The organism is Sphaerotilus sp. FB-3 (assembly GCF_023706025.1).
GTDB classification, from domain to species: Bacteria; Pseudomonadota; Gammaproteobacteria; order Burkholderiales; family Burkholderiaceae_C; genus Sphaerotilus; species Sphaerotilus sulfidivorans.
Window position 1 is genome coordinate 1 of the sequence record NZ_BQWE01000010.1, and the last position, 55,891, is coordinate 55,891.

The following is a 55,891-nucleotide window of genomic DNA, read 5'->3' on the forward strand; positions in this document are numbered from 1 at the left end:
GCCCCTTGATGCCCTCAAGTCCTGGCGGGCCAAGTCACCCGACTTGTTCAAGAAGCGGCCAAAGAATCTCCCGGGTCTTGACACTTATTCAGCCCCGCATGGACGCGGCGGCGCAGCTCCACGCTTTGCAGCCAATCCAAAATGAACAGCGTGCGCTCGATGCGCCCCAGCTCGCGCAACGCCACGGCCAAGCCGTTCTGGCGCGGGTAGCTGCCGAGTTTGCGCAGCATCAGCGAAGCCGTTACCGTGCCTTGCTTGATGGAGGTGGCCAGCCGCAGAATTTCATCCCAATGGGCGCGTATTTGCTTGATGTTCAGCCTGTCGCTGCTAATCATCGGCTTGAGCGCGTCATAGGCGGCATCGCCCTTGGGGATGAATAGCTTGGTTTCGCCCAAGTCACGGATACGCGGCGCGAAGCGAAATCCCAGCAAATGCATCAAGCCAAACACGTGATCGGTGAAGCCTGCCGTGTCGGTGTAGTGTTCCTCGATGCGCAAGTCCGACTCGTGGTACAGCAGGCCATCAAGCACGTAAGTTGAATCACGAATGCCCACGTTGACCACCTTGGCACTGAAGGGCGCGTACTGGTCGGAGATATGGGTGTAGAAAGTCCGTCCTGGACTGCTTCCATACTTCGGGTTGATATGACCAGTGCTTTCTGCTTTGCTGCCGGTTCTGAAGTTCTGGCCGTCCGACGATGACGTGGTGCCGTCACCCCAGTTGCCGGCGAAGGGTTGCCGAAACTGCGCATTCACCAGCTCGGCCAGCGCCGTCGAATAGGTTTCATCGCGGATGTGCCAGGCTTGCAGCCAAGACAGCTTGGCGTAGGTGGTGCCAGGGCAGGACTCGGCCATTTTGGTCAGACCCAGGTTGATCGCGTCGGCCAGGATCGTCGTCAACAGCAAGGTTTTGTCCTTGGCCGTGTCGCTGGTCTTCAGGTGTGTGAAGTGGCGGGTGAAGCCCGTCCATTCATCGACCTCCATCAGCAACTCGGTGATTTTGAGGTGCGGCAGCAGCATAGCTGTCTGGTCGATCATGGCTTGCGCGGCGTCTGGTACTGCCGCGTCCAGCGGCGTGATCTTCAGGCCTGACGCGGTGGTGATGATGGCATCCGGTAAGTCGTTGGCCGCAGCCATGCGGTTGACTGTGGCGAGTTGCGCCTCCAACAATTCCAACCGGTCATGCAGGTATTGGTCGCAGTCGGTGGCCACTGCCAGCGGCAATTCGCTGGCCAGCTTCAAAGTGGCGAACTTCTCGACCGGCACCAGGTATTCGTCGAAGTCCTTGAACTGGCGAGAACCCTGCACCCAGACATCACCGGAGCGCAGCGCGTTCTTCAGCTCCGACAGGGCGCATAACTCGTAGTAACGCCGGTCGATGCCGTCGTCGGTCAGAACCAGCTTTGCCCAGCGCGGCTTGATGAATGCGGTTGGCGCATCGGCGGGCACCTTGCGCGCGCTGTCGCTGTTCATGCCGCGCAGCATGTCGATGGCATCGAGCACACCCTTGGCGGCGGGCGCAGCCCGCAATTTGAGCACGCCCAGGAACTGCGGCGCGTAGCGGCGTAGCGTGGCATAGCTTTCACCGATGTGGTGCAGGAAATCAAAGTCGGCAGGCCGCGCCAATGTTTGCGCTTCGGTGACGCTGGCGGCGAAGGTGTCCCAGGGCATAACGGCCTCGATGGCGGCGAACGGATCGCTGCCGCTTTGCTTGGCCTCAATCAACGCTTGACCGATGCGCCCATACATCCGCACCTTGTCGTTGATCGCCTTGCCGGAAGCCTGGAACTGCTGCTGATGCTTGTTCTTGGCCGCGTTGAACAGCTTGCCGATGATGCGATCGTGAAGGTCGATGATTTCATCGGTGACGGTGGCCATGCCTTCGATGGCCAGCGCTACCAGCGTGGCATAGCGTCGTTGCACCTCGAACTTTGCCAGATCAGCAGGCGTCATCTGGCCACCTTCACGAGCGATTTTGAGCAGGCGGTTCTGGTGAACCTGCCGCTCGATGCCTGCGGGCAGATCAAGTGCTTGCCAGGATTTCAGGCGCTCAATATGTTCGAGCATGTGGCGAGAGTTCGGTTTGGCAGGCGACTGGCGCAGCCATGCCAGCCACGTCACTTTACTGCCGTCCTTGCGCTTGAGAAGTTCGTCCAGGCGCTGACGGTGGGGTGATAACAAAGAATCGGTCAGCGCCGCGTAAATGCGTCGGTTGGCACGGGTGATGGCCTCGGCGCTTGCGCGCTCGATGGCATTCATGGCGGGCAGGATAATGCTCTGCCGCCGCAGATTCTCGACAAGTGCGCTCGCCAGCACGATGCCTTTGTCGGTCTGCAAGGCCAGCTCGGTCAATGTATGCACGGCTTGCCGATAGTGGCTCATGGTGAAGGGCTTGAACCCAAAAACCGTTTGCAGCTCGACCAAGTGCTCCCGCCGTGTCTGTTCGCGCTGGCCGTACTCGCTCCAACTTTCCACTGGCATCTTGAGTTGCGCGGCCACCATGCGCAACAGGGGCGGAAACGGAGGCTCATCGACGCCCAAAAAGGTGCCAGGGAATCGCAAGTAGCAAAGCTGCACAGCGAAGCCCAATCGATTCGCGGCGCCGCGACGCTGACGGATCACCGACAGGTCGGTTTCGTTGAACGTGTAGTGCCGTATCAGTTCGTCTTTGGCATCTGGCAGTGCCAGCAGGCTTTCGCGCTCGGTGGCGGACAGGATTGAGCGGCGTGGCATGGTCAGTCTTCCCGCAGGTACTGGTACAAGGTTTCGCGGCTGATGCCGAAGTCACGGGCCACCAAGGTTTTTTGGTCGCCTGCCGCAACTCGCCGTTTCAACTCGGCAATTTGTTCGCTGTTCAGCGATTTCTTTCGTCCCCGGTAGGCACCCAGGGCGATTGCATTAGCCACCGCTCGAAATTTGTGCATGGCTGACTGAACCGGGCGTCAAGCCGAAGAGCCCTTGCAGGTAGTCATCGCTCCAGCCCATGCGCTTGCGCTTGGTCTTCTGGCTGCCCTTGCTGGCGTCGAGCTTGATCTGGTTCTGCGCGATGCGCCGCAGCGTGGCCATGTTGTGCGGGCCGTGGTCGCGCCGGATCAGGCAGGCATCTTCGCGGTAGTTGACGTCCAGCACCCAGTGGCAGTCGTTCTCGATGGCCCAGTGCGCCCGGATGGTGGCGTTGAAGGTCTGGGCGTCGAGCACCTCGGAGCTGATGTAGTAGCGCCAGCTCGGCTCGGGCGCCTGTTCGGTGCTGCGCGGGCCGAAGCGCCCTGAGCGCACCGGCTGGCGGGTGGACTGCACCAGCACCACGCTGCGCACGCCGGGCCAGTCCTGCAGCACCGGCGCGATGGCGCTCAGGTCATGGCAGACCACGCAGCGCCGCGTCTCGATGCGGCCGTGGCCCTTGTCGGTCTCGCTGTGCTCGTGCCAGGTGCGCCCGTCGGCCCGGGCCGGGGCTTGCTCCAGCAGGCCCTGCACCGCCTGGGCCAGCGTGGGCTGGTTGTTCTTGACCCCGATGATGTAGCCGGCACCCTCGTCGACCAGCTGCTGCACGATCGCCTTCTGGCAGCCCATCGCGTCCATCGTCACCGTGGCACCGCGCAGGTCCAGCCCGGCCAGCAGCTCCGGGATCGCGGTGATCTCGTTGCTCTTGGCCTGCGTCCTGATCTGCCCCAGCGTCACGCCCTTGCCGCAGTGCCAGGCCGTCACCAGGTGCAACGCCCCGTCCGCCGTGCGCGAGCCGCGCAGCGTCTTGCCGTCGATGGCAATGTGTTCCTGCGCCAGACTCGGGCAGATCTGCGCCATCCAGTTGCGGAAGCAGGCCTCGAAGCGCACCGAGTCCAGCATCGCGAACACCCGGCTGAACGTGTCGTGCGAGGCGATGCCCCGCTCGAAGGGCAGGAAGCGCCGCAGCCACTCCAGCTTGAACTCGCCCCACTCGCTCACGTCGACCCAGTCCTCGGCGCCGGCCGCCACCGCGCACAGCGCCGTCAGCAGCAGTTCCTGCAGCGGGTACTGGAAGCGCCCGCTCTGCCGGCGCGGATCGTCCAGGTCTTCAAAGCGCTGCATCAGCTTGTCGCCTGGGGCGGTCGTCGGGTGGTCTGGCATCGTGTCGTGGGGTGGCGAGGTCGGGCCGGATTGTTACCACTCAATCGGGGACTTGGCTAATGCAATTGCCCTGGCCTGAGCAGCGTTCAAACGATCCAACCAACGCACACGAAACCAGCGACTGACAGGGAGAGCAAGTTTCGGACTGCAAAACTACAATCGGTGTCTCTGCTGCGGCTGTGTGAATCATATGGAAGCACTATTCGAGCTGTTCGCTCCGCTGATTGGCTACTGGCGCGTGATGATTCCCACGCTTGCAGCCCTTCTGGTCGCGATGATTCTTGTGATCTTCTTCGACGCATTCACCGGTGGCTACGGCATGGGTTTGGTGCTGCTGGGTCTGGGCGGCGGCATGCTTTGGGAATTGAGCGCCAGCCAATCAAAACCCGGTCAGCCATGAAAAAAGCCGGCTCCCGCCGGCTTTTGAATTCACGGCCTCAGCCGAATCAGCTCGCCAGCCTCACCAGCACGCGGCCGTCCTCGACCTGCACCGGGTGCGCGCGCACCGACAGCTCGGGCTGCTCCAGGCAGACGCCGGTGCTCAGGTCGTAGTGCTGCTTGTACAGCGGCGAGGCCACGACGATCTGCTCGCCCAGGCTGCCGACCAGGCCGCGCGACAGCACGCTGGCGCCGGACTTCGGGTCGATGTTGTCGATGGCGAAGAAACGATCGGGGCCGACGCGGAAGACCGCGACATGGCGGCCCTCGACCAGGGCGCACACGCCGGTGTTGGGCAGGATCTCGTCGACCGCGCAGACGGCGGTCCAGTTCAGGGTGTCAAGGCTCATCTCGGGCTTCCGGGCTCAGGCGGTGGTGCGGTCGGTGGCGTCGGCGGCCGTCAGGGCGGCGGTCTCGCGCTCCTCGGGGCGGGCCGGACGGATCTGGCCGCGCTCCTCGACGAAGACGATGCGCTCGTCGGCCTTGTCGCTGTTGACGAAGCTCCTGAAGCGCGCCCGCACCGCCGGCGTGGTCACCGCGGTCTTCCATTCGCACTGGTAGGTGTCGACCACGCTCTGCATCTGCGCCTCCAGCTCGGCCGCCAGGCCCAGCCGGTCGTCGATCAGCACGCTCTTGAGGTAGTCCAGCCCGCCTTCCATGTTGTCGCGCCAGGTGCTGGTGCGCTGCAGGCGGTCGGCGGTCTTGACGTAGAACATCAGGAAGCGGTCGATCAGGCGGATCAGCTCGGCCTTGCTCAGGTCGGAGGCGATCAGCTCGGCGTGGCGGGGCTTCATGCCGCCGTTGCCGCACACATACAGGTTCCAGCCCTTGTCGGTGGCGATCACGCCCACGTCCTTGCCCTGCGCCTCGGCGCACTCCCGCGTGCAGCCCGAGACGCCGAACTTGATCTTGTGCGGCGCGCGCAGACCCTTGTAGCGGTTCTCCAGCTCGACGGCCAGACCGACCGAATCGTCGACGCCATAGCGGCACCAGGTCGAGCCGACGCAGCTCTTCACCGTGCGCAGCGACTTGCCGTAGGCGTGGCCCGATTCGAACCCGGCGGCGATCAGCTCCTCCCAGATCAGCGGCAGCTGCTCCAGCCGCGCGCCGAACATGTCGACCCGCGCGCCGCCGGTCACCTTGGTGTAGAGGCCGTACTTCTTGGCCACCGTGCCGACCGCGATCAGGCCGTCGGGCGTGACCTCGCCGCCCGGCATGCGCGGCACCACCGAATAGGTGCCGTCCTTCTGGATGTTGCCGAGGAAGTAGTCGTTGGAGTCCTGCAGCGCGGCCAGCTCGGGCTTGAGCACGAAGTCGTTCCAGACCGAGGCCAGCACGCTGGCGGCGGCTGGCTTGCAGATGTCGCAGCCCAGGCCCTTGCCGTGCTTGGCCAGCAGCTCCTCGAAGCTCTTGATCTGGCCGACGCGCACCAGGTGATACAGCTCCTGGCGCGAATAGGCGAAGTGCTCGCAGAGGTGGTTGTTGACCGCCATGCCGCGCTTGGCCATCTCGCTCTTCATCACCTGCGTGACCAGCGGCACGCAGCCGCCGCAGGTGGCGCCGGCCTTGCAGCCGGCCTTCAGCAGCGCGATGGTGGTGGCGCCGTTGCCCACCGCCTCGCAGATCTGGCCCTTGGTGACGTTGTTGCACGAGCAGATCTGCGCCGAGTCCGGCAGCGCGTCCGGGCCCAGGCCCGGCTTTTCCTTGCCTTCGCCCGAGGGCAGGATCAGGAACTCGGGGTCGGCCGGCAGCGCGATGCCGTTGAGCGCCATCTGCAGCAGCGTGCCGTATTCGGCCGCGTCGCCGATCAGCACCGCGCCCAGCAGCTGCCTGCCGTCGGCGCTGACCACGATCTTCTTGTAGATCTGGCGGATCTCGTCGGTGTAGCTGAAGGTCTTGCAGTGCGGCGTCCTGGCGTGCGCGTCGCCGATCGAGGCCACGTCCACGCCCATCAGCTTGAGCTTGGTGCTCATGTCGGCGCCGGTGAAGGCGGCCGAGGCATCGCCGGCGATCTGCCTGGCCACCACGCGGGCCATGTCGTAGCCGGGCGCGACCAGGCCGAAGGTCTGGTCGTTCCAGGCGGCGCATTCGCCGATCGCGTAGACCGCGGGGTCGGCGGTGCGGCACTGGCTGTCGATGGCGACGCCGCCGCGTGCGCCCACCGGCAGCAGGCTCTGGCGCGCCAGCTCGTCGCGCGGTCGGATGCCGGCGGAGAACACGATCATGTCGGTCTCCAGCCAGGTGCCGTCGGCGAAGACCATGCGGTGGCGCGCGGTGGCGCCGTCGACGATCTCGACGGTGTTGCGCCCGGTGTGCACCTGCACGCCGAGTTCCTCGATCTTGGTGCGCAGCACCCGACCGCCGGCCTCGTCGACCTGCACCGCCATCAGCCGCGGCGCGAACTCGACCACATGCGTCTGCAGCCCCAGGTCGCGCAGCGCCTTGGCGCATTCCAGCCCCAGCAGGCCGCCGCCGACCACCACGCCGCTCTTCGAGCGCGCGCCGCAGGCCTTCATGCCCTCCAGATCCTCGATCGTGCGGTAGACGAAGATGTCGGCGCGGTCGCGCCCCGGCACGCCCGGAACGAAGGGATAGGAGCCGGTGGCCAGCACCAGGCGGTCGTAGGGCAGCACCTCGCCGTCGGCGGTGGTGACGGTGTTGTCGCGGCGCTCGATCTTCACCGCCTGCGACTTCAGCCGCAGCGTGTAGCCGCTCTGCTCGAAGAAGCCGGGCGCCACCAGCGACAGGTCCTCGGCGCTCTTGCCGGAGAAGAACTCCGACAGGTGCACCCGGTCATAGGCGGCGCGCGGCTCCTCGCACAGCACCGTGACTTCGGCATCCTTCACACCGGCCTCGTGGAGGCTTTCCAGAAACTTGTGGCCCACCATGCCGTGGCCGACGACGACGATCTTCATGCGGTCTCCGTGATGACGGACCGGAAGAACCCGGCCGTCGAAGGTTCCGTCCGGGAGGCCGGCTCGGCTCGAGGGACGAGCGCAGGCGCACCGGGAAACGGAGAGAGAGGGAAAGAAAGGGAAGAAGGCGCGGACGACGGGGCGGCGATCGATGAACGATCAGGCCCGGTCCGTGCGGCGCGTGCGCGCCCTGCCGTCGTTGGCAGAGGCTGGGGGTAGCGGATGCCGGAGCTACCTTGCTTGCGTCAAACGGTGACAAGCAGGATGCGTGCCTGTCTGCATGGCCCGTGTTCAGGCCGGAAACACGTCTGGTGAACCCCAGAATGCACTATTGCAGTGCATCTGCGCCGCTTGAATCGGGCGCCGCCTGCGATGCGTGCGCCACGATGGGGACTGGTCAAGGCATGAATGCCGGATTGGCGGTGTCGGCGTCATCCTCGCGCAGGCGAGGATCCACGCCTGTCGCTGCGCTCAGCGCGTGCTGGCGCTCACCCGGTCGATCCAGCCGAACAGCTCGTCCAGATCGTAGTCGCCGCTGTGCGGTCGGTCCCAGGGCAGGGCCAGATCGACATTGCGGCCGTTCTGGCGCAGCCGCGCGGCCAGCATGACCGGCACCGCCAGCGAGGTGTCGCGGTCCATCGTGCCGTGGCGGATGCGCCAGTGCGGCGCCACGGTGGTCGCGCTCTGGCCGATGTGGTGCATCGGGTTCATCAGCCGCACCGTGCGCTCGTCGGCGCGACCGGCGCCCTCCACCCGGCTGTGCTGCGCCGAGAACGCGGTGAAGTGGCGCTTGTCGATGCGGCTGCTGCCGAAGAGCTGGTTCTCGCCGCTGTCGAGCGCCAGGCCGTCGAAGGCCGGCGGCAGCTTCAGCCGCACTGCGGCGAGGGCGTAGGCCTGGAAGTCGACCTCCTGTACCCGTCCGTCGCGGATCGTCAGCCAGCCGCGGCCCGACAGGTCGGCGCCGGCATCAAGCGTCTGCTGCGCCGAGGCGATCAGCAGCGACTTCACCTGGTCGAGAAAGCTGCCCCGCCCGTCGGCATCGAGGCGCAGCGGCCGGCCTGCGGCGTCGCGCAGCCCCAGTGCGTTCAGGTAGGCGGGAAAGGTCGCCCGCAGCGTGGTGGCCAGCTCGGCCTGCTCGGGCGAGAGCGTGCCGGCCACCTCGCGGCGCTGGACTTGGTAGTCCAGCATCGACATCTCGATGCGGCGGTAGTCGCGCACATGGCCGAACTGCCATTCGTAGGCGCCGTCGGCGTTCTCGAGGTTGGTGATCGGGCAGTAGGCGGAGACGGCGAAGATGTCGTCGCGCCCCGGTGCGGCGCCCACCGCCTGCAGCTCGGCCTGCAGCTCGGGCGTGTTGCCGCTGGCGCCCAGCAGCGCCGAGAGCGCGCCGCCGGCGCTGGTGCCGTTGGAGATGATGCGCTCGGTGTCGCCCGGCATCACCGCGTCATGGTGGCGCAGGAAGCGCACGGCGGCCTTCAGATCGACCAGCGCGGCCGGGGCCTTGCCGGTCCAGGTGCCGTCTGCGGCCTGCAGCGTGCGCCCGCGTGCGCCGGGCGAGGCCACCACCAGCCCGCGGGTCAGCGCCACCGCGATCGCCGAGGGCGGCTGCGTCTGGCCGGGCGCCGGCGGCGGGCCGGTGCGACCCTCCGGCGTGCCCGGCTTGGCCGGCATGTAGCCGCCGATCGAATTGGGCAGGAAGATCGGTGCGGTGCGCGCGGTGCGGCCCTCGATCTGGCCGCCCTGGAAATAGGCTTCCGGGATGTACAGGTTCATCACCTGCCACTGCGGCGCGACAGGGCGGCTGACATAGGCCAGACCCTCCCAGGCGCGCACGACGACGGTGCGGCCGCTGGCGCTGACCTCGCGGCGCTGGTAGCCGCGCTCGGGATCGAAGGCGGGCAGGGGGGCGGACGCGCCGGGCCGAAGGGCGGGAGAGCTGCAGGCGCTGGCCGCTGCGGCGGCCAGCAGCGACATCGTGAAGGTGCGACGGTCAATCATCATGTCTTTGACGATGCCAGTCGATCGTGCAGCCAGTGTGCAGCGGCGTTGCTGCACTGTTGCTGCCGCAGCGCTCGGAGCTCAGAGCAGCAGGAAGGCGCCCATCGCCACCAGCGTCGGTGCCAGTGCACCGGCCAGCAGGCCGAGCGCGCCGATCGACTCGTCCAGGAAGCCACGGCGCAGCAGCGCCGCACCCGCCGGGTTCGGCGCGTTGGCGATCACCGTCAGGCCGCCGCCGGCCACCGCGCCGGCCACCAGCATGTATTTCGCGGCCTCGCTGATGCCGGAGATCTGCGCGCCCAGGTAGGTGAGCGCGGCGTTGTCGGTGATCGCCGTCAGGCTGACCGCGCCGAAGAAGAGCGCCATCGGCTCCAGCCCCGACACCAGCGGCTGCAGCCACCAGCGCTGCAGGCCGCCAAGCACCACCAGCCCGGCCAGGAAGAAGCCCACCAGCAGCGCCTCCTTGATCAATGGGCGCTGGTGACGGACCTGTCGAGCATCGGGCGGGCGCGGAATGCCACCGCAACTCGATCGCCGCACGCTGGTGGATGCGTGCAAGAAGGTCAAGAGGCGCAAGCGCCATCTGGTGGTGGACACGCTCGGGTTGCTGCTGGCCGTCTCGGTGAGTGTTGAGGTCGCCACCTCCACCGCATGGGCTGGTTCGCTCAGGCGCAGCGCCTTCTGCGCAGGTTGACCCTGCTCAGTTGATTCTGTCTACAACCACTGAATCACGGGCGCCGCGGGGGGGTGTGTTGCGGCTGGTGCGGATCCACTGCCGGCGGCAACGGCGCCCGGCTGCGGACCTTCAGGTGCAGGGCCGCCTGGGCCATCAGATTGGCCGACACGGGCGCCGTCACGAACACGAACAAGGTGATCAGCAGTTCGGCGATGCCGGGGCGGCCCTGGGCCGAGGACAGCAGCATCGAGGCCAGCAGCACGCCGCCCACGCCCAGAGTCGAGGCCTTGGTCGGCGCGTGCAGGCGCATGTAGAAGTCCGGCAGTCGGGCCAGGCCGATCGCGCCGACCAGCAGGAAGAAGGCGGCCACCACGATCAGCGCCGCCGCGGTCCACTCGATCCAGACCGGCAGGTTCATCATCGTCTCCTTGATGGCAGTCATGTCCTTCACTTCTCCACCACATCGCCGCGGGTGAGGTAGCGGGCCAGCCCCACCGTGCCCACGAAGCCGAGCATCGCCACCAGCAAGGCCGCCTCGAACAGCAGCGCCGTGTTCCAGCGCAAGCCCAGCAGCACCACCAGCGCCACCACGTTCATGTAGAGCGTGTCGAGCGCCAGGATGCGGTCGGTGGTCTCCGGCCCGCGCCACAGGCGCCAGGCGCACAGGGCCATGGCGATGGCCACGGCCACGCTGGCCAGGTCCAATGCCCAGGACAGGACGGGAGCGTTCATCATGCAGCCTCCTTGCCCGCCTCGGCGGGGATGCCCAGCGCCCGCATCAGCGGGGCTTCGTAGCGTTGTTTCATGTCCTTGGCCATGGCGACGGGGTCATCGCCGTTGAGGGCATGGACCCAGATCACCCCCTGCTGCTCGTCGACCACGCAGGACACCGTGCCCGGCGTGGTGGTGATGATGCTGGCGAACAGGGCGTTGACCCGCTCGTTGCGGGTCGCCAGCGGCACGGGAATCCACAGCGGCGTGGGCTTGTCCATCGAGCCCAGCACCAGACGCGCCACGGTGATGTTGGACACCACGATGTCCCACAGCACCACCCCCGCGAGGGCGATCACGCTGGGCCAGTGCAGGCGGTCTGCGGGCTTGAGGAAACCGCCCACCAGCCGGGGAATGATCAGCCCGATCAGCACCGCCGACAGGACATGCACCAGCGCCAGGCTGTGCGACAAGGCCAGCCAGCTCACGCCGAGCAGCACGGACAGCAGCGGATGGTCGAACCAGCCCACGGGGCGCGCGGTGGCGGTGGTGTGCGAGGCAGTGCGCATGGTCAACGCTCTCCGGTGTAGGGGCGTGTGCTGTCGCCCAGGTCGCCCAGCACGGCGCGCTGGTAGGCGGCACGGTCGGCGAGCTGGGCGGCGGCCGCGTCGGTGTACTGCTTGACGGGGGAGGCCACCACGGCCAGGACCACGGTCATCGCCATGAACGCCCAGGTCGCCGAGAGCATCTTCAGGCTGCTGCCCGCGGCGGCGTGGCCGGTCGGCGCTGGCTGCAGGTGCCAGAACACGACCACGCCCGCCCGGGCCAGCCCCACGATGCTCAGGAAGCCGACCCCCAGCACCACGGTCCACAGCCAGGGCTGTGCGTCCAGGCCATGGCTGCTCTGCAGCACCATCAGCTTGCCCACAAAGCCCGGCAGCGGCGGCAGCCCCGCCGCCGACGCCGCGCCGAACAACATCATCAGGCCCAGCAGCATGGGCTCACGCACCGCATGGGCCGGCCTGAGCGCGTCCCCCGTCTCGCCGCGCTGTGCCGCCACCAGCTCCACCAGCAGGAACAGGCCGGCCACCACGATCGTGCTGTGCAGCGTGTAGTACAGCGCCGCCGACAAGGTCTCCGGCGTGAACAGGCCGACACCGGCCAGGATGGTGCCCACGGACGAGACGGTGAGGTAGGCCACCAGCCGGCCCAGGGTGTGGGCCGCCAGGGCGCCCAGCACCCCCAGCACGCTGGTCGTCAGGGCCAGGGGCAGCAGCCAGTCGGCCACGGCCAGCGAGGCTTCGCCGGCCTCCGTGCCGAAGATCATCCAGTGGGTGCGGATGATGCTGTAGACACCGACCTTGGTCATGATGGCGAACAGGGCGGCCACCGGCGCGCTGGCGGCGGCGTAGGTGCCGGGCAGCCAGAAGCACAGCGGCACCAGCGCAGCCTTCAGACCGAACACCACCAGGAGCACCAGCGCCGCCGCCTGGGCCAGCAGCGCCGCGTCGCCGGTCAGCCGGGCCACGCGCAGGGCCATGTCGGCCATGTTGAGCGTGCCGGTGACCGAGTACAGCATGGCCAGGCCGATCAGGAACAGGCCGGAGGCGGTCAGGTTGAGCACCACGTAGTGCACGCCCATGCGCAGGCGCTCCTTGCCTTGCCCGTGCAGCAGCAGCACATACGACGCGATCAGCAGGATCTCGAAGAACACGAACAGGTTGAACAGGTCACCCGTCAGGAAGGCCCCGCTCAGGCCCATGAGCTGGAACTGGAAGATCGCGTGGAAATAGCGCCCGCGCGCGTCCCAGCCACCCGTGGCGTACCACAGCACCGGCACCGCCACCAGATAGGTCAGCAGCACCATCAGGGCCGACAGGTGGTCCAGCACCAGCACGATGCCGAACGGCGCGGGCCACTCCCCCACCCGGTACACCACCAGCTCGCCCTGGCCGGCGCGCCAGACCATGGCGCAGGCCATGAGCAGGCCCGACAGCACCGAGGCCATGGCCACGCGGCGGTGCCAGCGCAGGCGCCCGAGATCGTGGCTGCCGCCCTGTCCGGCCATGCCGCCCTGATCGCCGATCAGCAGCAGGACCACGGCGGTGAGCGACGGCAGCACCACCGACAGCACCGGCGCATGCGCCCACCAGAACGCCAGCAGGCCCTCCATCACTTGCGCTCCTGGGCGGCGTCATGGCCATCGACATGGTCGGTGCCGCTCTCATGCCGGCTGCGCAAGGCCAGCTCGATCAGGAAGCCCGTCGTGGCGAACCCGATCACGATGGCGGTGAGCACCAGGGCCTGCGGCAAGGGATCGGCCACCGCCCCCTCGCCCACGAGGATGGGCTGCGCGTTGCTCCACAGGCGGCCCATGACGAAGATGAACACGTTGACGGCGTAGCCGATCAGGCTCAGGCCCAGCACCACCGGATAGGTGCGGCCACGCAGCAGCAGGTAGACCCCCGCAGCCATCACCACGCCCAGGCCGCTGGCCAGCAGCGCCTCCATGCTCACCATGCTGCATCTCCTGCCTGTGCCTTGCCAGGCGCCTTGCCGTGTGTCTTGCCAGGATCCGATCGCCCTTCGCCAGAGGCCGATCCCAGCACGCTGAGTGTCAGCAGGGTGGCGCCCACCACCGTCAGGTACACCCCCAGATCGAACACCGCGGCCGACGCCAACGGCAACTCGCCCAGCACCCCCACCGCGGGATGGCCGTGGGCGCTGGTCAGGAACGGGCGTCCGAACACGAAGGCCGCCACACCCGTCAGACCCGCAATGCCCAGGCCGGCGCCGATCCACTGCACGAAGCGGCGTCCGGCCTGCGCGCGCATCAGCATCTCGGCACGCGACTGCCCCAGGGCCATGAACTGCAGCACCAGCGCCACCGCGGTGATCAGGCCGGCGATGAAGCCGCCGCCGGGCATGTTGTGCCCGCGCATGAAGATGTAGACCGAGAACACCAGCGCCAGGGGCAGGACCACCGAGGCGGCCACTCGCAACAGCAAGGGCTGGGCCGCGAAGGTCCACGGCCGACCTGCGCCATCGGTGCCGGCACGGCGGGTGCGGAAGCCGTCCATCAGGGCCAGAACCCCGAGGGCCGCGATGCCCAGCACGGTGATTTCGCCCCAAGTGTCGTAACCGCGGAAGTCCACCAGAATGACGTTCACCACATTGGTGCCGCCGCCCTTGGGCAGCGACTGCTCCAGGAAATACCACGAAATGCTGTCGTGGCCCCGGGTCATGAACACCCAGGCCAGCCAGGCCACGCCCGCCCCGGCGGCCACGGCCAGCGCGGCGTCGCGGGCCTTGCGGCCGGTGCTCGATTCGCGGGGCGTGGTCTGCGGCAACAGCGCCAGGCCCATCAGCAGCAGCACGGTGGACACCACCTCCACCGACAACTGCGTCAGCGCCAGATCGGGGGCCGAGAGCGACACGAAGGCCAGTGCCACCACCAGGCCCACCATGCCCACCAGCACCACGGTGCGGAAACGGTCATGGTGGCCCAGCACCAGCGCAGCGCAGGTGACCAGCAGCAGCGCCCAGACCACCACCGCCAAGGTGTTGGCCGGCATCAGGGCGCGCTCGCCGGTGCCAACGCCGCCGCCCAGCAAGGGGGCCGCCGCCACGACGATGGCACCGCCCACCATCAGGGCCAGGTAGCGCTGCAGCGAGCCGTTTTCCAGCGCGCCCGTCACGCGCCCCGCCAGCGAGAACACGCCGCCGAGGGTCGACTCGAAGAGCTGGCGGCCCGTGCCCCGTCCGAACCAGGCTTCGGAGCTGATGCGGTGCAGGCGCCTGTCACGCGCCAGGCTGCGGTACAGCAGGATGCCGCCCACCAGGGCGATCACGCTCATGAGCAGCGGCAGGTTGAAGCCGTGCCACAGCGCCAGGTGGTAGTCGGGCAGCGGCTGGCTGGTCAGCGCCGTGGCCGCCACATGGACCAGCGGGCCGAAGGTGGCCGCCGGAAACAGGCCCACCGCCACGCACAGCACCACCAGACCGATGGTGGGCAGCTTCATGCCCAGCGGGGGCTCGTGGGGATGCGGGTTCTCGACCGCGCCCAGCGGACCGTTGAAGTAGGTGTCATGCACCATGCGCAGCGAATACGCCACGCTGAACACGCCGGCCAGGGTCACCAGCGCCGGCACCGCCCAGGCCCAGACGCCCTGGGTGCCGGTCACGGCTTCGGTGAAGAACATCTCCTTCGACAGGAACCCGTTGGTCAGCGGCACACCGGCCATCGATGCCGCGGCCACCATGGTCAGCGTGGCGGTGAACGGCATGAAGGACCACAGGCCGCCGAGCTGGCGCATGTCGCGCGAGTGGGTCTCGTGGTCGACGATGCCGGCGATCATGAACAGCGAGGCCTTGAACGTGGCGTGGTTGAGCACATGGAACACCGCCGCCACGGCGGCCAGCGGCGAACCCAGGCCCACCAGGAAGGTGATCAGGCCCAGGTGGCTGACGGTGGAGTACGCCAGCAGGCCCTTGAGGTCGTGCTTGAAGATGGCGATGAACGCGGCGAACAGCACCGTGACCAGGCCCGCGCCACTGACCAGCGCCTCGAACCAGCCCGAACCCGCCAGGATCGGGTACAGGCGCATCAGCAGGAACACGCCGGCCTTGACCATGGTCGCCGAATGCAGATAGGCCGACACCGGCGTGGGGGCCGCCATGGCGTCCGGCAGCCAGAAGTGAAACGGGAACTGCGCGCTCTTGGTGAAGGCGCCCAGCAGGATCAGCAGCAAGGCGGGCAGGAACAGCGGGTCGGCCTGGATCTGTGCGGCGCGCGTGGCCAGCACGCTGATCTCGTGGCTGCCGCCGATCTGGCCCAGCAGCACGAAGCCCCCGAGCATGGCGAGCCCGCCGCCGCCGGTCACTGCCAGCGCCTGACGGGCACCCGCCCGCGCGTCGGGTCGGTGGCCCCAGTAGCCCACCAGCAGGAAGGACGAGATGCTGGTCAGCTCCCAGAACACCACCAGCACCAGGAGGTTGTCCGACAGCACCACGCCCAGCATGGCGGCCATGAACAGCATCATGAGGCTGTAGAACTTGGGGGCCGAGTCTTCCGGCGCCAGGTAATACGCCGCGTACAGCACGATGCACAGGCCGATGCACAGGATCAGGCCCGCGAACAGCAGCGACAGGCCGTCCAGCCGGAACGTGATGTCGAGCCCCAGGGACGGCACCCAGGCCCATTGCTCCATGACCGGCACACCGCTGAACACCGTCGGCGCCTGCGACAGCAACACGGCCAGACTCGCCGCCGTGATCGTGCCTGCGATGGACGCCGTCCATGCGCGGCGCCGGGCACCGCTCACCGCCGTGAGCACACTTCCCAGCACCAAGGGCAACAGAACAACCAGCAGCAGCACGTGCATCCCCCCAAAATTGCCCGGATTCTATGGTTGACCGGTGTGCACGACCGCACAGTTCCTGTGCGCCGTGCGGGGGCATCCGTGCATGCCGTGTGGTGCGGTTCCGTCGGTTTCAGGCAAAAGCCTGCGCGCCCAGGAGGTAATCGACCTTGCACAGGTCCACGCCGTTGTGGCGCAGCAGTGCGCAGGCGGTGGTGACGTGGAAGAACACGTTCGGCAGCGCCCAGTGCTCTAGCCGAGCTGCACCGGACGCCGGGCCATGGGGGCATGCGCGCCGCGTGCGACGGCGCTTTCGATCCGGGCCCCAAGTTTGCGACAATCGTGGATTCATCCCGTTCTTCGTCGTCGCGGCCGTCGCGACCGTCAACAGCGCCATGTCTGCCACCATCCTGCAAAACCTCCCCGCCGGCCAGAAGGTCGGCATCGCCTTCTCGGGCGGTCTCGACACCTCGGCCGCCGTGCACTGGATGCGCGCCAAGGGCGCTGTCCCTTGCGCCTACACCGCCAACCTCGGCCAGCCCGACGAGAGCGACTACGAGGACATCCCGCGCAAGGCCCTGGCCTACGGCGCCGAGATCGCCCGCCTGATCGACTGCCGTGCCGCGCTGGTGGCCGAGGGCATCGCCGCGATCCAGTCCGGTGCCTTCCACATCACCACCGGCGGCGCCACCTACTTCAACACCACCCCGCTGGGCCGCGCGGTGACCGGCACGATGCTGGTGGCCGCGATGAAGCAGGACGGCGTCAACCTCTGGGGCGACGGCTCGACCTACAAGGGCAACGACATCGAGCGCTTCTACCGCTACGGCCTGCTGGTCAACCCGGCGCTGAAGATCTACAAGCCCTGGCTGGACCAGACCTTCATCGACGAGCTGGGCGGCCGCAAGGAGATGAGCGAATACCTCATCAAGAACGGCTTCGACTACAAGATGTCGGTCGAGAAGGCGTATTCCACCGACTCGAACATGCTGGGCGCGACCCATGAGGCCAAGGACCTGGAGTTCCTGAACGCCGGCATGCACATCGTCAAGCCCATCATGGGCGTGGCCTTCTGGCGCGACGACGTCGAGGTCAAGCGGGAGACGGTGACGGTGCGCTTCGAGGAAGGCGTGCCGGTGGCGCTCAACGGCCAGACCTTCCCCGACCTGGTCGCGCTGTTCGAGGAAGCCAACCGCATCGGCGGCCGCCACGGCCTGGGCATGTGCGACCAGATCGAGAACCGCATCATCGAGGCCAAGAGCCGCGGCATCTACGAAGCCCCGGGCATGGCGCTGCTGCACATCTGCTACGAGCGCCTGGCCACCGGCATCCACAACGAGGACACGCTGGCGCAGTACCGCGCCAACGGCCGCGTGCTGGGCAAGCTGCTCTACCACGGCCGCTGGTTCGACAGCCAGGCCATGATGCTGCGCGAGACCGCGCAGCGCTGGGTCGCCAGCGCGATCACCGGCGAGGTGACGCTGGAGCTGCGCCGCGGCAACGACTACACCATCATGAACACCGACAGCCCGAACCTGACCTACGCGCCGGAGCGCCTGTCGATGGAGAAGGTGGAGGACGCCGCGTTCACGCCGCTGGACCGCATCGGCCAGCTGACCATGCGCAACCTCGACATCAGCGACACCCGCGCCAAGCTGGGCCTGTACGGCAAGGCCGGCCTGCTGGGCGGCTCGGCCGGCGGCGCGCTGCCGCTGCTGACCGGCGGCGAGGACGCCTGAGTCCGAGGCGAGCGCGGGCCGCCTGGCCCGCGCTCAAACCGATGATGGCAAGGGCGGCCGATCGCGCCGCGCCTTGTCGGCGTACATCAGCAGGTCGCTGCGCTGCATCAGCGTGGCCAGACTGTCCTCGGCGCGTGCGCCGGCCAGCCCCAGGCTGGCGCTGACCGCCAGGCCGGGTGCGATCGCGCCCCAGTCATGGCGGCAGATCTCACCGCGCAGGCGCTCGACCACCTGCCGGGCGAGGTTCTCGTCGGTGTCGGGCAGGATCAGCACGAACTCGTCGCCGGCCAGCCGGGCAGCCAGATCGTGCTGGCGCAGCACATGGCGCAGCAGCCGCGCCATCGCGCGCAGCACCTCGTCGCCGATCACATGTGAATGCTGGTCGTTGATCTGCTTGAAGCGGTCGATGTCGATCATCACCAGGCACCAGGGGGCGGCCTGCTCGCGCTCGTCACGCAGGCGCTGCAGCAGCGTGGCGGCCACGCGCTCGACCTGGCGGCGGTTGGCCAGCCCGGTCAGCGGATCTTCCAGCGAGAGCCGCTCGAACTGGCGCGAGCTGGTTCGCAGCTCGGCGAGTGCGCGCGACTGCTGGCGCCAGGCCATGCGCAGCGTGGCGGTGCGTTCGCGCGAGGCCATGTTCTCGCGGTCCTGCAGCAGCTGATCGGCGCGCAGCCGGCGAAAGGCCGCCAGCGCCTCGTCATGCCGCCCCTGCTGCTCGAGCAGGGTGATGTGCAGGTGGTGCGCGGTCTGCACCAGACGCTGATCGGCGCGCGGCAGGGTCACGTCGAGCAGCTCGGCGATGCACGCCTGCGCCTGCGCGAGCTGGCCGCGCTCGAGCGCCCGGCGCGCGAAGATCCAGGCCGCCAGTCCGCGCAGGCTCTCCGGCCGGATCAGGTCAGTCGGCGTGCGGGTGGCGTCCTGCAGCGGTGCCAGTCCGGCGGGCAGCGTGTCGTTGGAAGCCAGGAAAGAGCCGATTCCGGTCTCGATCAGCGGCAGCAGCGCGGCCAGCTGGGCTCCGCCCGGCTGGGGCGTCAGCGCCGGGGCCTCGGTGCCGCTGGCCAGGATCTGGCGCAGCGCCTGCAGCATGTCGAACGCGATCGGGTCGATGCGCGCCGGCTGGCCCGACTGGCGGCACTGCTCCAGCCGGTAGAGCTCGCCCAGCAGCAGCTGCAGGCGCGGCTGGGCGGTGGCGGCTTCACCGCCGCAGTGCTGCTGTGCCAGCGCGATGCTGCGCAGCAGGGCCCGGCGGGCATAGTCGCTGTCGCGGGCATGGGTGGCCAGGCCGAGATGGTGGTAGGCGACCGCGGTGTGCGCGCCGTCCGGCTGGCTCTCGGCCAGCCGGACCGCCAGCGTCGCGTTCTCGATCGCTTCCTCGAAGCGGCCCAGCCGGGCCAGCAGCAGCGCCGCCAGCGCCAGGGCATCCGATTCCTGCCGCGCATCGCCGACCAGATGGAAGAGATGCCCGGCCTGCCGGGCCTGGGCCAGGGCCAGCTCGGGCGAGGGCGGCTCGCGGTGAAGTTCGGCGCGAGCCAGGATCAGGAAGGCGTCCGCCTGCCGGGGCAGCATGCCGCCCAGCTTGGCGCTGGCCAGCATCTCGTGAGCCAGGGCCGCCGCCTGATCGCAATGGCCGGCGATCAGCGCAAGATGCGCCGAAGCCGCCGACGGGTCATCATGACCGGATGGCATGTGTGGTGATGTGCTCGAAACGGCATCATCCGTCCTCGGCCGCTCTTGCGAGCCCCCCCTCAGCCGGATCACGCCTTGTTGCTGTTATGGACTATGGCGATGGTTGATCACTTCGAATGGTAAACATTTTCGTACCTGATCACGCCACCCACGGCCTGTTTCTTTCATCCTGACACCGGCTGCACGCCCTCGGCAGTGATCGATCTCACGCAGCAGAGGGTGCTGCGTGCGGGTGTCTTGGTCGCGCTGCGTGTGCGCAGACCCGTGAATGCGTCATGGACATGTCATGTGACACGCCTGTGCCGACCATGAAAAAGGGAGGTGCATCGCACCTCCCTTGCGGGGTGATGGCAGGCTCGTCGGCCGAGCCTGCAGACCGGTCAGAGCACCTCGGAGGCGAAGTCCGCCAGCCGCGAGCGCTCGCCGCGTGCCAGCGTGATGTGGCCCGCGTGCGGCCAGCCCTTGAAGCGGTCGACCGCGAAGGTCAGGCCGGACGAGCCCTCGGTGAGGTAGGGCGTGTCGATCTGCGCCAGATTGCCCAGGCAGATGATCTTGGTGCCGGGGCCGGCGCGGGTGATCAGCGTCTTCATCTGCTTCGGCGTCAGGTTCTGCGCCTCGTCGATGATGACGATCTTGTTCAGGAAGGTGCGCCCGCGCATGAAGTTCAGGCTCTTGATCTTGATCTTGCTGCGCACGAGATCGTTGGTCGCCGCGCGGCCCCATTCGCCGGCGCTGGTGTCGCCGCGCGCCAGGACTTCCAGGTTGTCGTCGAGCGCGCCCATCCACGGGCTCATCTTCTCCTCCTCGTTGCCGGGCAGGAAGCCGATGTCCTCGCCGACCGGCACGGTCACGCGGGTGACGATGATCTCGGTGTAGCGGCGCTCGTCCAGCACCTGGCTGAGCGCGGCGGCCAGCGTCATCAGCGTCTTGCCGGTGCCGGCGGTGCCGGTCAGCGTGATGAAGTCGCAGTCGGGGTCGGTCAGCAGGTTCAGCGCGAAGTTCTGCTCGCGGTTGCGCGCGGTCACGCCCCAGACGGAATTCTTCGCGTGGGTGAAGTCCTTGAGCGTGCGGATGACGGCGGTCTTGCCGGTGATCTCGGTGACGCGCGCGTAGAGCGGCGCGTTGCCCGGGCTCTCCAGATAGACGAACTGGTTGATCATCAGCGAGGGCACCAGCGGCCCGCTGATCCGGTAGAAGGTCGAGCCGGCCTGCTGCCAGCTCTCCATCGTCTTGCCGTGGCGCTCCCAGAAGTCGCCCGGCAGCTGCAGCACGCCGGTGTAGAGCAGGTCGGCGTCTTCGAGCGTCTTGTCGTTGAGGTAGTCCTCGGCAGCCAGGCCCAGCGCGCGGGCCTTGATGCGCATGTTGATGTCCTTGGACACCAGCACGACCTCGCGCTCGGGCTGCTGCGTGCGCAACGCCTGCACCACGCCGAGGATCTGGTTGTCGGCCTTGCCCTGAGGCAGGCCGTCGGGCAGCTTGAAGTCGACGAAGGTGGTCTGGAAGAACAGCTTGCCGCCGGCCTCGCGGTGGCCGGTGCGCGCCAGCGCGATGCCGGCGCCTGGGTCGAACTCCTTGGCATCGCCCTGGCTGGCCGCCAGCGCGTCGAGCTCGCGGCTGACCTGGCGCACGTTGCGCGAGACCTCGCTCATGCCCTTCTTGTGGCCGTCGAGCTCCTCGAGCGTGATCATCGGCAGGTAGACGTCATGCTCCTCGAAGCGGAACAGCGACATCGGGTCGTGCATCAGCACGTTGGTGTCGAGCACGAAGAGCTTGGCCGGGCCGCCGGTGCTGGCGCGGTTGCGGCGCGGCCGGGTCGCTGCAGCCGGCGCAGGTGCGGGCGCCACGGCGACCGCGGCCTTCGTGCGGGGCGTGCGTGCCGGCCTGGCCGGCGCAGCCGCAGGCGCCTTGGCCTCGACCGGCGCCGCAAGGACGACCGCGGGGGTGATCGGCGGCGCGGCCACCGGCTGCTGCGGCGGCTGGAGTTCGAGTGCGCTGCTGTCCTCGACGGCGGCCGGCTTGGGCAGCGAGCGTCGTGACGGTTTCGGCGCCGACTGGGCGTCGAAGGCGGAAGGGTCGAGGACGGAGCCGCGCTTGGCAGGGGGTTTGGGCAGAGGCATGAGCGAAAGCGTCAACGTGAAAAGAAAAAGCCGCACAGCAAGCTGGGCGGCTTCTCGATCGGGGAATGCGGTTCAGGGCTTACGCGCATGAACCCATTATGCACAGGACGCTGCAGGCGCCAAGGCCCGCTGTCACGGTACCAATCCGACTCAATCCGGCTCAAGCCGGCTTCTTCAGCTCCTGAACAGCCTTCAGGACGTCCTCGACATGACCGGCGACCTTGATGCCGCGCCATTCGGTGCGCAGCAGGCCTTCGGGGTCGATCAGGAAGGTGGAGCGCTCGATGCCCTTGACCTTCTTGCCGTACATGATCTTGTTCTTCACGACGCCGAACATGTGGCAGAGCTTCTCTTCGGTGTCGGCGATCAGCTCGAAGGGCAGCTCGAGGTTCTGCTTGAACTTGTCGTGCGAGGCCATGTTGTCGCGCGACACGCCAAAGACCACCGCGCCCGCGTTGGCGAAGTCCTTGTGGTGGTCGCGGAACTGCATCGCTTCGGTGGTGCAGCCGGGCGTGCTGTCCTTCGGGTAGAAATACAGCACCACCGTCTTGCCGAGGAAAGCCTGGGGGGTGAACTTCACGCCACCGGTTGCATTCGCTTCAAATTCCGGCAGAGGTTTGTTGAGAGCGGGCGTCATGCAAGTTCTGTAGTCTTGTGGATCCCTGATGGGGATAAGCCCATCATTATACTGCCAGTTCAAGGCTCGTTCTGACGTGCCCGGCTTCGTCCGGGCGGGGGATTTCAGCCGATGATCAGCGCCGCCACGGCACGCCGGCCCTCGCTGACCAGCACGTTGTAGGTGCGGCAGGCGGCGGCGGTGTCCATGCACTCGATGCCGATGCGCGCCTCGATCAGGCCGCGGGTGATCGACGGATGAACGAAGCGCAGCGTGCGGCCGCTGCCGAAGATCACCAGCTCCGGCTTCAGGGCCAGCAGCGCGTCGAAGTCCTCGCGCTGCAGCTCCTCGACGCGGCTGCGCGGCCAGGCGACCACCTCGCCGCGCCAGGGCACGATGACGCTGCTGCGCCACTGCACCAGCGCGCTCTGGTTGTTGATCGAGACGGCGTCGGTGGCGGTGCTGAAGATGGCGTTGACGCCATCGAGTCGGTCGGGCTGGAGTTTCACGGCAGGGCGGTGGGGCGGGATGCGCTAAATTCTAGCCTTTGGCCGACAATGGCCGCCCCGACTGTCCCCCTGCGTCCCGTACCGTTTCTCCGGCGCTTTCCTTCTCTCCATCGCGAACAGGATCCCTCGTGCTCAAGACCGTCGCCAAGTCCGGCAAGCTCGCCAACGTGTGCTACGACATCCGTGGCCCGGTGCTGGAAAAGGCCCGCCAGATGGAGGAGGAGGGCCACAAGATCATCAAGCTCAACATCGGCAACCTGGCGGTGTTCGGGCTGGAGCCGCCCGACGAGATCGTGCAGGACATGATCCGCAACCTGCCGCACGCGGCCGGCTACACCGACTCCAAGGGCCTGTTCGCGCCGCGCAAGTCGGTCGTGCACTACACCCAGGAGAAGGGCATCCGCGGCGTGACCGTCGACGACGTCTACCTGGGCAACGGCGCCTCCGAGCTGATCTCGATGGCGATGAACGCGCTGCTCGACGACGGCGACGAGGTGCTGATCCCCTCGCCGGACTACCCGCTCTACACCGCGGTGGTGGCGCTGTCGGGCGGCCGCCCGGTGCACTATCTCTGCGACGAGTCGTCGGAGTGGATGCCCGACCTCGACGACATCCGCGCCAAGATCACCCCGCGCACCAAGGCGCTGGTGATCATCAACCCGAACAATCCGACCGGCGCGCTCTATCCGGAGCCGGTGCTGCAGGGGCTGATCGAGATCGCCCGCCAGCACCAGCTGATCGTCTTCGCCGACGAGATCTACGACAAGACGCTGTTCGACGGCCACAGCCACACCAGCATCGCCTCGCTGGCCGACGACGTGCTGATCCTGACCTTCAACGGCCTGTCGAAGAACTACCGCTCCTGCGGCTACCGCGCCGGCTGGATGGTGGTCTCGGGCGACAAGCGCCATGCGCGCGACTACATCGAGGGCCTGAACATGCTGGCCTCGATGCGGCTGTGCGCCAACACGCCGGGCCAGCTGGCGATCCAGACCGCTTTGGGCGGCTACCAGAGCATCAAGGACCTGGTCGCGCCGGGCGGTCGGCTGTGCCGCCAGCGCGATCTGGCGCACCGGCTGCTGACCGAGATCCCGGGCGTGTCCTGCGTCAAGCCCAAGGCGGCGCTCTACATGTTCCCGCGTCTGGACCCGAAGATGTATCCGATCCAGGACGACCAGCAGTTCGCCTACGAGCTGCTGGCCGAGGAGAAGGTGCTGATCGTGCAGGGCACCGGCTTCAACTGGCCGACGCCGGACCATTTCCGCCTCGTCTTCCTGCCGAACTCCGACGACCTGACCGACGCGATCGGGCGCATCGCGCGCTTCCTCGAAGGCTATCGTCGACGGCATGGCGCCTGAGCCTTTCCGCTCAGCCGCCTTCCTGCTTCTCCATCGATTCTCTCTCGCCTGCACCGTCGGAACTCCGGTGCAGTTTCTCACCCAAGAGACGGCGCAGTCACAAGCGCCACCCGTTCGCATGAAACCCATCCAAGTCGGCCTGCTGGGCATCGGTACTGTCGGTAGCGGCACCTTCAACGTGCTCACTCGCAACCAGGAAGAGATCCGCCGCCGTGCGGGCCGCGGCATCGAGATCACGATGGTGGCGGACCTGAACGTCGAGCGCGCCCGCGAGATCGTCGGCGACCGCGCCCGCGTCGTGGCCGATGCGCGCGAGATCATCGCCAATCCCGAGATCGACATCGTCATCGAGCTGATCGGCGGCTACGGCATCGCCCGCGCGCTGGTGCTCGAAGCCATCAACGCCGGCAAGCATGTCGTCACCGCCAACAAGGCGCTGCTGGCGGTGCACGGCACCGAGATCTTCGCCGCGGCCAGCGCCAAGGGCGTGATGGTGGCCTTCGAGGCCGCGGTGGCCGGGGGCATCCCGATCATCAAGGCGCTGCGCGAGGGCCTGACCGCCAACCAGGTGCAGTGGGTGGCCGGCATCATCAACGGCACGACCAACTTCATCCTGTCGGAGATGCGCGACAAGGGCCTGGACTTCGACGTGGTGCTGAAGGAAGCGCAGCGCCTGGGCTACGCCGAGGCCGACCCGACCTTCGACATCGAGGGCGTCGACGCCGCGCACAAGGCCACGCTGATGAGCGCGCTGGCCTTCGGCATCCCGGTGCAGTTCGACAAGGCGCATGTCGAGGGCATCACCAAGCTGGCCGCGGCCGACATCCGCTATGCCGAGCAGCTCGGCTACCGCATCAAGCTGCTGGGCATCGCCAAGCGCCGCGACGACGTCGGCGGCATCGAGCTGCGCGTGCACCCGACGCTGGTGCCGGCCAAGCGCCTGATCGCCAATGTCGAGGGCGCGATGAACGCGGTGATGGTGCAGGGCGACGCGGTGGGCACGACGCTCTACTACGGCAAGGGCGCCGGCTCCGAGCCGACCGCCTCGGCGGTGATCGCCGACCTGGTCGACATCACCCGCCTGCACACCGCCGACCCGGACCACCGCGTGCCGCATCTGGCCTTCCAGGCCGACGAGCTGCGCGACACGCCGGTGCTGTCGATCGATCAGGTGCGCACCGCCTTCTACCTGCGCCTGCGCGTGGCCGACCAGAAGGGCGTGCTGTCGTCGATCACCTCGATCCTGGCTGCCTCCGACATCTCGATCGATGCGGTGCTGCAGCGCGAGTCCAACGAGGGCGAGCACCAGACCGACGTCATCATCCTGACGCACGAGACCCAGGAAGGCGCGATGCGCGCCGCGCTGGCGCAGATGCAGGCGCTGCCGACGGTGCTGGCGCCGATCGTGAGTCTGCGCAAGGAAGAGCTGGCCTGAGCCAGCGGAGGCGTTCGATGGCCCAGCTCTCCGATGTCAAGACTCTCTACCGCGCGCTGGATTTCGAGCGGGAGCTGAATCTGGACGACCCTGCAGATGCCGCGCTCTATGTCGCCAATCTGCATTGCGACGGCGGGATCTCGCCGGTGGACGAGCTGCGGGCCAACATCGAGCTGTCGGATCGCCCTGGCACCTGGCTGTTCACCGGTCACCGCGGGGTCGGCAAATCGACGGAGCTGCGCCGCATGGCGCATGACCTGCGCCAGACCGGCGACTACTACGTGGTCGTCGCCGACATGGAGAAGCGGCTCAACCTGGGCGAGGCGGTCAAGCTCGAATCGCTGCTGGTGTCGCTGGCCGCCGCCCTGGCGGATCAGGCCGATCGGGATCTGGGCAGCACGGCCGGGCAGCACACCTATGCCCGCCGCCTGTGGGACTGGCTGACGCGCACCGAGATCAACCTGACCGGCCTGGGTGGCAAGCTGTCGGCCAGGGCCAGTGAGCAACTCGGCGGCGAGGTGAGCTTCACGGCGCAGCTGCGCGACAACCCGAGCTTCCGGGCGGAGGTGCAGCGGGCGCTGGAGTCGTCGCGAGGGGCTTGGTTCGAGGAGGTCAAGCGCTTCATCGCCTCGGTGGTCGACGACATCAAGCGCCTGCGTGGCGTGCAGATGGAGGTGGTGCTGATCCTCGACTCGCTGGAACGCCTGCGCGTGTCCGGGCCGAATGCCAAGGAGTGCTACGAGGCCATCATCCAGGTCTTCGATGTGAGCGGCCAGTACCTCAAGCTGGAGCATGTCCACACCGTCTACAGCGTGCCGCCCTTCCTGCCGTTCCTGGTGCCGCGCATCGGCGGTTATTTCGGGGTGGATGTGTGCAAGCTGCCCCATGTGAAGGTGTTCACGACACCGGATCTGACCAAGGGCGCCCAGCCCGTCACGCCGCATGCACCGGGCATTGCCGGGATGGTGCAGAGCGTGCAGCTGCGTTTCCCTCGGATCGAGGAGATCATTCCGCTGCCGATGCTGGAGCGGCTGGCGCTGGCGTCCAGCGGCAGCGTGCGCGACTATTTCCGGCTCATCAAGTCCGTCTGTGCCAAGGCGACGGTGATCCGGCCGGCCTTGCCCCTGCCGGATGACAGCCTGCCCGCCACTGCCGAGCGCACGCTGCGCGACGAGATGCCGCTGGCCGAGGACGACCTGAAGCACCTGGCGCAGGTGCGCGTGCGCCACGGGGTCGCGCTCGACAGCATGGACAACCTGCACAAGGTGGCACGGCTGTTCGATGGCGGGCTGATCCTGTCGTACCGCAACGGCATCGGCGACTGGTGCGAGGTGCAGTACCTGCTGCACGACCAGGTGGCGCCCTATCTGCCCCAGCCTGCCTGAGCGCGGCGGTGGATGCCGACCAGGTCTGGCAGGAGATGCGGCTCCACATCGAGTGGGCCGAGGGTTTCTGTCTGTGTGTCGTCTTCACCGACCAGACACGCGAATTGCTGCGACTGCAGCAGCGACTCGCCGATGCCTGGCAGTGGCGCACGGCCGCCATCACCGTCATCCGCCCGCCTGACGCCGAATCGGCGGTCGAGCATGTCTTTTCGGCGCTGGAGCAGCACCGTGCCCGCCTGCCGGACGTTCAGGTGCCCGTATGGCTGGACCTCTGCACCGCGCCAGACGCTGAAAATGCCCTGGCCCCTTGGGAACGGGCCCGTCACCACAGCGTGGCGCGCCTCAACGAAGCCCGCTCCTGGCTGATGCACGACCTGGTGCGGCCGCTGGTGCTGTGCCTGCCCTTGCATTGGTCGAGCCGGCTGGCCACCGAGGCGCCGGATCTGTGGCACGTCCGCGCCTATTCGGCCCGCATGCAATCCGTGGTGCCGGTCGACCCCGTGCCGGCGCAGCCCGTATCGTCGGCGCCCGCCGACGGTGAGGCGATCCATTGGGCACAGTGGTCTGCCCACGTCGCGACGATGGCCGAGGAGGTGCTTCGATTCCGTCGATTGCGCGAGGCGCTGGGAGACAGCCCGCAGCTGCTGAGGGATCTGTCGATCTCGCTGGAAAGGCTGGGGGATGCGCAGTTTGAGGTGGGGCAAGGCGGACAGGCGCTGGAGGCGTACCGGGAGAGCCTGGGCCTGAGGCAGCAGTTGCGAGAGGTGCTGGGAGACAGCCCTCAGGTGCTGAGGGATCTGTCAGTCTCGCTCAACAAACTGGGAGATGCGCAGCGCGAGGCGGGGCAAGATGCACAGGCGCTGGAAGCGTACCGGGAGAGCCTGGGGCTGAGGCGGCAGTTGCGCGAGGCGCTGGGAGACAGCCCGCAGGTGCTGAGGGATCTGTCGTTCTCGCTCATCAGACTGGGAGATGTGCAGCGCGAGGCGGGGCAAGGTGCACAGGCGCTGGAAGCGTACCGGGAGAGCTTGGAGCTGAAGCGGCAGTTGCGCGAGGCGCTGGGAGACAGCCCGCAGATGCTGAGGGATCTGTCGGTATCGCTCAACAAGCTTGGTGATGCGCAGCTTGAGGCGGGGCAAGGTGCACAGGCGCTGGAGGCGTACCGGGAGAGCCTGGGGCTGAGGCGGCAGTTGCGCGAGGCGCTGGGAGACAGCCCGCAGGTGCTGAGGGATCTATCGATTTCGCTGGACAGGCTGGGAGATGCGCAGCGCGAGGCGGGGCAAGGTACACAGGCGCTGGAGGCGTACCGGGAGAGCCTGGGGCTGAGTCGGCAGTTGCGCGAGGCGCTGGGAGACAGTCCGCAGGTGCTGAGGGATCTGTCGATCTCGCTGGACAGGCTGGGCGATGCGCAGCGCGAGGCGGGGCAAGGTGCACAGGCGCTGGAGGCGTACCGGGAGAGCCTGGGGCTGAGGCGGCAGTTGCGCGAGGCGCTGGGAGACAGCCCGCAGGTGCTGCGGGATCTGTCGATCTCGCTGGACAGTCTGGGAGATGCGCAGCTTGAGGCGGGGCAAGGCGGACAGGCGCTGGAGGCGTACCGGGAGAGCCTGGGGCTGAGGCGGCAGTTGCGAGAGGCGCTGGGAGACAGCCCGCAGGTGCTGAGGGATCTGTCGATCTCGCTGGACAGGCTGGGCGATGCGCAGCTTGAGGCGGGGCAAGGTGCACAGGCGCTGGAGGCGTACCGGGAGAGCCTGGGGTTGAGGCGGCAGTTGCGCGAGGCGCTGGGAGACAGCCCGCAGGTGCTGAGGGATCTATCGATCTCGCTGGACAGGCTGGGCGATGCGCAGCGCGAGGCGGTGCAAGGTGCGCAGGCGCTGGAGGCGTACCGGGAGAGCCTGGGGCTGAGGCGGCAGTTGCGCGAGGCGCTGGGAGACAGCCCGCAGGTGCTGGATGACCTGGCCGTCTCGCTGGAGCGTCTGGCTGGGGTCGAACCCGATCGGCAGCAGCGCGTTGTCTGGCAGGACGAAGCATTGGCGTGGCGGCAGCGGCTGGTCGATGGGTGTCCGGACCCCCTGGCCCAGTCGCGGTACCGCCAGCGGCTGGAGCTGGCGAGGCGACTTTTCGAATCCGACCGGCCGCTGGGCGACAATCCGGGGTCGGTTTGAAGAATCCAGCGTACCCATGAAATACATCAGCACCCGAGGCGACCAGACCCCCCGCCGTTTCTGCGAGATCCTGCTGGAGGGCCTGGCGCCCGATGGCGGCCTGTACCTGCCGGTCAGCTACCCCGTGATCGACGCGGCGAAACTGGCGCGCTGGCGCGGCCTGTCGTATGCCGAACTGGCCTTCGAGATCCTGTCGCTCTACATCGACGACATCCCGCCGCTGGACCTGAAGGCGCTGGTCGACAGGACCTACACGGCCGAGGTCTTCGGCACCGCCGCCATCACGCCGCTCACCGCGCTGGAGCCGGGCCTGTGCCTGGAGGGCCTGTCCAACGGCCCGACGCTCGCCTTCAAGGACATGGCGATGCAGCTGCTGGGCAACCTGTTCGAGTACGAGCTGGGCCGCCGCGGCGAGCAGCTCAACATCCTGGGCGCCACCTCGGGCGACACCGGCAGCGCGGCCGAGTACGCGATGCGTGGCAAGAAGGGCGTGCGCGTCTTCATGCTGAGCCCGCACGGCCGCATGAGCCCCTTCCAGCAGGCGCAGATGTTCAGCCTGCAGGACGAGAACATCCACAACCTGGCGGTCGAGGGCGTGTTCGACGACGCGCAGGACATCGTCAAGGCGGTCTCCAACGACCTCGAGTTCAAGCGCGCCTACCGCATCGGCACCGTCAACTCGATCAACTGGGCGCGCCTGCTGGCCCAGGTCGTCTACTACTTCGCCGGCTACTTCCAGGCCACGAAGAGCAATGACGAGCAGGTCAGCTTCACCGTGCCGTCGGGCAACTTCGGCAATGTCTGCGCCGGCCATGTCGCGCGGCAGATGGGCCTGCCGGTCAAGCACCTGGTCGTCGCCACCAACGAGAACAACGTGCTGGAGGAGTTCTTCCGCACCGGCACCTACCGCGTGCGCGCCAGCAGCGAGACCTACGAGACCTCGAGCCCGTCGATGGACATCTCGAAGGCCTCGAACTTCGAGCGCTTCATCTGCGATCTGGTCGGCCGCGACGGCGCGCGCACCAAGGCGCTGTTCCATGACGCGATCGCCGGCGAGGGCGCCTTCACGCTGACCGCCGAGGAATTCGCCCGCGTGGCCGGCTACGGCTTCCAGGCCGGCCGCTCGACCCATGCCGACCGCCTGGCGACGATCCGCGCCACCTTCGAAGGCCAGGGCGTGCTGATCGACACCCACACCGCCGACGGCGTGAAGGTCGCGCGCGAGCTGCGCGAGGACGGCGTGCCGATGATCGTGCTGGAGACCGCGCTGCCGGCCAAGTTCGAAGGCACGATCGCCGAGGCGCTGGGCTCGGAGGTCAAGGCGCCGCGTCCGGCCGCGCTGGCCGATCTGGAATCGCGCCCGAAGCGCTTCCAGGTGGTGCCGGCCGACACGCAGGTCGTCAAGCAGTACATTCGCGACCACGTGCCGCTCTGAGCGGCAAGGCCCGGCCCGCGATGCAGGTCATCGGACTGTGCGGGAGTTCGAACTCCGGCAAGACCACGCTGGCCGAGAAGCTCATCCGTGCGCTGAAGGCGCGCGGCTGCCGCGTCTCGGTCGTCAAGCATGCGCACAAGCGCTTCGACATCGACCGTCCCGGCAAGGACAGCTTCCGCCACCGCGAGGCCGGCGCCTTCGAGGTGCTGGTCGCCAATGGCCACCGGCTGGCGCTGATGCGCGAGTTCGAGACCGAGGCCGAGCTCTCGGTGCACCAGATGCTGGCCGAGCTGAGCGACCTCTCGGCGCTCGGCCTGGAGCACTGGGTGCTGGTCGAGGGCTTCAAGCACGCCGACCTGCCCAAGATCGAGGTCTGGCGCGCCGCGCATGGCGCGCGGCCGCTGTATCCGGACGACCCGTTCGTCGTCGCGCTGGCGGTGCCTGCCGCCGACGCGCTGCCCCATGCCTGCGGCCTGCCGCGCTTCGACCTCGACGAGGCCGAGGCCGGGGCGCTGGCCGATTTCCTTCGCAGCGATCCTTCCCGCTATGAGTACCACGCCCCCGTCCCCGACTTCGGTTCCCGCTGAGGCGCCGCGCCGCGCCGCGCTGCGCAGCCTCGACGAGGCGCTCTCGGCCCTGCTGGCGGACCTGGCGCCGGTCTGCGCCGCTGAGCCCGAGGTCCTGCCGACCGCCGAGGCGCTCGGCCGCGTGCTGGCCGCCGATGTCGTCTCGCTGCTGGACGTGCCGCCCGCCGACAACACCTCGATGGACGGCTACGCGATGCGCGCGGCCGACGTGCCGGCCGAGGGCACGGTGCTGCCGGTGTCGCAGCGCATCCCGGCCGGTCATGTGGGCGAGGCGCTGCAGCCGGGCACGCTGGCGCGCATCTTCACCGGCGCGCAGGTGCCGGCCGGCGCCGATGCGGTGGTGATGCAGGAGGTCTGCGAGGCACTGCCCGACGGCTCGGTGCGCGTGAACCAGGTGCCGACGCCGGGCCAGTGGGTGCGCCGCCGTGCCGAGGATGTCGCGCGCGGCGCGGTGGTGCTGGCCGCCGGCACCCGGCTGACGCCGGCGGCGCTGGGCCTGGCCGCCTCGGTGGGCGCCGCCACGCTGGCGGTCGCGCGCCGGCCCCGCGTGGCCGTCTTCTCGACCGGCGACGAGCTGGTGATGCCGGGCGAGGTCGCCCCTGAGGCGATGCGCCCGGGCGCGATCTACAACTCCAACCGCTACACGCTGCGCGGCCTGCTGCAGGCGCTGGGCTGCGAGGTCGACGACCTCGGCATCGTGCCCGACCGCCGCGAGGCCACCCGCGCGGCGCTGCGCGAGGCGGCGGCCGGCCATGACCTGATCGTCACCTCCGGCGGCGTCTCCGCCGGCGAGGAGGATCACCTCAAGCCCGCGGTCGAGGCCGAGGGCCGCCTGTCGCTGTGGCAGGTGGCGATGAAGCCGGGCAAGCCGCTGGCCTTCGGCGCGGTGCGCCGCCCCGAAGGCGCCGGCGAGGCCGCCTTCATCGGCCTGCCGGGCAATCCGGTGTCGGTCTTCGTGACCTTCCTGCTGACGGTGCGCCCGCTGCTGCTGGCGCTGCAGGGCGTGCCCGCGGCCCAGGCCACGCGCCTGCCGGCGCTGCCGCTGCCCGCCGGCTTCGACTGGCCCCGGCCCGACCGCCGGCGCGAGTTCGTGCGTGCCCGCGTGGGCGACGACGGCCGCGTGCTGCTGTTCCCGAACCAGAGCTCGGGCGTGCTGACCTCGGCGGTCTGGGCCGAGGGCCTGGTCGACATCGCCGCCGGCCAGGCGATCACGGCGGGCGAGACGGTGCGCTTCATCCCGCTGGCCGCGCTGAACTGAGCCGGACCGACCGATCCCGGAGACAAGAACGATGACGATCCAGATCCGCTATTTCGCCTCGCTGCGCGAGGCCCTGGGCGCCGGCGAGACGCTGGCACTCGAGCCGGGCGCGCCGGCGCTGACGGTCGGTGCGCTGCGCGAGCAGCTGATCGCGCGTGGCGGCGCGCATGCCGAGGTGCTGGCGCGCGGCCGCGCCCTGCGCGCCGCGCTGAACCAGACCATGTGCGCCGAGACCGCCGAGATCGCCGACGGCGCCGAGGTGGCCTTCTTCCCGCCGGTCACCGGAGGCTGAGGCGATGAGCTCGACGACGCCCGCGCGCCCGCGCGTCTCCATCCAGACCGAGGACTTCGACCTCTCCGCCGAGGTCGCCGCGCTGCGGGCCGGCGACGGCGCGGTCGGCGCGGTCACCACCTTCATCGGCACGGTGCGCGACCGCCACGCCGGCCAGCCCGACCCGGACAGCGCCTCGATCAGCGCGATGGAGCTCGAGCACTATCCCGGCATGACCGAGCGCGCCATCGAGGCGATGATCGACGAGGCGCTGCGCCGCTTCGACATCCGCGCCGCGCGGGTGGTGCACCGCGTCGGCCCGCTGGCCATCGGCGACCAGATCGTGCTGGTGGCGGTCAGCTCGATGCACCGCGGCGAGTCCTTCCAGGCCTGCGAGTTCCTGATGGACTGGCTCAAGTCCGAGGCGCCGTTCTGGAAGAAGGAGACGACGCCCGAGGGCGCGCGCTGGGTCGACGCGCGGGTCAGCGACGAGCGGGCGCTGGCGCGCTGGGGCATCGCCAGCACGAACGCATCGGTGCCCGCGCCGTGAGCCTGGCCGCGGTCGCGCTCCAGGCCGGCGCGGTCGCGCTCGGTGCTGCGCTGGGCGCGATCCTGCGCTGGCAGGCCTCGCTGCGGCTCGGCTTCGTCGTCGCCGGCTTTCCGCTGGGCACGCTCCTGGTCAATGTGGTCGGTGGCTTCCTGATCGGCCTGGCCCTGGTCTGGTTTCGTCTTCATCCAGAAGCTACTAACAGCCGGCTGTTGATCGTCACCGGCTTCCTGGGCGGCCTGACCACCTTCTCGTCCTTCTCGGGCGAGTCCCTGCTGCTGTTGCAGGCGGGGCAGGTGCCGCTGGCGCTGGCGCACAGCGCGGCGCACCTGCTGGGCGCGCTGGCGGCGGTGGCGCTGGGCTGGTGGCTGGGGCAGGCGGTGCTGGGCGGACCTGTCGCCTAGGAGTCAAGCCGGCCGATGGTCGACCCGCAGACTTCAGGCCTTGTCTACCCCCGGAGCCTTGCCCATGCGCGCCCTGATCTGCGATGCCTACGGTCCGATCGATCAACTGCAGGTGCGTGACGTGCCTGTGCCCGAGCCGGGCCCCGGCGAGGTGCGCATCCGGGTCGAGGCGGCGGCGGTGAACTTTCCCGATGCGCTGATCGTGCAGGGCCTGTATCAGGTCAAGCCGGCGCTGCCGTTCTCGCCGGGGGCGGAGCTGGCCGGCGTGGTGGAGGCGGTGGGCGAGGGCGTGCGCCATGTTCAGCCCGGTCAGCGGGTCATCGGCTTCTGCGGCCACGGGGCCTTCGCCGAGCAGGCGGTGGTGTCGGCCCTGCAGCTCATGCCCCTGCCCGACGGCATGGACATGGACACCGGCGCCGCACTGGTGCTGACCTACGGCACCTCGCTGCATGCGCTCAAGGACGTGGGCCGGCTGCAGGCGGGCGAGACGCTGCTGGTGCTGGGGGCTGCGGGTGGCGTGGGGCTGGCCGCCATCGAGATCGCCAGGCAGATCGGCGCCAAGGTCATCGCCGCTGCATCGAGCCAGGACAAGCTCGACCTGTGCCGCACCGTCGGCGCGGACGAATGCATCAACTACTTCACCGAGAACCTTCGCCAGCGCCTGGACGCGCTGACGGACGGGCAGGGCGTGCAGATGGTGTACGACCCGGTCGGCGGCGACTGCACGGAGCATGCCCTGCGCGCGACGGCGTGGCGCGGGCGCTATCTGGTCGTCGGCTTCGCTGCGGGCACGATCCCGAAGGTGCCGCTCAACCTGGCGCTGCTCAAGGAGCGGGCGATCCTGGGCGTGTTCTGGGGCGAGGCGGTGCGGCGCGATCCGGCCGCCCATCTGGCGAACATGCAGCAGCTGGCCACCTGGTTTGCCGAGGGGCGCATCCGGCCGGTGATCAGCGAGCGGGTCGGGCTGGAAGGTGCCCGCGATGCGATCGCGCGCATGGCCGCGCGCCAGGTGCTCGGCAAGGTGGTGGTCCGGCCGCAGCAATGAGCCCGGCGATAATCCGCCGGATGAATGCTTCCTCCGCCCACACCTTCGCCCCCGAGATCGAGGTCCGCATCCTCGACGAGCGTCTGCACGCCTGGGGCCTGCCGCGCTACCAGACCGATCTGGCCGCCGGCATCGACCTGATCGCCTGTCTGGATGCGCCGCTGCGCATCGAGCCGCAGGCCGCCGCTCAGCTGGTGCCGACCGGCCTGGCGATGCACATGGACTCCGATGCCTTCTTCGCGATGATCGTGGCGCGCTCGGGCCTGGGCCACAAGAAGGGCCTGGTGCTGGGCAACGGCACCGGCATCATCGACGCCGACTACATGGCCCAGATCTATGTGAGCGTCTGGAACCGCAATCCGGCCGGCGAGGCCATCGTGATCGAGCCGGGCGACCGCATCGCGCAGCTGCTGTTCGTGCCGGTGGTGCGCCCGCGCCTGAAGGTGGTGGCCGAGTTCAGCGGCGACAGCGCCCGCGGCCAGGGCGGCTTCGGCTCGACCGGCGTGGCCGCCAAGGGCTGAGCACGACCTCAGTGCAGCGTGGCGCCGGGCGGGGCCAGATCGGTCAGGCTGACCGCGCTCTCGCCGCCGACGCCGCCGTTCTCGATCTCCTCGGCGCTGGCCTCGCGCACCGCGTGCACCTTGATCTGCAGCACCAGCGCGATGCCGGCCAGCGGATGGTTGCCGTCGAGCACCACATGGGTGTCGTAGACCTCGGTGACCGAATAGATCACGTCGGCGGGCAGGTCCGGCGTGGTGCTGCCGGGCGGCGGTCCCTCGAAGCGCATGCCGACCTCGACATGCTCCGGGAAGATCGCGCGTTCCTCGAAGAACACCAGCTGCGCGTCATAGTCGCCGAAGGCGTGTTCGGGCTCGAGATGCAGCGTCATCTCGTGGCCTTCGCCCTGGCCGGCCAGGGCTTCCTCGACCTTCGGGAAAAGGTCGTCGCCGCCGACGAGGAATTCGAGCGGTTCGGCCAGGTCGTCGATGAGCTGGCCATGGGCATCTTCGAGTCGCCAGCTCAGGCTGACGACGCAGGGGGCTTGGATCTGCATGGGCGCAATCATCGCATGCCGATCCGCTCAAGGCGTGCGTTCGTCACGCACCGGCACAATGCGCGGATGAACACGAATCCTGTTTCCGCCTCCCGCCATCCCGATCCCGCGGTCGCCCCGATCGACCAGCCCGTCGCGCTGCTCGGCGGCCTGAGCGCGGCCGACTTCATGCGCAGTCACTGGCAGCGTCAGCCGCTGCTGGTGCGTCAGGCGCTGCCGGGCGTGCAGCCGCCGATCAGCCGCGCCGAGCTGTTCCGTCTGGCCGAGAGCGACGAGGTCGAGTCGCGTCTGGTGGTGCGCCATGGCCAGGGCGACGATGCCGACTGGACGCTGGTGCGCGGTCCGCTGGGCCGGCGCAGCCTGCCGCCGCTGAAGCAGCGCGACTGGACGGTGCTGGTGCAGGGGCTGGATCTGCATGTGCCGGCAGCGCAGGAAATGCTGACGCGCTTCCGCTTCGTGCCTCAGGCGCGCCTGGACGACCTGATGATCTCCTGGGCGGCCGAGGGTGGCGGCGTCGGCCCGCATTTCGACTCCTACGACGTCTTCCTGATCCAGGTGGCCGGGCGGCGGCGCTGGCGCATCGGCCGCATGCCGGACGCGACGCTGCGCGAGGGCCTGCCGGTCAAGATCATCGAGAACTTCGCGCCCGAGCAGGAATGGGTGCTCGAGCCCGGCGACATGCTCTATCTGCCCCCGGGCTGGGCGCATGACGGCGATGCGGTCGGCGGCGAGTGCATGACCTGCTCGGTGGGCTTCCGCTCGCCGCACCGCAGCGAGCTGGCGCGCGAGACGCTGCTGCGGGTGGCCGACGCGATCGAGGATGAAGCGGATGCCGGCACCCGCCCGGTCGTCTACCTGGATCCGCAGCAGCCCGCCACCACCACGCCGGGACGCATCCCGACGGACCTGCTGCAGTTCACCGAGACGGCGCTGCGCCGGGTTCTCGACGAGCCGGGCGCACTGGCGCGCGCGCTGGGCGAATACCTGAGCGAGCCGAAGGCGAACGTCAGCTTCGAGATCGCGCAGGATCCGCTGCCCGAAGACGGCGGCGTGCGGCTCGACGCGCGCAGCATCATGCTCTACGACGACGCGCACGTCTTCATGAACGGCGACTCCTGGCACGCGGCCGACGAGGACGCCGAGGTGCTGCGCCGGCTGGCCGACGCCCGCCATCTCGATGCCGCCGCGGTCGCCGCCGCCAGCCCGGAGCTGCGCGCACTGCTCGAGCAGTGGTGCGACGATGGCTGGATTCATCCGCTGGAATGACTCGGAGATGGCGGGCGTGCGCTCCCCGATCGTGGCGTTCGTGGCGTAATTGAAACAGGCCGGGTGGCTGTCAACGGCTTTTTCGCCCCAGGCGTTACGATAACGGTGCTGTGCTGCAACATGATGGTGCCCCCGGCATGAGTTCCGGCGGGCCCCGCGTCAGCAAAGCACGAGGTTTGATGTTGTATAATGGAAGGCTGGTTGCAGAAATGCTCGAGCTTTCTGTTTCCTAGATGGCGCGTGAAGACCGCGGCAGGTTTGCCGCAAGTCCGACGAGCCGAAATTACCGGTAATTTTCTGTCTCTCTGACTGAGGTAAAAAGCATGAACAAGTCGCTCCTGATGGCCGCCCTGATCGCTGCCGCTGCCCTGGCCGCCTGCGGCAAGAAGGAAGAAGCCCCGGCCGCTCCGGCCGTTGACGCTGCTGCTTCGGCTGCCGCTCCGGTCGTCGAGGCCGCTTCGGCCGCCGCTGACGCCGCTGCTTCGGCTGCCACCGACGCTGCTTCGGCTGCTGCTGCTGCCGTTGTTGACGCCGCTTCGGCCGCTGTCGACGCTGCTGCCTCGAAGTAATTCCTGATGCCGCACCGCACGGTGCGGCTCCGGAAAAAAAGAACCGCCCCTTGGGGCGGTTTTTTCATGGGCCCATGAATCCATGGGCAAAAGGAAAAGGGCCGAAGCCCCGGGGTCAGCGCAGTTCGCCGACCAGCAGCTGCGCGATGCTGCGAGCACCTTCATCGGCCACCGGGCGGCTCTGTTCGTCGAGCACCGCCACCTGGGTGCGCTCGCCGCTGCCGCTCAGGCGCAGACGGTAGCGGGTGCCGCTGAGGTCGTCCTTGCGGGCGCCGAACATGCGCGACAGCAGGCTGGGCTCTTCCTTGCCGGCGAGCTTCGGATCGACATAGCGCAGGGTGTAGAGGCCTGCGCCACGATCGCGCTCTTCGACGGTGAAGCTGCTGCGATCCAGCGCCAAGCCGACGCGGCGCCAGCTGCGCTCCAGGCTGTCGTCGATCTCCAGTGCGGCACCGGGCTGACCTTCGAGCAGGCGGGCGCGCTGCGCCGCAGCCGGTGTGGCGGTGACGGTCTTCAGCGCGCTGTCGACGGCCTGGGCCGAGGGCTTCGCATTCTCGTCAGCCGTGCCCAGACGCACCATGAGCCGTGCCAGCATTTCCGCCTCGAGGCCGGCATCGCTGGGCCGGGCGACCCAGCGCAGCGTCTCGGTGCGCTCCTTCGGGCCGGTGGCGATCTCCTCCAGGCCGCGGTGGCTGATGTAGATCTCGGTGAATTCGCCGTTGCGCTCGACCCGGGTGCGGTAGCGGTCGCGTTCGCCGGTGTCGCGCAGGCGGTCGAGCACCTTGCCGACGGTGCGGCTGACCAGATCGTCAGGCAGCTTGGCGCGGTTCTCGGCCCAGTCGGTCTCCATGACGCCGGCCTGCGGCAGATCGCTGGCCAGCGCGAAGCCGCTGTCCTGCCAGAACTGGCGCAGCACCGGCCAGAGCTGCTCGGGCGTCTGGCGGGTGACCAGCCAGCGCTGCTGGCCGGAGCGCTCGATGCGCAGGTCGCCGCTGGACTGCGGCGCGATCGCAGTGGCCGACGACGCGCCGGCCTGCGGCTTGCCGCTGGCTTCGGCCGCTGCGGACTGCAGCGCGGTGGCGCTGACGCTGCCGCCCACCGGCGGCTGATAGCGCGGATCGCCGGAGAGCTGGGTCAGGTCGGGAGGCACCTGCAGCGTCGGCGCCGGCGTGGCGGCGGCTGCGCGGTAGTCGACGCGGCTCGACAGGAAGGAGTCGGTCGTCGTGGTGCAACCGGCCAGCGCGAGCGTGAACGCCGCGGTGCCGAGGGCGACCGGACGCAGGAACAGCGGGGACATCGTCATCCTCGGGAAAACAGGGCGGAGGCTCAGAGCAGGCCGGCTTCGCGCATTGCGGCTTCCAGGCCGGGCATCAGCGCGTCGGTCATCGGCACCATCGGCAGGCGCAGCGTGCCGCCGCACAGGCCCAGGCGCTGCATCGCCCACTTGACCGGCACCGGGTTCGGCTCGGCGAAGAGCAGCTTGTTCAGCGTGGCCAGGCGGAAGTGGATGTCGCGCGCGGTCTTCACGTCGCCCTCGACGGCGGCATGGCAGAGCTGCGCCATCAGGCGCGGCGCGATGTTGGCGGTGACGCTCACATTGCCTCGGCCGCCCAGCAGCATCAGCGCGATCGCGGTGCCGTCATCGCCCGAGTAGACGCCGAAGCCCTGCGGGGCGTGCTTGATCAGCCAGGCGGCGCGCTCGATGTTGCCGGTCGCCTCCTTGATGCCGATGACGCCGGGCAGCTGCGCGGCGCGCAGCGAGGTCTCGGGCAGCATGTCCGCCACCGTGCGGCCGGGCACGTTGTACAGCATCATCGGGATGTCCACCGCCTCGGCGATGGCCTTGAAGTGCTGGTACATGCCTTCCTGCGAGGGCTTGTTGTAGTAGGGCACGACGCTGAGCGTGCAGTCGGCACCGACCGCCTTGGCGAACTTCGCCAGCTCGATGGCCTCGCGGGTGGAGTTGCCGCCGGCGCCGGCCATCACCGGCACGCGGCCGGCGGTCTGCTCGACCGCGACGCGGATGATCTCGCAGTGCTCCTCGACCGACACCGTCGGCGATTCGCCGGTCGTGCCGACGACGCCGATGCACGCCGTGCCTTCGGCGACGTGCCAGTCGATCAGCCGGCGCAGGCTGGGGTAGTCGACGCTGCCGTCCTCGTGCATCGGGGTGACGAGGGCGACGATGCTGCCTGTGATCGGATTCATGTGCTGAGGTCCTTGTGATCCGTGAATTCTAAACTGGCGGGAAGAGGGGGAAATTCCGCTGGCTTGCGCAGGGCAGCGATGCGCTGGACCCGTCGCGGCGGATCCGGCAGCACGCCGTCCTCGTAGGCGACCACCGTCAGGTCGTGGCGCCGCGCCAGCTCGAGCAGCTCGCCCGGGTGCAGCAGGAAGTCGGGCCGGCTCGGCCGGCCGAAGCGGGCGTGGCCCTGGGCAAAGGTCTCGTGCAGCAGCACGCCGCCGGGCGCCAGCAGCGCGACCGCCTCGTCCAGGCGCGGCCGCCACAGATAGTTGGTGATGACGACCGCGTCGAAATGCTGGCCGGCCAGTGGCCAGGGCGTGCCTTCGGGCGGCTCCAGATCGACCTCGAGCGGGGTGATGCCGGGCAGGCCCGCACCGGCCAGCGTGGCCAGCGCGGCGCGGTCCCTGTCGACCGCGGTGACCTGCGCGCCCTGCGCGGCCAGCCAGCGTGCGTGGCGGCCGGCGCCGCAGGCCAGGTCGAGCACCCGCGCGCCGTCGGCCAGACCGGCGATCAGCGGCGCGTGGCGGGTGATCCAGGACGAGGGCGCGCCGCTGCCATGCGCTGGCGGGGTCTGCATGGACCGTGCGGGCGGGAAGGGTGCGGACGAATTCAGAAGCAGCTCCAGAGACGGTTGCCGAGCTCGACGATCATCGACGGGCGAAGATAGCTCATGAACACCAGCGCCAGCACGCCGGCGGCGAGCAGGCGCAGGGCCCAGCGCTGCGGCGCGCGCATGTCAGGCCGGCTGCGCGGCCGTGCGCGCGATCGGGCCCTCGCGCACCGGCAGGTTGGCCAGCGCGGCCAGCAGGCCCAGCGCGATCGAGATCCACCAGACGATGTCGTAGCTGCCGGTGGCGTCGTAGAGCCGTCCGCCCAGCCACACGCCGAGGAAGGAGCCGATCTGGTGGCTCAGGAACACGAAGCCGCCCAGCATCGACAGGTACTGCACGCCGAAGATCTGCGCGATGACCGCATTGGTCGGCGGCACCGTCGACAGCCACAGCACGCCCATCACCGCCGAGAACAGGTAGACGCTGGCGGGGGTCAGCGGCGCGGCCAGGAAGAGCGTGATGGTCACCGAGCGCAGCAGGTAGATCGCCGACAGGATGTGGCGCTTGGCCAGGCGCTGGCCCAGCGCGCCCGCGGCATAGGTGCCGAAGACATTGAACAGGCCGATCAGCGCCAGCGCGGTGGTGGCCACCTCAGGGGCCAGGCCGTGGTCCTTCAGGTAGCTGGGCATGTGCACGCCGATGAAGACCACCTGGAAGCCGCAGACGAAGTAGCCGGCCATCAGCCACTGGAAGCTGCGGTAGCCGAAGGCCTCGCGCAGTGCCGCGCCGATGCTCTGCTGCGCGCGCGCCGCGCCGCCCGCGGCGACCGGCTCGCGCAGGCCGCGCGCCAGCGGCACGATCACCAGCGCCGCACCGCCCAGCAGCATCAGCGCCTGCTGCCAGCCGAAGGTGGCGATCAGCCACTGCTCGACCGGCACCATCAGGAACTGGCCGAAGGAGCCGGCGGCGGCCGCCACGCCCATCGCCCAGGAGCGCCGCGCCGGGTCGATCTGGCGGCCGATGATGCCGTAGACCACCGCGTAGGTCGTGCCCGACTGCGCCACGCCGATCAGCAGACCGGCGCTGGCGGTGAAGGCCGCGCCGGTGGGCGACAGCGCCATCAGCACCAGCCCGAGCGCATAGAGCAGCGCGCCGCCCGCCAGCACCCGGAAGGCGCCCAGGCGGTCGGCCAGCATGCCCGCCACCGGCCCGGCCAGGCCCCAGGCCAGGTTCTGCACCGCCATCGCGAAGGCGAAGGTCTCGCGGGTCCAGCCTCGCTCCTGGGTGATCGGGCCCAGCCACAGGCCGAAGCCGTGGCGGATGCCCATCGACAGCGTCACCACCAGCGCCCCGCACAGCAGGACCTGGTGCATCGACAGCCGGGCGGGCGGGCCGGACGGGGCGGGCGGCGAGGCGGAGGCTGGGGTGCTCATGGCCGGACACTGTAGCGAAATTCACGAACCCCGGCCGTCGCCGCCACGACGGGCGCGGCGGCCGACCTGCCTACAATCGCCCGCCATGGCCACCAAGACCACGAATTCCGCGAACTCCGCCGCCTCCACCGCCCCGTCCGCCTATGGCGAGGCCTCGATCCGGGTGCTCAAGGGCCTGGAGCCCGTCAAGCAGCGCCCGGGCATGTACACCCGCACCGACAACCCGCTGCACATCGTGCAGGAGGTGCTCGACAACGCCGCCGACGAGGCTCTGGCCGGTCACGGCCGGCGCATCGGCGTGACGCTGCATGCCGACGGCTCGATCTCGGTCGAGGACGACGGCCGCGGCATTCCCTTCGGCCTGCACCCGGAAGAGGGCGTGCCGGTGGTCGAGATCGTCTTCACCCGGCTGCATGCCGGGGGCAAGTTCGACAAGGGCTCGGGCGGCGCCTACAGCTTCTCCGGCGGCCTGCACGGCGTGGGCGTGTCGGTGACGAATGCGCTGGCGACCCGGCTGCAGGTGACGGTCTGGCGCGAGCGCCAGGTCGCCACGCTGGCCTTCTCCGGCGGCGACGTGATCGAGCCGCTGGTGGTGCGTCCGGCCGGATCGCCCGCGTCGGGCGACCGCAGGCAGGGCACCACGGTGCGCGTCTGGCCCGACCCGAAGTATTTCGAGAGCCCGGAGCTGCCGCGCGGCGAGCTGGTGCACCTGCTGCGCAGCAAGGCGGTGCTGATGCCCGGCGTCACCGTCACGCTGCACCATGAGAAGACCGGCGAGACCCAGACCTGGTGCTATCAGGCGGGCCTGCGCGACTACCTCGCGCAGAACCTCGGCACCGAGGCGCTGATCCCGCTGTTCGAGGGCGCGCGCCACGCCGCCGCAGGCGACAGCGACAGCTTCGCCGAGGGCGAGGGCGCATCCTGGTGCGTGGCCTTCCTGGAGGAGGGCGCGGGCCTGCGCGAGAGCTATGTCAACCTGATCCCGACGGTGGCCGGCGGCACGCACGAGGCCGGCCTGAAGGACGGCCTGTTCCAGGCGGTCAAGGGCTTCATCGAGCTGCACGCGCTGTGCCCGAAGGGCGTCAAGCTGATGCCCGACGACGTCTTCGGGCGCGCCAGCTTCGTGCTGTCGGCCAAGGTGCTCGACCCGCAGTTCCAGGGCCAGACCAAGGAGCGGCTGAACAGCCGCGATGCGCTGAAACTGGTGTCGGCCTTCGTGCGCCCGGCGCTGGAGCTGTGGCTGAACCAGCATGTCGAGCACGGCCGCAAGCTCGCCGAGCTGGTGATCCGTCAGGCGCAGGCGCGCCAGCGTGCCGGCCAGAAGGTCGAGAAGAAGAAGGGCTCGGGCGTGGCGGTGCTGCCGGGCAAGCTCACCGACTGCGAGAGCCGCGACATCGGCCTGAACGAGGTCTTCCTGGTCGAGGGCGATTCGGCCGGCGGCAGCGCCAAGATGGGCCGCGACAAGGAGACGCAGGCCATCCTGCCGCTGCGCGGCAAGGTGCTCAACGCCTGGGAGGTCGAGCGCGACCGGCTCTTCGCCAACAACGAGATCCACGACATCGCGGTGGCGGTCGGCGTCGATCCGCACGGCCCCGGCGACCAGCCGGACCTGTCGGGCCTGCGCTACGGCAAGATCTGCATCCTGTCGGACGCCGATGTCGACGGCTCGCACATCCAGGTGCTGCTGCTGACGCTGTTCTTCCGCCATTTCCCGAAGCTGATCGAGGCCGGCCATGTCTTCGTCGCGCGCCCGCCGCTCTACCGGGTGGATGCGCCGGCGCGTGGCAGGAAGCCCGCGGCCAAGCTCTACGCGTTGGATGAGGGCGAGCTGCAGGCCATTCTCGACAAGCTGCGCAAGGAAGGCGCGCGCGAGGGCGCCTGGTCGGTCAGCCGCTTCAAGGGCCTGGGCGAGATGAACGCCGAGCAGCTCTGGGAGACCACGCTCAACCCCGACACCCGCCGGCTGCTGCGCGTCGAGCTCGGACCGGTCGACCTGGCCGACACCACCCGCTCCTTCGGCCGGCTGATGGGCAAGGGCGAGGCGGCGGCACGGCGCGAGCTGATGGAGCTGCACGGCGACGCGGTCGAGATCGACATCTGACATTCCTCCCTTCCGAGAGACAGAGAGCTTTGCCCATGAATGGCCCCCATGCCTCGCAGGCGCATCCCCATGCGCGGCTGCGCATTCTCATCGTCGACGACCACCCGATGATCCGCAGCGGCCTGGCCGCGATGGTCCGTGGCGAGGCCGATTTCGAGCTGGTCGGCGAGGCCGCGCATGGTGCCGACGCAGTCCGCATCGCGCCGGAGCTGATGCCCGACGTGGTGCTGATCGATCTGGTGATGCCGCAGATGGACGGCATCGAGGCGATCACGCGGCTGCGCCCGCTCTTGCCCTCCACCCGCTTCGTCATCCTGACCAGCCTGACCGAGCCGGGCGAGGTGCAGCGCGCGCTGCAGGCTGGCGCCAGCGGCTACCTGACCAAGACCGCCTCGGCGCAGGAGCTGGTCAATGTGATCCGCGCCGCGCACGGCGGGCGCCGTGTGCTCTCGCCCGAGGCCACCGAGGCGCTGATCGCCGCCTCGCAGTCCGGCCAGCCCGGCGCTGACCTGACCCAGCGCGAGCGCGAGCTGCTGGCGCTGATGGCGCGCGGCCTGACCAACCAGGACATCGCCGAGCAGCTGCGCATCGCGCTGCCGACCGTCAAGTTCCACATCACCAACATCCTGTCCAAGCTGGGCGTGGGCAATCGCACCGAGGCGGTGCTGCTGGCGCTCAAGCACCGGCTGGTGCCGCCGGCGGGTTGATGTCGGGCTGATCGGCGACGCGCGCCGCACGGGCGCCCCTGCGCAGGCTCATTCGCCGGGCCATGCTTTGGACGGGGGCGTCGGCGCCTGCCCTGTCTGAAAATTCCCCTCGCGGGCCGCATGTCCACTCCCCCCGCGGACGGCCCGCAGGGAACATAACTGGCAGGGAGGAACTTTTTTTCGATATTCAGGAAATCTGCCAGATTTCCCCCTTGTTCCCGGGGCGCGGCCTTTCAGGTCGGCGAGAGATCCGGAATCGATACTGCGGCGAGAGCTTTCCCTCTTCTTGCCGACGACCTCGAACCCCATGATCTCTCGCCCGCGACCCGCCCGACCCTTTTCCGCATCTTCGTTCTGCGCGCCTGTGCGGCCGCTGCTCAGCCGTCTGGCTTGTCTGGCCGGTCTGGCCGGCCTGATGCCGGGCTCCGCCATGCCCGTGGCTGCTGCGCCGGTGCTGGCCGGCTGCACGATGTTCCCGCCGCAGGCGATCTTCAATCAGCGCATCGACGACGTGATGCGCTTTCCCGCCCATGCCCGCAGCGCCGAGTGGATCGCCATGATCGGCGCGGGCCGGCCTCTGCATCCCGACTGGGGCCGCGAGACCGACCCGAACCGGGTCGGCAAATACTATGGCATGCCGTGGAACCTGGTCGACGGCAGCGAGCGCAGCACCCGCTGGCCGCTGGTCAGCCATGCGATCGTCGATCCGCGCGACGGCAACGGCGCCGGCGCGCCCGACCAGAGCGACTGCGCGGTCATCGAGCAGGGCCAGGTGTCGATCCGGGCCTGCGACAGCGTCATCGCGTCACGGCGGCGGTTTCCCTTTCCGCTCGACAGCCAGATCCGCGTCGAGGGCGGCAACTGCACTGATCCGGCGCGCTGCGGCGACCGCCATGTGCTGGTGCTGGAGAAGAGCGCCGGCGGCGCCTGCCGGCTCTGGGAGAGCTATTTCAGCTACCAGGACAGCGCCGGGCGCTGGAACGCCTATGCGACCGCCGCCTGGGATCTGGGCTCGCTGGCGATGCGTCCGGACGGCTGGACCTCGGGCGACGCCGCCGGTCTGCCGATCCTGCCGCTGCTGCTGCGTGCCGAGGAGGTCGAGTCCGGCGTGATCCGACATGCGCTGCGGGTGACCTTCCGCGATGCGGTGCTCGATCGCCGCCATGTCTGGCCGGCGCGCCATTCGGCCGGCACCACCCGGCCCGAGGGCATTCCCTTCGGTGCGCTGCTGCGCCTGCGTGCCGATTTCGAGATCCCGTCCTGGTGGAATGCGCAGGCGCGCACCATCGCGCGGGCGATGCAGAAGCACGGTCTGTATGTCGCCGACATCGGCACCGACTTCTTCGTCCAGGGCGATCCGGACGAGCGCTGGAGCCCGATGACGATGATGCTGCTGCGCCAGCTGAAGCTGAACCAGTTCGAGTTCGTCGACACCGGCGCCATCACCCGCCATCCGCGCTTCGATCCCGATTCCTACGCCGCGAGCTGGTGAGCCCGACCTTGGTCGGGTACCGGCCCGGTCCAGGGGCCGGTGCGGTGGCGGCCGCACCGGCCGATCATGCTCATGCCGGTGATTGTTTCCCCCCCGCAGATCGCCGGCCCACGACAAACACTCAGGGAGGATCTTTTTTCGTGCAGTCATGCAGTCGTGCAGGCCGCCGGGAAAGGCATCCGGAGTGCGGGGGATGTCGATGAGATCAGGCTGACGAACATGAAGAACTTCCTCGCTCCCGTGCTGCCGGTGCTGATGAGCGCACTGTCGCTGGGTCTGGCCGCCAGCGCGGTCCAGGCCCAGACTGCAGCGCCTTCGGCGCCGCAGGCCACCCAGAAGGCCGACGGCCGTCTGCGCGCTGCGCTGGGCCTGGGCGCCAGCCACTCGTCGGGCAACAGCCGCACGTCCAGCTTCTCGCTGGCGGGCCAGGGCGTGCGCCTGACCGCACAGGACCGACTCAGCCTGAGCGCCAGCGCGCTCTACGCCAGCAGCGCCGGCACCACCACCGCCGAGCAGCTGCGCGCCGGCGCCCGCTATGACTACAACCTGGGCCCGAGCACTTTCGCCTTCGGCCTGCTCGATCTGGAGCGCAACCGCCCGGCCAATCTGGCCGTCCGCGGCGTCGCCGGTGTCGGCGCGGGCCTGCACCTGCTGGCCACGCCCGAGCACAGCCTCGACGTCTTCGGCGGCGTGGCCTGGAATGCCGACCGCTACATCGATGCGGCCACCGTCGCCGGCGAGACCCGCAGCCGCTATGGCTACGCCTCGCTGCTGCTGGGCGAGGAGTCTCAGCATCGCCTGAGCGAGACCGCCAGCGTCTACCAGCGTCTGCTCGTCTACCCGAACCTGCGTGACCGCGGCGAGTTCCGTGCCCATTTCGGCTCCGGTCTGGCGGTGGCGCTCTCCAGCGCGATGAACCTGAATGTCGGTCTGGCCTATGCCTACAACTCCGACCCCGGCCTGGGTCGCAAGAAGGGCGACTCGCTGCTGACCACCGGCGTGTCGGTCAAGTTCGACTGAGACTGAAGCACCGTTCCTTCGGGACGGATCGAGGCGATTCCAGCAGGCGGGGGCCGGCGATGTTCGACGATCTTGGCGTGGTGTCGGTTCTGGCCCAGCTGCTGCTGATCCTGGTGCTGCTGGCGCTGTATTCGGGGCGGCGCCATCTGCGCAGCCGTCAGCAGCGCTACCGCGATCCTGCCGCGCCGCGACGCCGCCGTGCCGGCGGTGGTGCGCCAGCCTCTGCTGCGCGGCTCGAGGCTGCGGCCGAAGAGGTCGTGCAAGCCGCACGCCGCGCGCAGCGCATCTCCGGCCTGCGCAGCGACGACCTGCTGCCGCCCGGCTTCGCCGACACCTGCGCCGACTGGACGCCGCTGGCAGCGCAGCCGGTCGAGCGTGCACGCGGCCCCGCTGCGGACCCGGCCTCGGACCGCATCGACCTGGACGCACCGCTGCGCTGCACCGCGCTGGAGCGGCCCTTCGACGAGGCGGATCGCGCGCACGCACGGGTCCGGCCCGTGTTGTCCTGCACAATCGGGCGCCAGGTGCACATGCACGCCTGATGCCCGACGATGGACCAGACGACGATCGACTTCTCTTCCCTTCCTCCCGCCACCCCGGCCGATGACGCGCTGACGCTGGCGCACTATGCCGAGCGGGCCTATCTCGAATATGCGCTGAGCGTCGTCAAGGGCCGCGCGCTGCCGGATGTCGGCGACGGCCAGAAGCCGGTGCAGCGGCGCATCCTCTACGCGATGCACCGCATGGGGCTGGCGACGCAGCGCGCCAGCAACGGCGCCACCGGCGGCGCGCGGCCTGTCAAGAGCGCGCGGGTCGTGGGCGATGTGCTCGGCCGCTTCCACCCGCACGGCGACACCGCCGCCTATGACGCGCTGGTGCGCATGGCGCAGGACTTCAGCCTGCGCTATCCGCTCATCGACGGCCAGGGCAACTTCGGCAGCCGCGACGGCGACGGCGCGGCGGCGATGCGCTACACCGAGGCGCGCCTGGCGCCGATCGCGCGGCTGCTGCTCGACGAGATCGACGAGGGCACGGTCGACTTCGTGCCCAACTACGACGGCTCGACCGAGGAGCCGCGTCAGCTGCCCTCGCGCCTGCCCTTCGTGCTGCTCAACGGCGCCAGCGGCATCGCCGTCGGCCTGGCCACCGAGGTGCCCAGCCACAACCTGCGCGAGGTGGCCGCGGCGGCGGTCGCCCTGATCCGCGACGAGCGCTTGAGCGACGACGCGCTGCACGCGCTGGTGCCCGGCCCGGACTATCCCGGCGGCGGCCAGATCATCAGCAGCGAGACCGAGATCCGCGAGGCCTACCGCACCGGGCGCGGCTCGCTGAAGGTGCGCGCGCGCTGGAAGATCGAGGAACTCGCGCGCGGCCAGTGGCAGCTGGTGGTCACCGAGCTGCCGCCGGGCACCAGCAGCCAGAAGGTGCTCGAGGAGATCGAGGAGATCACCAACCCGAAGATCAAGGCCGGCAAGAAGGCGCTGACGCCCGAGCAGGTCCAGCTCAAGGGCGCGGTGCTGGCGCTGCTCGACGGCGTGCGCGACGAGTCCGGCAAGGAGGCGGCGGTGCGCCTGGTCTTCGAGCCGCGCAGCCGCACGATCGAGTCCCGCGAGCTGATCACCGCGCTGCTGGCGCACACCAGCCTGGAGAGCTCGGCGCCGATCAACATGACGATGATCGGGCTGGACGGTCGCCCGACGCCCAAGGGCCTGCGCCAGGTGCTGCTCGAGTGGACTGGTTTCCGGCTCGACACGGTGCGCCGGCGCACCGCGCACCGCCTGGAGCGGGTCAGCGAGCGCATCCATGTGCTGGAGGGCCGCCAGCTGGTGCTGCTCAACCTCGACGAGGTGATCCGCATCATCCGCGAGAGCGACGAGCCCAAGGCTGCGCTGATCGCGCGCTTCCGCCTGAGCGAGCGCCAGGCCGAGGACATCCTGGAGATTCGCCTGCGCCAGCTCGCGCGGCTGGAGGCGATCAAGATCGAGCAGGAGCTGGCCGAGCTGCGCGGCGAGCAGGCGAAGCTCGAGGACATCCTGGGCAACCCGGCCTCGCTGCGCCGCCTGGTCATCCGCGAGATCGAGGCCGACGCGAAGCAGCACGGCGACGAGCGCCGCACGCTGATCCAGGCCGAGCGGCGTGCCGTGGCCGAGGTCCGGGTGGCCGACGAGCCGGTCACCGTCGTCGTCAGCCAGAAGGGCTGGGTGCGCGCGCGCACCGGCCACGGCCATGATCCGGCCGGCTTCGCGTTCAAGGCAGGCGATGCGCTGCACGGCACCTTCGAGTGCCGCACCGTCGACACCCTGGTGGCCTGCGCGAGCAACGGCCGCGTCTACTCGGTGGCGGTCAGCGCCTTGCCCGGTGCGCGCGGCGACGGCGCGCCGATCACCTCGCTGATCGATCTGGAGCCGGGCACGCAGGTGCTGCACTACCTGACCGGGCCGGCCGACCGCATGCTGCTGATGGCGCACAGCGGCGGCACCGGCCTGCTGGCGCGGCTGGGCGACCTGTTCGCGCGCAACAAGGGCGGCAAGGCCTTCCTGACGCTGGAGCCGGGCGAGCAGTGGTTCGCACCGGTGCCGGTGGAGGCCAGGCACACCCGCGTGGCCTGCCTGAGCGCCACCGGCCGGCTGCTGGTCTTCGGCCTGGACGAGCTCAAGCACCAGGCCGGCGGCGGTCGGGGCCTGATGCTGATGGCCGACATCGACCTGCAGGCCGATCCGCTGCTGGCGGTGACGGTGCTGGGCGAGGGCGGTCTGCGTGTCAGCGGCCTGGGCCGTGGCGCCAGGCCGCGCGACGAGGACCTGAAGCCGAACGCGCTGGCGGGCTGGGTCGGCCGGCGCGCGCGCAAGGGCCGGCCGCTCGAGACGACGATGAAGGTGCTCGGTCTGGCGGCCTGGCCTGCATCGCCCGGGGCTTAATGCAATCCAAGATTTCTCCGGTAACCTGTCGACCATCTGAGATGATTGGTACCATTTGTAATATCCGTGAGCCTGTGCACGATCTCTGCCACCTCGGTGCATGATCGGGCACGCGCCGATGAAGATCGTCGGCGCCGGCGACGACAACCCGGAAGTCGTCACAGTTCCCCCGCACCGTGCCGCTTCGGCGGCGCGGGCTTTCAGGCCCTTCCGTCGGAAGGGCCTTTTTTTTCCCTCCCGCCGTGGCGACTAAGCCGGGATTCATCACCCGCCGCTACGATCGGGGCCTGTCCACCGAGAAATCTTCCACATCATGCGACTGCTGCTTGCCGAAGACGATCAGCTGCTCGGCGACGGTCTGCGTGCCGGCCTGCGGGCCCTGGGCTTCCAGGTCGACTGGGTGCGTGACGGCGTGGCCGCCGAGCGCGAGCTTCTGAACCAGACCTACACCGCCGCCATTCTCGACCTCGGCCTGCCGCGGGTCGACGGCATCGACGTGCTGCAGAGCCTGCGCAACCGGGGCGTGGCCACGCCGGTGCTGGTGCTGACCGCGCGCGACGGCGTGCCCCAGCGCATCCAGGCACTGGACATCGGTGCCGACGACTATGTCGTCAAGCCGGTCGACCTGCATGAGCTGGCCGCGCGGCTGCGCGCGCTGGTGCGCCGCTCGCACGGCCAGGCGCAGGACCGGCTCAGCAGCAACGGCGTCGATCTGCAGCCGGCCTCGCGCGAGGTCTGGGCCGACGGCGAGGCGGTCAAGCTCTCCAGCCGGGAGTTCAGCCTGCTGCATGTGCTGATGCTGCGCCCGGGCCGGGTGCTGACCCGCGAGCAGCTCGAGAACCACCTCTACGGCTGGGGCGAGGAGGTCGGCAGCAACACCATCGAGGTGCATGTGCATCACCTGCGCCGCAAGCTCGGCTCGCACCGCATCCGCACGGTGCGCGGGGTCGGCTATGCCTTTGCCGCCTCGACGCCGGCGCCGGCGCCCGAGAGCGGGCCTGCCGAGGCCGCGGCCGAGCTGGGCGCCGACACCGGCAGCATGCCGCTTTCCGCCTCGTGAGTCCGCTGCGTCCGGCGCGGCGCAGCTCGCTGCGCGCGCGGCTGCTCGGCCGGGTGCTGGCCGGGGTGACGATGCTGTGGATGCTGGCGGCGGTGCTGGCCTGGGTTGACACCCGGCGCGAGCTCGACAGCCTGCTCGACGGCCATCTGGCGCAGTCGGCCGCGCTGCTGATCGCGCTGCAGCTCGAGGACGGCGGCGAGGCCGCGCTGCCGCCGGCCTCCAATCTGCACCGCTACTCGCCGCGGGTGGCCTTCCAGGTCTGGCGCGACGGCGTGCTGGAGATGCATTCCTGGAATGCGCCGGCCGAACCGCTGGCGCCGCTGGTGCCTGGCTTTCACGCCACCCATCTGTCGGGACGCGACTGGCGGGTCTATGCCGCCCGGCCGCGGCAGGCCTCCGACGCGATCGTGCTGATCGGCGAGCTGGGCTACTCGCGCGAGGAGATTCTCGAGGCGGTGCTGCGCAGCTCGCTGCTGCCGCTGCTGGTGGCGCTGCCGCTGCTGGGCCTGAGCGTGTGGTGGGCGGTGCGTCTGGGCCTGGTGCCGCTGGACCGGCTCGGGCGCGAGCTGGCCACGCGCGATCCGGCCGAGCTGACGCCGGTGCGCATCGACGACGCGCCGGCCGAGCTGCTGCCGCTGATCCAGGCGCTCAACGAGCTGTTCGATCGCACCCATGCGCTGCTGAGCTCGGAGCGGCGCTTCACCGCCGATGCCGCGCATGAGCTGCGCACCCCGATCGCCGGCATTCGCGCGCAGGCGCAGGCCGCGCTGGCGGTGGCCGATCCGGCCGCGCGCCGCCATGCGCTGCAGGCGACGCTGGCCGGCTGCGACCGCGCCACCCGTCTGGTGCAGCAGCTGCTGACGCTGGCGCGGCTGGAGGCCGAGCCGCAGTGCCGCCAGGGCCGCGCCGACCTGGTGGCGCTGGCCCGCGACGAGGTGGTCGAGATCGCCGCCACCGCCTTCGAGGAGGGCCAGGATCTGCAGTTCGAGGCGCCGGAAGAGGCGGGCTGGCTGCAGGTGCGCGGCGAGCCCACGCTGCTGGCGGTGCTGCTGCGCAACCTGATCGACAACGCGCTGCGCTACAGCCCGGCCGGCGCGACGGTGCGGGTGACCGTGCTGCCCCCGGCACAGGCCGAGACTTCGACGTCGGTGATGCCCGACGGCACGGAAACGCCCGTGCCCCGCGCCCGGCTGATCGTCGAGGACAGCGGCCCCGGCCTGTCGCCGGAGCATCTGCAGCGCCTGGGCGAGCGCTTCTTCCGCGCGCTTGGCAATGACCGGCCGGGCAGCGGCCTGGGCTGGTCGATCGTGCGGCGCATCGCGATGGCGCTGCAGCTCGACATCCAGGTCGATCGCTCGCCCGATCTCGGCGGGCTGCGGGTCAGCGTGGCGGTGGCGATGGCACCGCAGGAGCCGGAGCCGGAGTCGACTGCGGCTGCTTCCGTCGCCGCGGCCGATCAGCCGGCGAGGCCGTCCGGCCCGCCGCCGGAGCCGGAGCGCTCGCGCACATAGCGGCACAGCGTGCCGCTCTCGGGCAGCAGGTAGATCACCTGAGCCTCCTCGGTCTCGGTGAGGAGGCCGCCGCCGCTGCCGGTCTGTGCCCAGGCCGGGCGGCGGCTGCGTCCCTGCGGCAGCCGGGCAAAGGCCCGCACCCGGCGCTCCAGCGAGGCACTGTCCTCGCTGTCGAAGCGCTCCCAGGCCAGATCGACCGGCTCGCCGTCGATCAGGCGCAGCAGTGTCGCGCCTTCGTCGCGCGGCAGCACCAGCACCGCGTCGGCATCGCGGATCTGACGGCCGACCCGCTGCCATTCGGCATGCAGCAGCGGCTCGATCCGACCGGCACGCAGGCCGGCGTGCTGAAGCGTCTCGGTCCAGGTCGCCAGATCGGCCGCCTCGAGCGCGCTGGCGAGCCAGCGCTGCCGGCCCATCGGCAGCAGCATCAGATGCCGCGCTCCGTCGCCGAGCACCGCCCGGAAGCGCTGCTGCGCCTCCTGCCGGACCTGGGCGTGCGAGCCGTCATGGTGCAGCAGCAGGTGCAGCAGGTACTCGTCGGCCACCCGCAGCCGGGCCTGGCCCGGCAGCACCTCGACATCGGCCAGGCGCAGCGCCGACAGCGCCGCGCCCAGCGCGGCCGCGCCCCGCCCGCTGCCGCTGGCCGCGGCCAGGCTGCGCTCGCGCCAGCCCGCGCCGATGAGCCGGGCCTGGCAGCCGCGTGCACGCAGGTCGAGCCAGAGTTCAGGGCGCCAGCGGAGCGGCACGCTCGGCATCCTCCTGTGCGATCTCGCCCGAGCGCAGCCGCTGCTGCAGCCGCTCGGCCATGCCGGGGATGCGCCGCTGTCGGGCCAGCCGGTCGAGCCGGGCCGCCGGCGCGCCGGTCTCGATCGCCTCGGCCAGCGCGCGGCTGGTGCCGATCCAGCTTTCGATCACGCAGCGGCCCAGCCGGCCGCTGCCCTCGCAATCCGGACAGCCGCTGCCTTCGCAGTGCGGGCAGATCCGCGGCAGCAGCTGCTGCACCAGCATCCCGCCGAGGCTGCGGCCGATCACCTGGCGCGGCAGGCCGGCGCGGTGCAGCCGCTCGATGGCCGACCAGGGCGAGGCCGCCCGCACCGCCAGCACCAGCGCCCGGCCCTCCAGCGCCAGATCGGCCAGCCGCTCGGCGGCGCCGGGGCTCATCTCGCCGCTCTGGTCGATCAGCAGCCGGTCGGGATCGCGCCTCAGGCCGTGCTCGACCGCATCGCGGTCCGGCGCGTCCAGCACCAGCGCGAGCTGGCCTTCCTGACGGCTTTGTCCGGCCAGCGCCCGCAGCAGGGTGCTCAGTCCCTGGCCTGCAGGCGCCACCAGCAGCGTCAGCCCGTGCACCGGCCGCAGCGCCTGGCGCAGCGCGGCACAGGTGGCCGGCGCCAGCCCCAGCGCCTCGAGCGAGGGGGGCGGCTGCCGATCGTCGCGGTCCGGCAGCCGCAGCACGATGTGGCCGGGATGCAGCTCGACCGGCAGGCTCAGCGGCCGGCCGCCCTGAACGATGTCGAGCTGGCCATCGCGAAGGATCTGCGGACTCAGCATCGCGGCCAGCGCATGCAGCATCTCGCCGGCCGGGGCGGGGCGCTCGTCGTCCGGATGCGACGGGCCGGCGGGCTGCAGCCGGCCGTCGATGCGCAGCCGCACCGAGGCGGCGGCCGGGTCATGGGCCGGCAGGTCCAGGTGCAGATGGCTGGCGCCGCGCTCGAACGCCAGGCGCAGCAGCCGGTTGAGCGGCTCCAGCGCCGGCGTGCCGGCTGCACCGATGTCGTCATGGCGGGAGGCGCGCACGCCGAAGCGGCTGACCTCATGCTCGAGCCGGGCCTGCTCGACCCGCTCGACGAAGGCCAGCAGCGCCGGTGCCGGCGCCACATACCAGCGGGTGCGCAGCCGTCCCTCCTGGCGCAGACGCGCCTCGATCCAGAGCCGCTCGGCGCGGTCGAAGGGGTCGGCCAGCACCAGCGCGGTGGCCTGGTCGGGTGTGCGCAGCGCCACGCACAGCCGCCGGCGCGCCTCGCCGGTGGGAATCAGGCGGGTGTCGGCCAGGGTCGGCTCGGCCCGCTCCATCGCCGCCGGCATCATGCCGCTGGCCAGTGCCAGCCAGCGCCGGAAGGCCGGATCCTGGCTGGAGTCCGGCGCCGGGCCGCGGGTGTCGGCGCTGTAGCGGCGCATCAGACGCTGCACCACCCGCTCGGCCTGTTCCGCCGCGCCGATGCGGCTCAGCTCATGCTCGCTCATGCGGGAATTGGACCGTGCCGGCCGCCTTCAGCCAGCCCCCGCGACGCGGGGACAGCGCTCCCTGACAGCAGGGACGAGGGCCGACGGAAAAAGGTCTTCATGCGAAATACGCGGCAGTTTCTGCCAAGTATTTCACATCATCGCGTTTGTGCGAGACGGACTGCGGCTGCGCCCAGCAGCACGAACAGCGCCGCGCTCCACAGCTCGAAGGGCACGCCCAGCAGCGACACCGCGGCCTCGGCGCAGGAGGCGCGCACCTCGAAGACCTCCGGCTGCCAGGCGTCCAGCCCCAGGCCGGAAATGATCCGGTCGGCCAGCGTCAGGTCGCAGGAGGGCAGCTTCGCGGCGACGAAGTGCTGGTAGAGCGCCGCTGCGGTGCCGGCCAGCGCCAGCAGCAGCACCAGCCCGCCCGAGAGCCGGCGCGACAGCCGCGCAGCGCCCGCCGCCTCGGGCAGCAGTGCCGCCAGGCCGGCCACCGTGCCGATCAGCAGGAAAAGAATGCGCTGCAGGATGCACCACGGGCAGGGCTGCATGTCCAGGCGATGCTGCGCGAACAGCGCGCCGGCGACGCTGGCGAAGCAGGCCAGCGCCATCAGCGCCAGCAGCAGGCGCGGGCGCGGATTCACTCGACCTCGGCGATCAGCTCGATCTCGACGCAGGCGCCCAGCGGGATCTGCGCGACGCCGAAGGCGCTGCGGGCATGCGCGCCGACCTGGTCGCCGAAGACCTGGGCGAACAGCTCGGAGGCGCCGTTGGTGACCAGGTGCTGCTCGGTGAAGTCGGGCGTGCTGTTGACCAGGCTCATGACCTTGACGATGCGGCGCACCTTCGACAGGTCGCCGACGGCGGCCTGCAGCGTGCCCATCAGGTCGATGGCGATGGCGCGGGCGGCTTCGCGGCCGGTGGCGGTGTCCATGTCGCGGCCGAGCTGGCCGACCCAGGGCTTGCCGTCCTTCTTGGCGATGTGGCCG

The 55,891-nt window shown here is 69.5% G+C and carries 50 protein-coding genes and 3 pseudogenes (1 of these 53 cut by a window edge); 25 read left to right on the forward strand and 28 right to left on the reverse strand.

What is annotated here, in order from left to right; all coding sequences use genetic code 11:
- Positions 1-83 precede the first annotated feature (83 nt).
- From NFT33_RS04345 to NFT33_RS04355, 3 genes and pseudogenes are all read right to left on the reverse strand, one after another.
- Positions 84-2,732, reverse strand: a pseudogene (locus NFT33_RS04345) (Tn3 family transposase); the annotation flags it as partial.
- A 2-nt stretch (positions 2,733-2,734) separates the two neighbouring features.
- Complete coding sequence (locus NFT33_RS04350; protein WP_446829081.1) at positions 2,735-2,905, reverse strand: helix-turn-helix domain-containing protein; 171 nt, start codon at positions 2,903-2,905, stop codon at positions 2,735-2,737.
- Positions 2,898-4,103: an ISAs1 family transposase gene (locus NFT33_RS04355; RefSeq protein WP_251673441.1), complete on the reverse strand. Its 1,206-nt coding sequence runs from the start codon at positions 4,101-4,103 to the stop codon at positions 2,898-2,900. The genes NFT33_RS04350 and NFT33_RS04355 overlap by 8 nt, the downstream gene beginning before the upstream one ends.
- 190 nt (positions 4,104-4,293) lie before the next feature.
- Here NFT33_RS04355 and NFT33_RS04360 point away from each other — a divergent pair, with 190 nt between their 5' ends.
- Complete coding sequence (locus NFT33_RS04360; RefSeq protein ID WP_251673442.1) at positions 4,294-4,503, forward strand: hypothetical protein; 210 nt, start codon at positions 4,294-4,296, stop codon at positions 4,501-4,503.
- A 46-nt stretch (positions 4,504-4,549) separates the two neighbouring features.
- Here NFT33_RS04360 and nirD read toward each other — a convergent pair whose 3' ends face one another.
- The 4 genes and pseudogenes from nirD to NFT33_RS04380 form a co-directional block, all read right to left on the reverse strand.
- A complete protein-coding gene (gene nirD / locus NFT33_RS04365) occupies positions 4,550-4,891 on the reverse strand; it encodes a nitrite reductase small subunit NirD (protein ID WP_251673444.1) in 342 nt (113 codons plus the stop codon).
- Between the two features lie 15 nt (positions 4,892-4,906).
- On the reverse strand, positions 4,907-7,456 hold the full coding sequence (nirB, locus tag NFT33_RS04370; protein WP_251673446.1) for a nitrite reductase large subunit NirB: 2,550 nt from the start codon (positions 7,454-7,456) through the stop codon (positions 4,907-4,909).
- A 471-nt stretch (positions 7,457-7,927) separates the two neighbouring features.
- Positions 7,928-9,457, reverse strand: a complete 1,530-nt coding sequence (locus NFT33_RS04375; protein WP_251673447.1) for a subtype B tannase — start codon at positions 9,455-9,457, stop codon at positions 7,928-7,930.
- A gap of 78 nt (positions 9,458-9,535) precedes the next feature.
- Positions 9,536-9,940 (reverse strand): annotated as a pseudogene (locus tag NFT33_RS04380) (putative Na+/H+ antiporter); the annotation flags it as partial.
- 61 nt (positions 9,941-10,001) lie between these two features.
- On the opposite strand from NFT33_RS04380, the pseudogene NFT33_RS19300 reads away from it, so the two are divergent.
- Positions 10,002-10,082 (forward strand): annotated as a pseudogene (locus NFT33_RS19300) (IS5/IS1182 family transposase); the annotation flags it as partial.
- 100 nt (positions 10,083-10,182) lie between these two features.
- Here NFT33_RS19300 and NFT33_RS04390 read toward each other — a convergent pair.
- The 7 genes from NFT33_RS04390 to NFT33_RS19305 all read right to left on the reverse strand — a co-directional run bounded on the left by NFT33_RS04390 (position 10,183) and on the right by NFT33_RS19305 (position 16,598).
- Positions 10,183-10,572, reverse strand: a complete 390-nt coding sequence (locus NFT33_RS04390) for a Na+/H+ antiporter subunit G (RefSeq protein WP_251673449.1) — start codon at positions 10,570-10,572, stop codon at positions 10,183-10,185.
- A 5-nt stretch (positions 10,573-10,577) separates the two neighbouring features.
- Entirely contained in the window at positions 10,578-10,862 is a 285-nt protein-coding gene (locus NFT33_RS04395; protein WP_251673451.1) for a K+/H+ antiporter subunit F, read from the reverse strand.
- Entirely contained in the window at positions 10,862-11,410 is a 549-nt protein-coding gene (locus tag NFT33_RS04400) for a Na+/H+ antiporter subunit E (protein ID WP_251673453.1), read from the reverse strand. The genes NFT33_RS04395 and NFT33_RS04400 overlap by 1 nt, the downstream gene beginning before the upstream one ends.
- A gap of 2 nt (positions 11,411-11,412) precedes the next feature.
- Complete coding sequence (locus tag NFT33_RS04405) at positions 11,413-13,014, reverse strand: monovalent cation/H+ antiporter subunit D (RefSeq protein ID WP_251673455.1); 1,602 nt, start codon at positions 13,012-13,014, stop codon at positions 11,413-11,415.
- On the reverse strand, positions 13,014-13,352 hold the full coding sequence (locus tag NFT33_RS04410) for a Na+/H+ antiporter subunit C (RefSeq protein WP_251673594.1): 339 nt from the start codon (positions 13,350-13,352) through the stop codon (positions 13,014-13,016). The genes NFT33_RS04405 and NFT33_RS04410 overlap by 1 nt, the downstream gene beginning before the upstream one ends.
- Positions 13,353-13,354: 2 nt before the next feature.
- Positions 13,355-16,225, reverse strand: a complete 2,871-nt coding sequence (locus NFT33_RS04415) for a monovalent cation/H+ antiporter subunit A (protein WP_251673457.1) — start codon at positions 16,223-16,225, stop codon at positions 13,355-13,357.
- Positions 16,226-16,334: 109 nt separating this feature from the next.
- On the reverse strand, positions 16,335-16,598 hold the full coding sequence (locus NFT33_RS19305; protein ID WP_376744123.1) for a DUF1993 family protein: 264 nt from the start codon (positions 16,596-16,598) through the stop codon (positions 16,335-16,337).
- Here NFT33_RS19305 and argG point away from each other — a divergent pair.
- Positions 16,597-17,940 (forward strand): argininosuccinate synthase, encoded by a 1,344-nt coding sequence (gene argG / locus NFT33_RS04425; RefSeq protein ID WP_149503407.1) that lies wholly within the window; start codon positions 16,597-16,599, stop codon positions 17,938-17,940. The two genes, NFT33_RS19305 and argG, sit on opposite strands and share 2 nt — an antisense overlap.
- Positions 17,941-17,973: 33 nt before the next feature.
- Here argG and NFT33_RS04430 read toward each other — a convergent pair whose 3' ends face one another.
- From NFT33_RS04430 to NFT33_RS04445, 4 genes are all read right to left on the reverse strand, one after another.
- Positions 17,974-19,626 carry a GGDEF domain-containing protein gene (locus tag NFT33_RS04430; RefSeq protein WP_251673459.1) on the reverse strand — a complete coding sequence of 551 codons (1,653 nt, stop codon included), beginning with the start codon at positions 19,624-19,626 and terminating at the stop codon, positions 17,974-17,976.
- Between the two features lie 380 nt (positions 19,627-20,006).
- Entirely contained in the window at positions 20,007-21,743 is a 1,737-nt protein-coding gene (locus NFT33_RS04435) for a PhoH family protein (RefSeq protein WP_251673461.1), read from the reverse strand.
- A 160-nt stretch (positions 21,744-21,903) separates the two neighbouring features.
- On the reverse strand, positions 21,904-22,380 hold the full coding sequence (locus tag NFT33_RS04440; RefSeq protein ID WP_149503410.1) for a peroxiredoxin: 477 nt from the start codon (positions 22,378-22,380) through the stop codon (positions 21,904-21,906).
- A 104-nt stretch (positions 22,381-22,484) separates the two neighbouring features.
- Positions 22,485-22,868 carry an Mth938-like domain-containing protein gene (locus tag NFT33_RS04445; protein WP_149503411.1) on the reverse strand — a complete coding sequence of 128 codons (384 nt, stop codon included), beginning with the start codon at positions 22,866-22,868 and terminating at the stop codon, positions 22,485-22,487.
- A 128-nt stretch (positions 22,869-22,996) separates the two neighbouring features.
- Here NFT33_RS04445 and NFT33_RS04450 point away from each other — a divergent pair, with 128 nt between their 5' ends.
- The 12 genes from NFT33_RS04450 to dut all read left to right on the forward strand — a co-directional run bounded on the left by NFT33_RS04450 (position 22,997) and on the right by dut (position 35,273).
- On the forward strand, positions 22,997-24,226 hold the full coding sequence (locus NFT33_RS04450) for a pyridoxal phosphate-dependent aminotransferase (RefSeq protein ID WP_220787276.1): 1,230 nt from the start codon (positions 22,997-22,999) through the stop codon (positions 24,224-24,226).
- 118 nt (positions 24,227-24,344) lie between these two features.
- Positions 24,345-25,661 (forward strand): homoserine dehydrogenase, encoded by a 1,317-nt coding sequence (locus NFT33_RS04455; protein WP_149503413.1) that lies wholly within the window; start codon positions 24,345-24,347, stop codon positions 25,659-25,661.
- Between the two features lie 17 nt (positions 25,662-25,678).
- Positions 25,679-27,046, forward strand: a complete 1,368-nt coding sequence (locus NFT33_RS04460; RefSeq protein ID WP_251673463.1) for a hypothetical protein — start codon at positions 25,679-25,681, stop codon at positions 27,044-27,046.
- An 8-nt stretch (positions 27,047-27,054) separates the two neighbouring features.
- Positions 27,055-29,205 carry a tetratricopeptide repeat protein gene (locus tag NFT33_RS04465; RefSeq protein ID WP_251673465.1) on the forward strand — a complete coding sequence of 717 codons (2,151 nt, stop codon included), beginning with the start codon at positions 27,055-27,057 and terminating at the stop codon, positions 29,203-29,205.
- Positions 29,206-29,221: 16 nt separating this feature from the next.
- Positions 29,222-30,640, forward strand: coding sequence for a threonine synthase (gene thrC, locus NFT33_RS04470; RefSeq protein WP_251673467.1), 1,419 nt, complete (start codon positions 29,222-29,224; stop codon positions 30,638-30,640).
- Between the two features lie 20 nt (positions 30,641-30,660).
- Entirely contained in the window at positions 30,661-31,227 is a 567-nt protein-coding gene (gene mobB / locus NFT33_RS04475; protein ID WP_149503417.1) for a molybdopterin-guanine dinucleotide biosynthesis protein B, read from the forward strand.
- Positions 31,187-32,485, forward strand: a complete 1,299-nt coding sequence (locus tag NFT33_RS04480; RefSeq protein WP_251673469.1) for a molybdopterin molybdotransferase MoeA — start codon at positions 31,187-31,189, stop codon at positions 32,483-32,485. Before mobB ends, NFT33_RS04480 begins: the two co-directional genes overlap by 41 nt.
- Before the next feature lie 31 nt (positions 32,486-32,516).
- Positions 32,517-32,777, forward strand: coding sequence for a MoaD/ThiS family protein (locus NFT33_RS04485; RefSeq protein WP_149503419.1), 261 nt, complete (start codon positions 32,517-32,519; stop codon positions 32,775-32,777).
- Positions 32,778-32,781: 4 nt separating this feature from the next.
- A complete protein-coding gene (locus tag NFT33_RS04490; protein WP_220787282.1) occupies positions 32,782-33,306 on the forward strand; it encodes a molybdenum cofactor biosynthesis protein MoaE in 525 nt (174 codons plus the stop codon).
- On the forward strand, positions 33,303-33,707 hold the full coding sequence (gene crcB, locus NFT33_RS04495) for a fluoride efflux transporter CrcB (protein ID WP_309296108.1): 405 nt from the start codon (positions 33,303-33,305) through the stop codon (positions 33,705-33,707). The genes NFT33_RS04490 and crcB overlap by 4 nt, the downstream gene beginning before the upstream one ends.
- Before the next feature lie 64 nt (positions 33,708-33,771).
- Positions 33,772-34,752 (forward strand): NADPH:quinone oxidoreductase family protein, encoded by a 981-nt coding sequence (locus NFT33_RS04500; protein WP_251673471.1) that lies wholly within the window; start codon positions 33,772-33,774, stop codon positions 34,750-34,752.
- A gap of 20 nt (positions 34,753-34,772) precedes the next feature.
- On the forward strand, positions 34,773-35,273 hold the full coding sequence (gene dut, locus NFT33_RS04505) for a dUTP diphosphatase (protein ID WP_149503422.1): 501 nt from the start codon (positions 34,773-34,775) through the stop codon (positions 35,271-35,273).
- Between the two features lie 8 nt (positions 35,274-35,281).
- On the opposite strand, the gene NFT33_RS04510 is transcribed toward dut, so the two are convergent.
- The gene (locus tag NFT33_RS04510; protein WP_149503423.1) at positions 35,282-35,806 is read right to left on the reverse strand and encodes an FKBP-type peptidyl-prolyl cis-trans isomerase; all 525 of its coding nucleotides are present in this window, start codon (positions 35,804-35,806) and stop codon (positions 35,282-35,284) included.
- Positions 35,807-35,872: 66 nt separating this feature from the next.
- On the opposite strand from NFT33_RS04510, the gene NFT33_RS04515 reads away from it, so the two are divergent.
- A complete protein-coding gene (locus NFT33_RS04515) occupies positions 35,873-37,072 on the forward strand; it encodes a cupin domain-containing protein (protein WP_251673473.1) in 1,200 nt (399 codons plus the stop codon).
- 323 nt (positions 37,073-37,395) lie between these two features.
- Complete coding sequence (locus NFT33_RS04520; protein ID WP_149503424.1) at positions 37,396-37,641, forward strand: hypothetical protein; 246 nt, start codon at positions 37,396-37,398, stop codon at positions 37,639-37,641.
- A gap of 115 nt (positions 37,642-37,756) precedes the next feature.
- Here NFT33_RS04520 and bamC read toward each other — a convergent pair whose 3' ends face one another.
- Genes bamC through NFT33_RS04540 form a run of 5 tightly spaced genes read right to left on the reverse strand, consistent with a single transcriptional unit; the run spans position 37,757 to position 41,870 of the window.
- Positions 37,757-38,938, reverse strand: coding sequence for an outer membrane protein assembly factor BamC (gene bamC, locus NFT33_RS04525; RefSeq protein ID WP_246607696.1), 1,182 nt, complete (start codon positions 38,936-38,938; stop codon positions 37,757-37,759).
- A gap of 29 nt (positions 38,939-38,967) precedes the next feature.
- Positions 38,968-39,849: a 4-hydroxy-tetrahydrodipicolinate synthase gene (gene dapA, locus NFT33_RS04530; RefSeq protein WP_149503426.1), complete on the reverse strand. Its 882-nt coding sequence runs from the start codon at positions 39,847-39,849 to the stop codon at positions 38,968-38,970.
- Positions 39,846-40,463, reverse strand: a complete 618-nt coding sequence (locus tag NFT33_RS04535; RefSeq protein ID WP_251673475.1) for a class I SAM-dependent methyltransferase — start codon at positions 40,461-40,463, stop codon at positions 39,846-39,848. Before NFT33_RS04535 ends, dapA begins: the two co-directional genes overlap by 4 nt.
- A gap of 32 nt (positions 40,464-40,495) precedes the next feature.
- The gene (locus tag NFT33_RS19140) at positions 40,496-40,621 is read right to left on the reverse strand and encodes a hypothetical protein (protein ID WP_259373238.1); all 126 of its coding nucleotides are present in this window, start codon (positions 40,619-40,621) and stop codon (positions 40,496-40,498) included.
- 1 nt (position 40,622) lies between these two features.
- Entirely contained in the window at positions 40,623-41,870 is a 1,248-nt protein-coding gene (locus tag NFT33_RS04540) for an MFS transporter (RefSeq protein WP_246607698.1), read from the reverse strand.
- Positions 41,871-41,955: 85 nt separating this feature from the next.
- Between NFT33_RS04540 and NFT33_RS04545 the strand changes: the two genes are divergently transcribed.
- The 8 genes from NFT33_RS04545 (at position 41,956) to NFT33_RS04580 (ending at position 52,679) form a co-directional block, all read left to right on the forward strand.
- Positions 41,956-43,971, forward strand: coding sequence for a DNA topoisomerase IV subunit B (locus NFT33_RS04545; protein WP_251673477.1), 2,016 nt, complete (start codon positions 41,956-41,958; stop codon positions 43,969-43,971).
- A gap of 35 nt (positions 43,972-44,006) precedes the next feature.
- Positions 44,007-44,678 carry a response regulator gene (locus tag NFT33_RS04550; RefSeq protein ID WP_251673479.1) on the forward strand — a complete coding sequence of 224 codons (672 nt, stop codon included), beginning with the start codon at positions 44,007-44,009 and terminating at the stop codon, positions 44,676-44,678.
- Between the two features lie 430 nt (positions 44,679-45,108).
- Positions 45,109-46,170, forward strand: a complete 1,062-nt coding sequence (locus NFT33_RS04555) for a hypothetical protein (protein ID WP_251673481.1) — start codon at positions 45,109-45,111, stop codon at positions 46,168-46,170.
- 219 nt (positions 46,171-46,389) lie between these two features.
- Positions 46,390-47,190, forward strand: a complete 801-nt coding sequence (locus NFT33_RS04560) for a DUF481 domain-containing protein (RefSeq protein ID WP_149503431.1) — start codon at positions 46,390-46,392, stop codon at positions 47,188-47,190.
- A gap of 59 nt (positions 47,191-47,249) precedes the next feature.
- Positions 47,250-47,732: a hypothetical protein gene (locus NFT33_RS04565; protein ID WP_251673482.1), complete on the forward strand. Its 483-nt coding sequence runs from the start codon at positions 47,250-47,252 to the stop codon at positions 47,730-47,732.
- A gap of 9 nt (positions 47,733-47,741) precedes the next feature.
- Positions 47,742-50,108, forward strand: coding sequence for a DNA topoisomerase IV subunit A (parC, locus tag NFT33_RS04570; protein WP_251673484.1), 2,367 nt, complete (start codon positions 47,742-47,744; stop codon positions 50,106-50,108).
- 313 nt (positions 50,109-50,421) lie between these two features.
- The gene (locus NFT33_RS04575; RefSeq protein WP_220787293.1) at positions 50,422-51,168 is read left to right on the forward strand and encodes a winged helix-turn-helix domain-containing protein; all 747 of its coding nucleotides are present in this window, start codon (positions 50,422-50,424) and stop codon (positions 51,166-51,168) included.
- Positions 51,165-52,679 carry an ATP-binding protein gene (locus NFT33_RS04580; RefSeq protein ID WP_309296112.1) on the forward strand — a complete coding sequence of 505 codons (1,515 nt, stop codon included), beginning with the start codon at positions 51,165-51,167 and terminating at the stop codon, positions 52,677-52,679. Before NFT33_RS04575 ends, NFT33_RS04580 begins: the two co-directional genes overlap by 4 nt.
- Here NFT33_RS04580 and NFT33_RS04585 read toward each other — a convergent pair.
- The 4 genes from NFT33_RS04585 to NFT33_RS04600 form a co-directional block, all read right to left on the reverse strand.
- Positions 52,625-53,425: a hypothetical protein gene (locus NFT33_RS04585; protein ID WP_251673486.1), complete on the reverse strand. Its 801-nt coding sequence runs from the start codon at positions 53,423-53,425 to the stop codon at positions 52,625-52,627. The two genes, NFT33_RS04580 and NFT33_RS04585, sit on opposite strands and share 55 nt — an antisense overlap.
- Positions 53,403-54,920 (reverse strand): ATPase, T2SS/T4P/T4SS family, encoded by a 1,518-nt coding sequence (locus NFT33_RS04590; protein WP_251673488.1) that lies wholly within the window; start codon positions 54,918-54,920, stop codon positions 53,403-53,405. Before NFT33_RS04590 ends, NFT33_RS04585 begins: the two co-directional genes overlap by 23 nt.
- Before the next feature lie 137 nt (positions 54,921-55,057).
- Complete coding sequence (locus NFT33_RS04595) at positions 55,058-55,546, reverse strand: disulfide bond formation protein B (protein ID WP_251673490.1); 489 nt, start codon at positions 55,544-55,546, stop codon at positions 55,058-55,060.
- Positions 55,543-55,891 carry the 3' portion of a RidA family protein gene (locus NFT33_RS04600; RefSeq protein WP_149503437.1) on the reverse strand. 110 nt of this gene lie beyond the right edge of the window, so 349 of the gene's 459 nt are visible here — the last part of the coding sequence; the start codon falls outside the window, past its right edge — the gene reads right to left on this strand; the stop codon is at positions 55,543-55,545. The genes NFT33_RS04595 and NFT33_RS04600 overlap by 4 nt, the downstream gene beginning before the upstream one ends.

Excerpts from the sequence above, each read along its gene's own strand:
- NFT33_RS04355 (WP_251673441.1), bottom strand. The coding sequence starts at position 4,103 with ATGCCAGACCACCCGACGACCGCCCCAGGCGACAAGCTGATGCAGCGC.
- NFT33_RS04360 (WP_251673442.1), top strand. The coding sequence starts at position 4,294 with ATGGAAGCACTATTCGAGCTGTTCGCTCCGCTGATTGGCTACTGGCGC.
- nirD (WP_251673444.1), bottom strand. The coding sequence starts at position 4,891 with ATGAGCCTTGACACCCTGAACTGGACCGCCGTCTGCGCGGTCGACGAG.
- nirB (WP_251673446.1), bottom strand. The coding sequence starts at position 7,456 with ATGAAGATCGTCGTCGTCGGCCACGGCATGGTGGGCCACAAGTTTCTG.
- NFT33_RS04375 (WP_251673447.1), bottom strand. The coding sequence starts at position 9,457 with ATGATGATTGACCGTCGCACCTTCACGATGTCGCTGCTGGCCGCCGCA.
- NFT33_RS04390 (WP_251673449.1), bottom strand. The coding sequence starts at position 10,572 with ATGACTGCCATCAAGGAGACGATGATGAACCTGCCGGTCTGGATCGAG.
- NFT33_RS04395 (WP_251673451.1), bottom strand. The coding sequence starts at position 10,862 with ATGAACGCTCCCGTCCTGTCCTGGGCATTGGACCTGGCCAGCGTGGCC.
- NFT33_RS04400 (WP_251673453.1), bottom strand. The coding sequence starts at position 11,410 with ATGCGCACTGCCTCGCACACCACCGCCACCGCGCGCCCCGTGGGCTGG.
- NFT33_RS04405 (WP_251673455.1), bottom strand. The coding sequence starts at position 13,014 with ATGGAGGGCCTGCTGGCGTTCTGGTGGGCGCATGCGCCGGTGCTGTCG.
- NFT33_RS04410 (WP_251673594.1), bottom strand. The coding sequence starts at position 13,352 with ATGGAGGCGCTGCTGGCCAGCGGCCTGGGCGTGGTGATGGCTGCGGGG.
- NFT33_RS04415 (WP_251673457.1), bottom strand. The coding sequence starts at position 16,225 with ATGCACGTGCTGCTGCTGGTTGTTCTGTTGCCCTTGGTGCTGGGAAGT.
- argG (WP_149503407.1), top strand. The coding sequence starts at position 16,597 with ATGTCTGCCACCATCCTGCAAAACCTCCCCGCCGGCCAGAAGGTCGGC.
- NFT33_RS19305 (WP_376744123.1), bottom strand. The coding sequence starts at position 16,598 with ATGGCGCTGTTGACGGTCGCGACGGCCGCGACGACGAAGAACGGGATG.
- NFT33_RS04430 (WP_251673459.1), bottom strand. The coding sequence starts at position 19,626 with ATGCCATCCGGTCATGATGACCCGTCGGCGGCTTCGGCGCATCTTGCG.
- NFT33_RS04435 (WP_251673461.1), bottom strand. The coding sequence starts at position 21,743 with ATGCCTCTGCCCAAACCCCCTGCCAAGCGCGGCTCCGTCCTCGACCCT.
- NFT33_RS04440 (WP_149503410.1), bottom strand. The coding sequence starts at position 22,380 with ATGACGCCCGCTCTCAACAAACCTCTGCCGGAATTTGAAGCGAATGCA.
- NFT33_RS04455 (WP_149503413.1), top strand. The coding sequence starts at position 24,345 with ATGAAACCCATCCAAGTCGGCCTGCTGGGCATCGGTACTGTCGGTAGC.
- NFT33_RS04460 (WP_251673463.1), top strand. The coding sequence starts at position 25,679 with ATGGCCCAGCTCTCCGATGTCAAGACTCTCTACCGCGCGCTGGATTTC.
- thrC (WP_251673467.1), top strand. The coding sequence starts at position 29,222 with ATGAAATACATCAGCACCCGAGGCGACCAGACCCCCCGCCGTTTCTGC.
- mobB (WP_149503417.1), top strand. The coding sequence starts at position 30,661 with ATGCAGGTCATCGGACTGTGCGGGAGTTCGAACTCCGGCAAGACCACG.
- NFT33_RS04480 (WP_251673469.1), top strand. The coding sequence starts at position 31,187 with ATGAGTACCACGCCCCCGTCCCCGACTTCGGTTCCCGCTGAGGCGCCG.
- NFT33_RS04485 (WP_149503419.1), top strand. The coding sequence starts at position 32,517 with ATGACGATCCAGATCCGCTATTTCGCCTCGCTGCGCGAGGCCCTGGGC.
- NFT33_RS04490 (WP_220787282.1), top strand. The coding sequence starts at position 32,782 with ATGAGCTCGACGACGCCCGCGCGCCCGCGCGTCTCCATCCAGACCGAG.
- NFT33_RS04500 (WP_251673471.1), top strand. The coding sequence starts at position 33,772 with ATGCGCGCCCTGATCTGCGATGCCTACGGTCCGATCGATCAACTGCAG.
- dut (WP_149503422.1), top strand. The coding sequence starts at position 34,773 with ATGAATGCTTCCTCCGCCCACACCTTCGCCCCCGAGATCGAGGTCCGC.
- NFT33_RS04510 (WP_149503423.1), bottom strand. The coding sequence starts at position 35,806 with ATGCAGATCCAAGCCCCCTGCGTCGTCAGCCTGAGCTGGCGACTCGAA.
- NFT33_RS04515 (WP_251673473.1), top strand. The coding sequence starts at position 35,873 with ATGAACACGAATCCTGTTTCCGCCTCCCGCCATCCCGATCCCGCGGTC.
- NFT33_RS04520 (WP_149503424.1), top strand. The coding sequence starts at position 37,396 with ATGAACAAGTCGCTCCTGATGGCCGCCCTGATCGCTGCCGCTGCCCTG.
- bamC (WP_246607696.1), bottom strand. The coding sequence starts at position 38,938 with ATGTCCCCGCTGTTCCTGCGTCCGGTCGCCCTCGGCACCGCGGCGTTC.
- dapA (WP_149503426.1), bottom strand. The coding sequence starts at position 39,849 with ATGAATCCGATCACAGGCAGCATCGTCGCCCTCGTCACCCCGATGCAC.
- NFT33_RS04535 (WP_251673475.1), bottom strand. The coding sequence starts at position 40,463 with ATGCAGACCCCGCCAGCGCATGGCAGCGGCGCGCCCTCGTCCTGGATC.
- NFT33_RS19140 (WP_259373238.1), bottom strand. The coding sequence starts at position 40,621 with ATGCGCGCGCCGCAGCGCTGGGCCCTGCGCCTGCTCGCCGCCGGCGTG.
- NFT33_RS04540 (WP_246607698.1), bottom strand. The coding sequence starts at position 41,870 with ATGAGCACCCCAGCCTCCGCCTCGCCGCCCGCCCCGTCCGGCCCGCCC.
- NFT33_RS04545 (WP_251673477.1), top strand. The coding sequence starts at position 41,956 with ATGGCCACCAAGACCACGAATTCCGCGAACTCCGCCGCCTCCACCGCC.
- NFT33_RS04550 (WP_251673479.1), top strand. The coding sequence starts at position 44,007 with ATGAATGGCCCCCATGCCTCGCAGGCGCATCCCCATGCGCGGCTGCGC.
- NFT33_RS04555 (WP_251673481.1), top strand. The coding sequence starts at position 45,109 with ATGCCCGTGGCTGCTGCGCCGGTGCTGGCCGGCTGCACGATGTTCCCG.
- NFT33_RS04560 (WP_149503431.1), top strand. The coding sequence starts at position 46,390 with ATGAAGAACTTCCTCGCTCCCGTGCTGCCGGTGCTGATGAGCGCACTG.
- NFT33_RS04565 (WP_251673482.1), top strand. The coding sequence starts at position 47,250 with ATGTTCGACGATCTTGGCGTGGTGTCGGTTCTGGCCCAGCTGCTGCTG.
- parC (WP_251673484.1), top strand. The coding sequence starts at position 47,742 with ATGGACCAGACGACGATCGACTTCTCTTCCCTTCCTCCCGCCACCCCG.
- NFT33_RS04575 (WP_220787293.1), top strand. The coding sequence starts at position 50,422 with ATGCGACTGCTGCTTGCCGAAGACGATCAGCTGCTCGGCGACGGTCTG.
- NFT33_RS04590 (WP_251673488.1), bottom strand. The coding sequence starts at position 54,920 with ATGAGCGAGCATGAGCTGAGCCGCATCGGCGCGGCGGAACAGGCCGAG.